The following is a 55179-nucleotide window of genomic DNA, read 5'->3' on the forward strand; positions in this document are numbered from 1 at the left end:
AGCGCTACCGGCAATATCCGGCCACGTCGCGGCTGCGCGGCGACGAGGGCACGGCCTACTTGTCCATCCGCATCGACCGCGAGGGGCGGGTGCTGGCGGCGCGGCTGAGCCGCGGCAGCGGACATCCGGCGCTGGACCAGGCCGCCCTGGACACCGCCTACCGCGCCGCGCCGCTGCCGCGCATTCCGGACGCGTTGCCGGATATGTTGGAGCTGGCGGTGCCGGTGGAGTTCTTCCTCGAACAGTAATGCCCGCCGGAGCCGGCTTGCCGCATAATGTCGGCTGACAGCCGACAATGGGAACACAATGAACAAGCTGATGTTGAGCGCGCCGCTGCTGGCGGCGCTCGCTGCCGGCGGGGCCTGGGCGCAGAGCGCCGACGAACAGCTGCTGGCGGCGCAGATGGCTTTCCAGCAGGCGCAAAACCAGCAAAGACAGCTGGATGGCAGGCTGAAGACGGCGCAGGACGAAAAGGCGGTCGCCGAACAGCGGCTGGCCGGCGCGCAAGCCGCATTGGACAAGGCCAACGCCGAACTGGCTGCGGCCACCGACGCGCAATCGCGCAGCAAGCAGGCGCTGGATCAGGCGACCCAGACGCTGAACCAGGCCTGGCAGCGCAAGGACGGCGGGCAGTAATCAGGGATTGAGCTGGCGGTAGCGGGCGATGTCCTGCTGCATCCGCTGGCGGAACGCGTCCAGCTCGGCGCGCTTGGACGCCATCTGCCGCAAGAGGTCTTGTTGCGATTGCCGCAGCAGCTGCAGATTGCGCACGGCGGCTGCCGGCGGCGTTTGCTGGTTCTGCCGTGCGCGCTCCAGATCCTGCTCCAGATGGCCGCGTTGCAGCGCCAGCCCCTGGCCGCGCAGCTCCAGCGCGCGGTAGGAGGATTGCAGCACCGCCAGCTGGCGCTCGCGGTCGGCCTGCAGGTCGGCCAGCGTCGGATAGCTCTGCACCAGCGCCTGGTCGTGGCGTGCGGCGTCCATCCGTTGTTGTTGCTGTTGTCGGGCCGCGGCGGCGGACGCCTCGCGCGCCTGGCGCTGGGCGGCGGTTTCGGCCGGCTTGTTGACGGCGCCTTGCTTGCTCAGCTCGGCGACGCCGCGGCTCTGGCTCTCAAGCGGCGGCGAGTCGCTGTAATGCGTGTTGCCGGCCTCGTCCACCCATTTGTAGACGCCGGCCTGGGCCAGCGAACACAGCAGCAAGAGGCCGGCAAGCGCTTTCATGTCAGTCGTCGACTCCGTATTGGGCGCGGTAGGCGCGCACCGCGTCGAGGTGGGCGGCCAGTTCCGGGCTGTTTTCCAGGAATCCCAGCACATCCTTCAGCGTGGCGATGGCCACCACCGGCAGGCCATGCTGCTGCGCCACTTCCTGCACCGCCGACAATTCGCCCTGGCCGCGCTCCATCCGGTCCAGCGCGATGGCGACGCCGGCCGGTTCGGCGCCGGCGGCGCGGATCAGCTCCACCGATTCGCGCACCGAGGTGCCGGCCGAGATCACGTCGTCGATGATCAGCACCTTGCCTTGCAGCGGCGCGCCGACCAGGGTGCCGCCCTCGCCGTGGTCCTTGGCTTCCTTGCGGTTGTAGGCGAAGGGCACGTTGCGGCCCTGCTCCGCCAGCGCCATGCCGGCGGCGGCGGCCAGGATGATGCCTTTATAGGCCGGCCCGAACAGCATGTCGAACTGGATGCCGCTTTGCTGGATGGACTTGGCGTAGAATCGCGACAGGTTCAGCGTGGACAGACCGTCGTTGAACAGGCCGGCGTTGAAGAAGTACGGCGACTTGCGGCCCGCCTTGGTGATGAACTCGCCAAACTTCAGCACCTGCTTGTCGAGCGCAAAACGAATAAAATCCTGACGAAAGTCGCTCATCCTCATTCCTTATCGAATCGTTAACTGTTTGAACGGCTGAAAAAAACCGCCGCAAGCATAGCACGGGAGACACAATGCTTCGAATCGTTTCCGCCAACCTCAACGGCATCCGCTCGGCGGACAAGAAGGGCTTTTTCGACTGGCTGGCCGGCATCGACGCCGACTTCGTCTGCGTGCAGGAGCTGAAGGCGCAGGCGGGCGACCTGTCCGAGCGGATGCGCAATCCGGACGGGCTGGCCGGCTACTTCCACTACGCCGAGAAGAAGGGCTACAGCGGCGTCGGCCTCTACACCCGGCACCAGCCGGACGCGGTGGTGGAGGGGCTGGGCGTCGACTGGATCGACGCCGAGGGCCGCTTCCTGCAACTGGATTTCGGCAAGCTGTCAGTGGTGTCGCTGTACCTGCCGTCCGGCTCCAGCAGCGACGAGCGCCAGCAGGTGAAGTTCGACTTCCTCGACGTGTTCATGCCGCACTTGGAAAAGCTGCGCGCCGAGGGCCGCGACATCGTGATCTGTGGCGACTGGAACATCGCCCACAACGAGATCGACCTGAAGAACTGGAAGGGCAACCTGAAGAACTCGGGCTTTCTGCCGGAAGAGCGCGCCTGGATGACCGACCTCTTGGGCCGCGTCGGCTGGCGCGACGCGTGGCGCAACCTGTACCCGGACGCGCCCGGCTACACTTGGTGGAGCAACCGCGGCCAGGCTTACGCCAAGGACGTCGGCTGGCGCATCGACTACCAGATCGTCACGCCGTCGCTGATGGAGCTGGCCGAATCCGCCAGCGTGTACAAGGACGAGAAATTCTCCGACCACGCGCCGCTGATCGTCGACTACCGGCGGAGCCTGTGATGTGGGACGACGATGACGTCACGCTGCTGACAGTGCCCGGCTGGGGCAACTCCGGCGACACGCACTGGCACGGCTATTGGGAAAAAACCTATCCGCTGGCGCGCCGCGCGGAGCAGCGCGACTGGCTGTACCCGACCCGCGACGAATGGGTGGCCGGCCTGGCCGCGGCAGTAGCGGAGATTCCGGGGCGACTGGTGATCGCCGCCCACAGCCTGGGCTGCCATACGACGGTCGCCTGGCTGCTGCAGGCCTCGCTGCTGGAGCAGCGCAAGCTGAAGGGCGCGCTGCTGGTGGCGCCGCCGGCGATTCCGCTGACCGACGAGCGCGCCCGCGCCAGCGGCGAGCTGCCGGAAGGCGCGCCGCTGCCGACCTTCGCCGGATTCGAGACGCTGCCGGAGCGCAAGTTGCCGGTGCCGACGCTATTGGTGGCCAGCCGCGACGATCCGTTCTGCGAGTTCGAAGAGGCGAGGCGGATGGCCGCGCTGTGGGGCGCGGAATTCGTCGACGGCGGCATGGCCGGCCATATGGGCAGCCACGCCGGCCTCGGCAGCTGGCCGGCTGGGCAGAGCCTGCTGCAGCGGCTGATCCTGGGATAGCGGACAGTCCGTTCCCACGCGATCATCGGCGGGAAGCCCGGCTTGGCCGGGCTTTTTTCTTATGCGGAGGCGTTCAGCGCGCGACCGGCCGCGCCGGATCGCTGCACCATTCGCTCCAGGAGCCGGGATAGAGCCGGCTGCCGGGAAAGCCGGCGATCTCCATCGCCAGCAGGTTGTGGCAGGCGGTGACGCCGGAGCCGCACTGGTGGACGATGGCGGCGGGGTCGAAGCCCTCGCCCAGCAGCGCCTCCCACTCGGCGCGCAGCCGCGCCGCCGGCTTGTAGCGGCCGGCGTCCAGATTGTCCATGAAGAAGCGGTTGGCGGCGCCGGGAATGTGGCCGCCGACCGGGTCTATCGTTTCGCCCACGCCGCGGAAGCGTTCCGGGCTGCGGGCGTCCACCACCGTGAATGCTTGTTCGTCCAGGTTGGCAAGCACCGCGCCGGCATCCACCGTCGCCTGCAGCGGGCGGCGGATGGCGAAGCGGCAGGGGCGGCGCTGCGGCGGCTCCGCGTCCACCGCGCCGCCGGCGGCCTGCCAGGCGGCGAAGCCGCCATCCAGCACCGCTACCTTGTCGTGCCCCAGCCAGCGCAGCAGCCACCAGGCGCGCGCCGCGTATTGCCCCGTCCCGTCGTCGTAGGCCACCACCTGGGTATTTTCCCCCACGCCCAGCGCGCCCAGATCCACCGCCAGCCGCTGGCCGTCCGGCAGCGGGTGGCGGCCGTTCTGGCCGTTCTTGCTGCCGGACAGGTGGTAATCGAGGTGCAGATAGTGCGCGCCCGGAATGCGCCCTTGCTCGTAGGCGGCGTGGCCGTAGTCGGGATTGTCCAGCTGGAAGCGGCAGTCCAGCACGATCAGCGATTCGCCAGGTTCGTCCATCAGCTGCTGGCAGGAAATCAGCGTGGTGTACATTTCTCGGCCTTGGTGTCGAAGAAGCGTCCAGCCTATGGTTATCACAACGGCTTTGGCAAGCCCGGCCTGTCCCTAGGTCTGGTGCTGGCGGCGAAATGCTTCGGGCCGCGGGGAATTTTCACAGTCCGAATAAATTAGTACTAGTATCAAATCGACCTTGAATTTATCAGCGTAAAATTTCAAAAAACTCATAAACCAAGCGGAGACGGGGAAGTCATGTTGAGTCAATTTTCCATAGGCCAGCGCATCGCGGCGCTGGCGGGGGCCCTGCTGTTGGCTGTGGGCGTGGTGGGCGGCGTAGGCTGGTGGTCGATGGACAAGATCAACCGGGAACTGACGGCGCTGTTCGACCAGAAGATCGCGTTCCGGCACCAGATGGACGATCTGCAGCGGACCATGCTGCATATCCGCCAGGATGAGAAGAACGTTTTCATCAGCATCGGCAATCCGGCCAATTCCGATCAGAGCATCCAGACCAACAAGCAACTGCTGGACAAGCACATCGGGGATTTCAAGACCGGCGTGGCCAAAGCCAAGGGCATGGCGATGGCGGCGGACCACCAGGGCGAGTTCGACGGCATGCTGGACGGCATCGCCGGCTACGAACAGGGCATGAGCGGCCTGTACCGGAAGATATCGGCCGGCGAGATCGCGGCCGCCAATATCGGTGACGCCGGCATCGCGTCGTTCAAACCCAAGCTGTACGCGGCGCGCGACGCGCTGGACAAGCTGAGCAAGCTGGCGGACGACAGCGCGCAGCAGGCGGAGGACAGCCTGGAAACCAGCATGTCGCGCACCCAGCAGGGCATGTTGACGGTGCTGCTGCTGGCGCTGCTGGTCGGCGTCGCGCTGGCCTGGGTGATCGTGCGCTCCATCACCGCGCCGCTGCGGGCGATGCAGGACAGCATGCGCCACGCCGCCGAGCATAACGATCTGACCATCGCGGTGGACCAGACCGGCCGCGACGAGGTCAGCGAGACCGGCCGCGCGCTGGCCCAGCTGTTGGCCAATCTGCGCGCCTTCATCGGCCAGACCCGCGACGACGCGAAGCAGGTCAACGATACCGCGCACGCGCTGTCCGAGGTGTCGCGCCGCATTGCCGAGGCGTCCAGAGTGCAGACCGATGCCTCCTCGTCCACGGCGGCCGCGGTGGAGCAGATGACGGTCAGCATCAACCTGGTGGCCGAGCACGCGACGGAAATGGCCAGCGAGGCCAAGAGCAGCATGAGCGCGGCGGTCAGCGGCAGCGAGACGGCGGGCGAGACCGCCGGCCAGATGCAGGAGATCGCGCGGGTGATCGGCCGCTCGGAAACCATCATCAGCGGCCTGAACCAGCGTTCTGACGAGATCGGCAATATCGTCGACGTGATCCACGACATTGCCGAGCAGACCAATCTGTTGGCGCTGAACGCGGCGATCGAGGCGGCGCGCGCCGGGGAGATGGGCCGCGGCTTCGCGGTGGTGGCGGACGAGGTGCGCAAGCTGGCCGAGCGCACCGCCCAGGCCACCGGCGAGATTTCCGAGAAGATCCAGGCGGTGCAGGGCGACACCTCCACCGCGGCGGCCAGCATGCGCGAGGCGGCGGAGCGGGTGTCCAGCGGCGTGGAGCTGAGCGGGCGCTTGAGCGAAAGGCTGGAACAGATCCGGACGCTGTCGGCCGGCCTGCTGGACAAGACCAGCGAGATCGCCGCGGCGATGCGCGAGCAGAGCACCGCCAGCAACGAGGCGGCGAAGAACGTCGAGCGCATCGCCAATATGGGTTCGGAAAACGGCCAGTCGGTGGAATCGTCGTCGGCGATGGCCAATCAGCTGTCGGGACTGGCCCACGGCCTGGACGAGGCGATCAGCCGCTTCCGCACCGCCTAGGCGGCGTCAGCCGGCCTGCAGCGCCTGGCGCAGCCGGTCGGCCAGGTCCGGCCAGGCGCGCGCCGGCGCTTCGCGGCGCGGCGCGGCCCAGATCGGGCTGGGGAAGTGGGCGTCGTCGTCGAAGCGGGGAATCACGTGCCAGTGCAGATGGGGCACCACATTGCCCAGGCTGGCCAGGTTGATCTTGGCCGGCCGCATGACTTGGCGGATGGCGGCCTCGGCGCGCCATACCCAGTCCATCAGGCGCAGGCGCTCGTCGGCTGCGAGGTCGGTCATCTCCTTGGCGTGCGCTTTCCAGACCACGCGGCAGAATCCCGGGTAGCCGGGTTCGTCCACCAGCACCACCCACAGTTCGTTGTTTTGGTACAGCAGATCGCCGGCGGGTTGCCGGCACAGTTCGCAGCTCATGTCTTCGCTCCCGATGAAATGGCCCGATTGTACGCGCGGCCGGAGCCGGCGGGGCGGTGGGCGAAAACGGCTCTGTTATACTGGACATCAAATCCATGCGTTCAGTCTCGCGAATCGGGTGGTCTTATTCGCGGCGCAGCGCCAGCACTTGTTCGGGACCAATCGTGAGCCTTGCAAACAATCTTTCCATCATCCTTCTGCTGATCGCCGCCAGCGCCTTTTTCTCGGTGTCGGAGATTTCGCTGGCCGCAGCGCGCAAGATCAAGCTCAGGCTGCTGGCGGAAGAGGGCAACCTCAACGCCGAGCGGGTGCTGGAGTTGCAGCAGCAGCCGGGACATTTCTTCACCGTGGTGCAGATCGGCCTGAACGCGGTGGCCATTCTGGCCGGCATTCTGGGCGAGGCGGCGTTCACGCCCTACTTCGCCTCGATGCTGCATCTGGTGACGCCGGCGGACTGGGTCGAGCGCCTGAGCTTCATCCTGTCCTTCCTGAGCGTGACCTCGCTGTTCGTGCTGTTCGCCGACCTGATGCCGAAGCGGCTGGGCATGGTGGCGCCGGAGCGCATCGCGTTGTTGGTGGTGCGGCCGATGATGTTCTGCGTGCGGGTGTTTCGGCCTTTGGTGTGGCTGTTCAATGGTCTGGCCAACGTGTTCTTCCGCATGCTGGGCGTGCCGACCGGCCGGCCGGACGACCTCACCTCCGCCGACATCGTGGCGATGATGGACGCCGGCGCCGAGGCCGGCGTGCTGCAGCAGAGGGAGCACCATCTGATCGAAAACGTGTTCGAGCTGGAAAGCCGCACCGTGCCGTCGTCGATGACGGCGCGCGAAAGCATCGTCTACTTCACGCTGCACGAGGAAGAGGCCAGCATCAAGCAGAAGATCGCCGAGCATCCGCATACCAAGTTCCTGGTCTGCGACGGCGTGATCGACTCGGTGATCGGCTACGTCGACTCCAAGGACATCCTGATGCGGCTGATCAACCAGCAGAGCCTGTCGATGAAGCGCGAGCTGACGATACGCAATGTGCTGATCATCCCCGACACGCTGACGCTGTCCGAACTGCTGGAGCGCTTCAAGGCCTCGCGCGAGGACTTCGCGGTGGTGATGAACGAGTACGCGCTGGTGGTGGGCGTGATCACGCTGAATGACCTGATGAGCACGGTGATGGGCGACCTGGTCAACCAGTTCCAGGAGGAGCAGATCGTCCGCCGCGACGACCGCTCCTGGCTGGTGGACGGCGCGACGCCGGTGGAGGATGTGCTGCGGGCGCTGGACATCGGCGCCTTCCCCGACGACGAAAACTACGAAACCATCGCCGGCTTCATGATGTACATGCTGCGCCGGATTCCCAAGCGCACCGACAGCGTGGAATTCGAGGGCTACAAGTTCGAGGTGGTGGATATCGACAACTACCGGATCGACCAGCTGCTGGTGACGCTGGTCCCGCCGATGCAAGCCGAGGGCGAGTCCGCCCGCTGATATTACGATTGGTTACACCCGCTTACACAGGCCTCACAGACGGGGTGGGGCGGCCTGCCTACTATGGGTTCAAGGGCGCACGAAACAGCGCCCCTGAAACAGAATCCTTACACTCGTATTCGGGAGCATGACCATGAAAAAACTGACCGCCCTTCTGCTGGCCGCCGCCCTGGGCCTGGGTTCCGCCGCCACCTACGCCGCCGACGCTTCCGCTCCGGCTGCCAAGGCCGCCGCTCCGGCCAAGCATCACAAGCATCACAAGAAGCACCACGCCAAGAAGGCCAGCTCGGCTCCGGCCGCGCAAAAAGCGCAAGCCGCCAAGAAGCACGGCAAGCACCACCATCACAAGAAACACCACCACCACGCGAAGAAAGCGGCCTGATCGGCCGGGTCATCTCCGGATGTGAGAGAAAGGAGGCTTAAGGCCTCCTTTTTGTTTTGACGTCCTTTTTGAAGATTCTGTTGTATATCTGTCATTCAGTATCAGTAAAAACTGTACTAAATGACAGATGGTTTAGTCTGTTCTTGAATTTGAGTCTGGATATTCGATTCTGATACCAATGTAATACCACGTGAGACGCTCATGTCGGTGTATGCATAGGCAGAGCGAATCCCTCCGCCGTTCACTCAATCAAGAAGAGGAGAACCACCATGATGCCATTTCCGTTGTCGCGCGCGCTGCTGGCAGTCGGCGCCGCCTTCGCGTTGTCCCAGGCGGTCTGGGCCGCGCCGTCTTGCTCGCCGTGGGCCACCGGCAAGGTCTATAACGCCGGCGACTACGCCACCTTCAACGGCAAGACCTGGCGCGCCAGCTGGTGGACCCAGGGCGAGCAGCCGGGCAGCAGCCAGTGGGGCGCCTGGCAGGAGCGCCCGGCCAGCGAATGCGTGCCTGACGGCGGCGATCCGGGCACCCCGGGCACGCCGGGCACGCCGGGCAGCGGCGTGCCGCCCGAGCCCAAGCCCACCGTCGGCCGCCATGTCGGCTCCTACTTCGCCCAGTGGGGCATCTATGACCGCAACTACAAGGTCTTCAACCTGGTGAAGTCCGGCGGCGACAAGCAGCTGACCTTCCTCAACTACGCGTTCGGCAACGTCTACGCCGACGGCAAGTGCGGCATGGTCACCCGCGCCGAGAACGGCAACGGCGACGGCGGCGACGCTTGGGCCGACTACCAGCGCTCCTTCGCCGCCAACGAGTCGGTGGACGGCAAGGCCGACAGCTGGAACGATCCGCTGCGCGGCAACTTCAACCAGCTGCGCAAGCTGAAGCTGGCCAATCCGTCGCTGAAGGTGCTGATCTCGCTGGGCGGCTGGACCTGGTCGAAGAACTTCGGCAAGTTCGCCGCCTCCGACGCCGGCCGCAAGGCGATGGTCAGCTCGTGCATCGACCTCTACATCAAGGGCAACCTGCCGGTGGGCGAAAGCGCCGGCGGACAGGCCGCGGCGCTCGGCGTGTTCGACGGCTTCGATATCGACTGGGAATACCCGGGCGGCGGCGGCCTGCCGACCAATACCGTCGACCCCAACGACAAACAGAACTACACGCTGCTGATGGCCGAATTCCGCAACCAGCTGAACGCGCTGTCCACTGCCAACAAGCGCCGCTACTACCTGACCGTGGCGATCGGCTCCGGCGTCGACAAGATCCGCAACACCGAGCCGGACAAGTACAGCGGCTATCTCGACTGGATCAACGTGATGACCTACGACTTCCACGGCGGCTGGGACGCCAAGGGGCCGACCAACTTCCAGTCCAATCTCTACCGCGATCCGGCAGCGCCGGTGACTGGCGATCAGGTTTATTACAACGTCGACGACGCGGTGAAGACCCTGGTGGGCGCCGGCGTGCCGCGCGCCAAGATCAACGTCGGCCTGCCGTTCTATGGCCGCGGCTGGGCCGGCGTCGCCGCCGGTCCGAAGGGCGATGGCCTGTATCAGGTGGCCACCGGTCCGGCCAAGGGCACCTACGAGCAGGGCATCGAGGATTACCGCGTGCTGGTGACCCGCAGCGCCAAGCAGTTCAACAGCCCGGTGGCCAAACAGCTGTGGACCTACGACGGCAACGAGTTCTGGAGCTACGACGATCCGGCCACCATCCGCGGCAAGCTCGACTACGTGCGCTCGCAGCAGTTGGGCGGCGTGTTCAGCTGGTCGCTGGACGGCGACGACGCGCAATCGACCTTGCTGAAGACCAGCGCCGAGGTGAGGCTGGACGCGGCCACCGCCGCCCAGCGCCGCGCGGCCGCCGCGGCGGTGAAAGCCAAGGCGGTGAAGAAGTAAGCGGGGATGGGTGAGCAAACGGCGGGGCTTGCCCCGCCGTTTTTCATGGCCTGTCCGGATTCACAGCTCGGCCGCCGGCAGCACCCGCAGCGGCAGCGGCGTGGCGCTGGAGGCTTGCCAGACGGCGTTGAAGTGGTCGATCACCTGCTCGCCGCTCAAGGCGAAGGCGCTGAGGGTGGTATGGCCGTCGGCGATGGCGGTGACTTGATAGCCGCGCGACACCGCGTTGCGCAGCGTGCTGTCGACGCAGAAATCGGTGGCCGCGCCGCCTATCCACAGCTTGCTTGCGCCCTGCGCCGACAGCAGTTGCGCTAGATCGGTGTCGCAGAAACTGTCGCCGTAGCGCTTGTAGACGATGGCGTCGCCGTCCTGCCGAGCCAGCCGGGGATGCAGCTGCCAGGCATCGGATCCGCGCGGCAGGTCGTCTTCCTCGTGCTGGACGAAGATCACCGGCATGCCGCGCTGGCGGGCCTTGGCGATGGCGAGGTTGAGGTTGTCGAGCACGGCGTCGAGGCGGGCGGCGCGAAGCTCGCCTTCGACGACGCCGGCTTGTACATCGATGATCAGCAGCGCGGTATCGGACATGTTTGCTCTCCGGCAGGTGTGGGAAAAGGGTGGGCGGCCTCAGGCCAGGGCTTCCGGGTTCAGCACATGCGACGCGTCGCCCTCGAAGAAGCGCAGCGCGTTGCGGTAGGCGATTTCCAGATATTGGCGGTAGCTGTCGGCCTCGGCGTAGCCCAGGTGCGGCGTGCACAGCACGTTGGGGCGGCGCAGCAGCGGATGGCCGGCGTCGTAGATCGGTTCCTGTTCGAACACGTCGAGCGCGGCGAAGCCGGGCCGGCCGGCGTCCAGCGCCGCCTCCAGCGCGCCGGGCGCGATCAGTTCGGCGCGGCTGGTGTTGACCAGCAGCGCGTCGGGTTTCATCGCCGAGAGGTCGGTGTGGGTCACGTTGCCGGCGGTGGCGGGGAGCAGCCGCTGGTGCAGGGTGACGACGTCGGCGTCGGCGAAGAAGGCCTCGCGGCAGGCGGCGGCCCGATACCCCAGCGCCTGCGCTTCCCCGCGGGCGCGTTCGCTGCCCCATACCAGTATCTCCATGCCGAAGGCGCGGCCGTAGCCGGCCACCAGCTTGCCGATCTTGCCGAAGCCGAGAATGCCCAGCGTCTGGCCGCGCACCGCATGGCCCACCGGGCCCTGCCATCGGCCTGCGCGCAGGCTGGCCATGTTCTCCTCCAGCCGGCGGCGCGCCGCCATGATCAGCAGCCAGGTGAGTTCCGCCGGCGCGTGCGGCGTGCCGCTGCCTTCCACCACCGCGACGCCGGCGCGGGTGCAGGCGTCCACGTCGATGTTGCGGGCGAGCTTGCCGGTCTGGCTGACCAGCTTCAACGCCGGCATTCGCGCCAGCAGCGCGGCGTCCACCACGGTGCGTTCGCGGATCAGCAGCAGGGCGTCGGTTTCGGCCAGGACGGCGTCCGCGTCCGGCAGCCGGGACAAGTCGCCGACGCTGGCGCAGCGGTAGCCGGGGTTCTGGCGCAGTTCGGCCAGTTCGGGGCCGATGTTCTGGTAGTCGTCGGGGATCAGCAGCTGGATGGAAGGCATGGGCGGACTTCGCGATGAAAGTCCACAGTATAAGCATTTATCATGCGATGGGCTCGTCCAGCGGGTGGTAAGGCTGGGCATGGCAGACGCGGTTGCGGCCGCCTTGCTTGGCGGCGTACAGCGCGAGGTCGGCGCGGGCGACGGCGGCCTCCAGCGTTTCCGGCGGCAGCCATTGGCACAGGCCGATGCTGATGGTCACCGTCAGCCGCTTGCCGGAGGCGCTCATGATGTGATTGGCGACGATGCTGCGCAGGCGCTCGGCCAACGCGTCGTCGTCGCCGTGGCTATGGACCAGCACCACGAACTCCTCGCCGCCCCAGCGTATCAGCAGGTCGCCGCCGCGCAGCTGCGAGCGCAGCAGGTCGGCGATTTCGCGCAGCACCCGATCGCCGATCTGGTGGCCGTGCTTGTCGTTGACCTGCTTGAAGTGGTCGATGTCTATCATCAGCAACTGCGGCTCGGCGCTGGCGCGTTCGCAGGCCCGCAGCCAGCCGGGCAGCAGGTCCAGGAAGGCCAGCCGGTTCAGGCAGCCGGTCAGCGGATCGGTGGTGGCCAGCTGCCGCATCCGCCGCTGGTGGTGCTGCAAGGTGGCCAGCACCGCGATCAGCACCAGCAGCAGGATGGTGCTGTTGATGGCCAGATTGACCTGCAGCGCGGCGTGCAGCGGCTGCAGCGCGCGGGTTTCGTTCTGCTCCACCAGCAGGTGCCAGCCCAGTTCGGGCAGCAGGCGGGTGGTCAGCAGGTAGCGGTTGCCGTCGCGGCTGTACTCCAGCTTGCGCGGCTCGGGGCCGCCGGCCAGGATGGCGTCGGCAAGCTGGGCCAGGCCAGGCAGGTCGCGCAGCTTGCGTTGCCCGGCGCCGGCGCTGTCCAGCACGATGCGGCCGTCGTGGTCGATGAAGTAGATGCGGCGCTGGAAACGCCGCTCGTGCGCGGCCAGCTGCGCGCTCAGCTCGGCCTGGGGCAGGCCGACGCCTATCACGCCCAGCAGCTTGCCCTGGCTGTCGACGATGCGGTGGTTGATGAACAGCGTGGTCTTGCCGCCATTGGTCATGTCCTCGTCCAGCGCGATGTCGTAGGCGCCCTGGGCGTTCTTTAGGCTGCGGAAGTACCAGCGGTCTTCCGGATCGGACGGCGACACGGTTTTCAGCACGCCGCCGGCGTAGTAGTAGCGCCGGCTGCTTTCCGATACCAGGAAGCTGCCGGTGATGCCGTAGCGGCCGTTGATGGCCGCCAGGTAGCGCGCGACGCGATCGGGGCCGCGCTCGCCGTCTTTCAGCCAGTCCTGCAGAAAGGTGTCGTTGGCCATCAGCGACGCCACCGACAAGGGTCGCAGGATACTTTTGTCTATCTCGGAAAAGATGGTGTCGCCGGTCAGCGGCAGGCCTTGTTCGACGATGCCGTGGCGGATGTCCTGGCTGCCCTGTTGATAGTACAGGCCGGCATTGACGATGATGCCGGCCAGCAACAGCAGGGCGACGATGATGGCCAGGCGATAACGAGACAATGGGCCGGACACGGCTACCCTTCCGAATGGCAAAATCGCGGATCGTAATATGAAGATAGGCGTTGCGAGGCCGCGCGTCAGCCACGAAGGGGCATGGCCAGGTACTGGAAGTGCGGATCATCGGGGTTGGTGACCAGCATGCCGCGCTGATCGCCGCCCAGGCCGAAGCGCAGATGCTCGGCCGGCACATGGGTCAGCACGTCCTGCAGGTATTGCAGATTGAAGCTGGCGTCGAGCGGCGGGCCCTGCCAATCGGTCGGCAGCGTTTCCTCCGCCTCCTCGCGGTCGGCGTTGCGGCAGCGCAGCGCCAGCTGGCCGGGGCGGATCGCCAGTTCCAGCTGGCGGAACTTGGCATGCGCCAGCACCGCCACCCGTTGCACCGCTTCCAGCAGCGGCAGGCGCGGCAGCGTCAGCTCGCAGTCGTGGCGCTGCGGCAGCAGGCGCAGATAGTCCGGCGCGCGGGCGTCCAGGAGCTTGCAGCGCAGCAGGGTGTCGCCGATCGCGCAGGCCAGTTGCCGCGCGCCGGGCTCCAGCAGGATGGGAGCGTCCCGATCGCCCAGCAGCTTGGCCAACTCCAGCGCCGCCTTGCGCGGCAGCAGCAGCGTTCTTCCCGGCAGCGGGGCCGGCAGCGGATAGCGCTGGAAAGCCAGCCGCACGCCGTCGGAGGCGATCAGCCGCAACTCGCCGCCGTCCAGTTGCAGCAGCAGGGCGTTGAGGTAGGGGCGGATGTCGTTGTCGGCCAGCGCGTACAGGATCTGGCCCAGCTTGCGTTTCAGCTCGCCCTGCTCGAGCCGCAGCGGGGCGGCGGTGTCGGCATCGGCCTCCAGCAGCGGGAAGTCGTCGGCCGGCAGCGCCTGCAGCAGGAAGCGGCTGCCGGCGGCCAGCAACAGCAGCTGGCTGCCATGGCGCTTCAACTGCAGCTCGCAGCCGGCGGGCAGCGCGCGCAGGATGTCCAGCAGCTTGCGCGCCGGCAGGCATAAGCGGAACGGCGTATCGGTCGGGACGGCCCGGCGGCTTTGCAGCTGGATTTCCAGATCGCTGGCGGTCAGCGCCAGGTTTTCGCCGTCGGCTTCCAGCAGCGCGTGCGACAGGATGGGCAGCGCGTGGCGGCGCGGCGCCACGCCGCAGACGATGGAAAGCGGCGCGAGCAGGGTGTCGCGGTCGGTGCGAAGCAGCATGGCCGGGTTCTCCAGAGTGGCGGACCCGGCAATTTATCACATCGTGCTATGCGAATGGATTATTCGTCAGCGAATCGGGATGTACAGCTCGGTCAGCGAGTCCGGGTGGCTGGGCGCGATGAAGCGCTGGTCCATGTATTCGAATTCGATGCCGTCCATCGCTTCCAGGCCGGCCGCCGGCAGCCAGCTGCCGTGGATGGCGCGGAAGGTGGCGGACAGGCCGTCCACCGGGCCGACGTGGCGGAAGCGGGCGTAGCGCTGGGCGGGAACATCGACCGCCGCCATGCCGTCCGGCACCGGCGCGTCCGCCGCTGCCTGCAAGGCGGCGAGATAGCGCCAGCCGCCGTCTGGCAAAGGCTGGCACAGGCCGTAGCTGCTGCCGGGGCGGGCGTCGGCTATCTCGTGCTCGCGTTCGAGGAAACGCTGCCACATGGCCGGGATGTCGCCCTCGTCCTGGGGACTCCAGGCGAGGCCGATGACGCGGAAGGCGGGCAGGTTGACGATGTCGGGCGTTTGCATGACGGTCTGGCTCCATTCGGGTTGGTCGAGTCGGCGCTCGATGCGCGCGATCCGCTCGCGCCGCGTTTCGATCTCATCCCGCAGCCGCGCCGCATGCTCGCGCAGCGCGCGGCGCAGGGCCGCGTCGTCGGCGGGCAGCAGCCTGGCGATTTCGTCCAGCGGCAGGCCCAGCTCGCGCAGCATGACGACGCGGCCCAACTCCGCCACCTGCGCCGGCAGGTAGTAGCGGTAGCCGTTGCCGCGGCCGGTCAGCGCCGGGCGGAACAAGCCGATGCTGTCGTAGTGGCGCAGCGTCTTGGTGCTGAGGCCGTAGCAGCGAGCCAGTTGTCCGATGGTGAGCATGAGTCGAAACGTGTGGTGGCGGATGGAGCCAGTGTGGACCTTGCCGCAAGGGCAAGGTCAAGCCCCGGCCTTTCCTGGGGGGAAGGGCCGGGGACGGAGTTACAACAGCACCCTTTCGATGCCGCCGTCGCGGGCGCGGGCCACGTATTCCGGCAGCCAGTTCTCGCCCAGTAGGTGGCGGGCGATCTCCACCACGATGTAGTCGGCTTCGGTGCCGGTGTCGTCGTTGTAGCGCGACAGGCCCTGCAGGCAGGACGGGCAGGAGGTGAGGATCTTCACCGGCCTGGCCTGCGGCTGGCCGCCGGTCAGCGCCTGCAGATTGCCGCGGATTTCCTCCTCCTTGCGCGCGCGCACCTGAGTGGCGATGTCCGGCCGGCTGGCGGCGAAAGTGCCTGCCTCGCCGCAGCAGCGGTCGGACAGCGGCACGCCGCCGCCCATCAGCTCGTTGACCACCTTCAGCGGCTGGTGGGTTTTCATCGGCGTGTGGCAGGGATCGTGATAGAGATACTGCTGGCCCTGGATGCCGTCCAGCTTGACGCCCTTTTCCATCAGGTACTCATGGATGTCGATCACGCGGCAGCCGGGGAAGATGTCCTCGAAGCGGTAGTGGGCCAGTTGGTCGAAGCAGGTGCCGCAGCTGACCACCACGGTCTTGATATCCAGGTAGTTCAAGGTATTGGCGACGCGGTGGAACAGCACGCGATTCTCGGTGGTGATGGCGTCGCCCTTGTCCTGGTAGCCGGCGCTGGTCTGCGGGTAGCCGCAGCACAGGTAGCCCGGCGGCAGCACCGTCTGCGCGCCGACATGCCACAGCATCGCCTGGGTGGCGAGGCCCACCTGGCTGAACAGCCGCTCCGAGCCGCAGCCGGGGAAGTAGAACACCGCCTCGGCGTCTTCCGCTGCCTTGGGGTTGCGGATGACCGGCACGATGTGCGGATCTTCCACGTCCAGCAGCGCGCGCGCGGTCTTTTTCGGCAGCCCGCCCGGCATCGGCCGGTTGATGAAGTGGATCACCTGCTGTTTCACCGGCGCCGGGCCGACGGTGGCCGGCGGCTGTTTCTTCTGGCCGCCGATCAGGCCCAGCCGCTTGCCGACCTGGTTGCCCAGGCGCTGCGCCTTGTAGCCGACGCCGACCAGGCCGGCGCGTATGGTCTTGATCGTCGCCGGGTCCTTGGCGGTGAGGAAAGCCATGCCCAGCGCGGTGCCGGGGTTGAATTTCTTCTGGCCGGCCTTGCGCAGGAAATTGCGCATCGCCACCGACACGTCGCCGAAATCGATCTTCACCGGGCAGGGTTTGACGCAGCGGTGGCAGACCGTGCAGTGGTCGGCCACGTCGGACAGCTCTTCGAAATGCTTGAGGCTGACGCCGCGGCGGGTCTGCTCCTCGTACAGGAAGGCCTCGGTCAGCAGGCCGACGCCGAGAATCTTGTTGCGCGGGCTGTACAGCAGGTTGGCGCGCGGCACATGGGTGGAGCACACCGGCTTGCACTTGCCGCAGCGCAGGCAGTCCTTGATCGAGTCGTTGATCGCGCCGATGTCGGACTGCTCCAGGATCAGCGATTCCGCGCCCAGCAGCGAGAATGACGGCGTGTAGGCCAGGCGCAGGTCGGCGCCGGGCAGCAGCTTGCCGCGGTTGAAGTGGCCGTTGGGGTCCACCAGCTCCTTGTAGACGCGGAACGGGCCGATCTCGTCGTCGCTGAGGAATTCCAGCTTGGTGATGCCGATGCCGTGCTCGCCGGAAATCACGCCGCCCAGCCGCCGCGCCAGCGCCATGATGCGCTCCACCGCGTGGTGGGCGGTCTGCAGCATCCGGTAGTTGTCGGAGTTGACGGGCAGGTTGGTGTGCACGTTGCCGTCGCCGGCGTGCATGTGCAGCGCGACGAACACCCGGCCGCGCAGCACGTGCTTCTGCAGCTCGCGGATGGCGGCGCGGATGCCGGCGGCGGCGTTGCCGGAGAAGATCTGCTCCAGTTCGGCCAGCACCTCGCGCTTCCAGCTGACGCGCAGCGCGAAGTCGCGCAGCGCGTGGAACACGGTGTCCGGCCGCGCGGCGGCGTCTTCCAGCGGCGCGCCCGGCCAGCGGGCCGCGTACTCGTGGAAGTGCGCGTCCATGTGGTCGAGCAGCCACTGCCAGCGGTCGCGGTGCACCGCCAACAGCGACAGCGCGGCGGCGCGCCGGTCGCCGATCAGCTCTTCCGACGGCAGGTTGGTGTCCATCTTGTCCACCGGCAGCCGGCCGTGGAAGTACTCGGTCAGCGTATCCAGCAGTTCGATCTTGTTGGCGATCGACAGCTCGATGTTGATGCGCTCGATGCCGTCGCTGTAGTCGCCCAGGCGCGGAAGCGGGATCACCACGTCCTCGTTGATCTTGAACGCGTTGGTGTGCTTGGCGATGGCCGCGGTGCGGCTGCGGTCCAGCCAGAAGGTCTTGCGCGCCTCCGGCGTCACCGCGATGAAACCCTCGCCATGGCGGGCGTTGGCGATGCGCACCACCTGACTGGCGGCCTCGGCGGCGGCGTTCTCGTCGTCGGAGACGATGTCGGCGATCAGCACCATCTTGGGCCGGCCCTTGCTCTTGGCTTTGGTGGCGTAGCCGACCGCGCGCACGTAGCGCCAGTCCAGGTGCTCCAGGCCGGCCAGCTGCACGCCGGCGGCCAGACAGGCGCCGCCCGGCTTGAACAGGTCGGTGATCTCGACGATGGCCGGCGTGGCCTCGGCCACGGTGCCGAAGAACTCCAGGCAGACGGTGCGGGTATGGCCCGGCATCCGGTGCAGCACGAAGCGGGCGCTGGTGATGATGCCGTCGCAGCCTTCCTTCTGCACGCCGGGCAGGCCGGCCAGGAATTTGTCGGTGACGTCCTTGCCCAGGCCCACCTTGCGGAAGGCGCTGCCGGGAATGACCAGCTCGCGGCTTTCCTCCACGGTCTTGCCGTCGTCGGCCAGCCGCGACACGCAAAAGCGCGCCTCGGCCACGTCGTGGATCTTGCCGTAGTTGTGGCCGATGCGCTCCACCAGCTGCCAGCGGCCGTCCGGGTCCACCATCTTCCAGCTGGCCAGGTTGTCCAGCGTGGTGCCCCACAGCACGGCTTTCTTGCCGCCGGCGTTCATCGCGATATTGCCGCCGATACAGGAGGCCTCGGCCGAGGTCGGGTCCACCGCGAACACCAGTCCGGCGGCGTAGGCGGCTTCGGAGACGCGGGCGGTGACTACGCCGGCGCCGCAATGGATGGTGGCGCGCTTGCCGTCCAGCCCAGGCAGCTCGATGTGCTCCACGCCTAGATGGCGGTCCAGCTTCTCGGTGTTGATCACCGCGCTCATCCGGTCCAGCGGCACCGCGCCGCCGGTGTAGCCGGTGCCGCCGCCGCGCGGGATGATGGTGAGCCCGAGTTCGATGCAGGCGCGCACCAGCGGCGCCATCTCGGCCTCGCTGTCCGGGCTCAGCACCACGAACGGGTATTCGACGCGCCAGTCGGTGGCATCGGTGACGTGGGCGACGCGAGACAGGCCGTCGAACTGGATATTGTCGCGGCGGGTCAGCCGGGTCAGCTTCTTCAGTACCCGGGCGCGCAGCTCGCGGGTTTCGTCGAACTGGCGGGCGAATTCGTCCACCGCCTCGCGGGCGGCGGCGATCATCCGCTGCACCTTGTCGTTGCCGTCGCGGCGTTTCTCGATCTCGGTCAAGCGGTGGCGCATCGCCTCCACCAGCGCGGCCAGCCGCTTGGGGTTGTCCAGCAGGTCGTCCACCAGGTAAGGATTGCGGTCCACCACCCAGATGTCGCCCAGCACCTCGAACAGCATCCGCGCGGAGCGGCCGGTCTTGCGCGCGCCGCGCAATTCGTCCAGCAATTGCCACATCGGCTCGCCCAGCAGGCGGATCACGATTTCGCGGTCGGAATACGAGGTGTAGTTGTACGGGATCTCCCGCAGGCGTTGTTCGCTGGTGATGGCTGTCATTTGTCCGCAAGCTGGGTCTTATTAGAGGAATGCCTGTCAGTGTATCCCAATTGCTGCGCTGCGAAAAATACGAGTTGAATAGGGTTTTTTCCTCTTTAGATCAAGATATTGCCGGTTTGCATGAGCCATATTCATGGGGAGCGAATAGAATATTTTATTTAATGGGGATGGCGCGGCCTGCCGCTATTCGTGTCATTTTGTGCTATGGATTTCCATGTCCATGAGTTTTTCGATTTCCGGCGCGCCGGCGTTTTTCGGTAAGCTATCGGTTTTGAACGCTTCCTCGCGGGGCGTTTCGCACTATCGAGAGGATGACGATCATGTGGAAGAAACTATTGCTGGTCTTCGCGCTGGCGGCCACGCTGAGCGGCTGCGGCTACAACGCGATGCAGTCCCGGGACGAGGCGGCCAACGCCGCCTGGTCCGAAGTGCTGAACCAGTATCAGCGCCGCGCCGACCTGATTCCCAATCTGGTGAAGACGGTGCAGGGCTACGCCAAACACGAGAAGGACGTGCTGACCCAGGTGACCGAGGCGCGCGCCCGCGTCGGCAGCATCCAGATGGACGCGGCGGCGGCCACCGACGAGAACAAGCTCAAGCAGTTCTCCGCCGCGCAGAGCCAGCTGGGCTCGGCCTTGTCCCGCCTGCTGGTGGTGTCGGAAAACTATCCGCAGCTGAAGGCCGACCAGTCGTTCCGCGATCTGCAGGCGCAGCTGGAAGGCACCGAGAACCGCATCGCGCTGGCGCGCAAACGCTATATCGATTCGGTGCAGGCCTATAACGTCACCGTGCGCAGCTTCCCCAACAACCTGACCGCGATGATGTTCAGCCTGAAGACCCGCCCCAACTTCACCGTGGAGAACGAGAAGGCGATCTCCGCGCCGCCGCAGGTGAACTTCGACCAGCAAGGCAAGTGAAATGAGCCGCGCATGGGCCTGGCTGTGGCTCGCGCTGTGCCTGCTGGCGGGCGTCGCGCGGGCCGAGCTGGCGGTGCCGCCGCCGACCTCGCCGGTGATCGACCAGGCGTCCTTCCTGACCGACGCCGAGCGCGGCGAGCTGGAGAAGCAGCTGCTGGATTTCCATCAGCGCAAGGGCAGCCAGCTGGCGGTGCTGATCGTGCCGGCAGTCGACCCGGAAACGCCGTTTGATTACGGCACCCGGGTGATGGATAGCTGGAAGCTGGGGCGCAAGGGCGTGGACGACGGCGCGCTGCTGCTGATCGTCGCCGATTCGCACCAGACCCAGTTGCTGGTCGGGCGCGGGCTGGAGGGCGCGATACCGGACATCTACGCCAAGCGCATCCTGCAGGACACCTTGCGGCCGCTGTTCAAGCAGGGCCTGCGTTTCCAGGGCCTCCAGGCGGCGACGGCGCAGATCGAGGGCCTGATAGACGGCGAGAAGCTGCCTGAGCCGGCCAGGCCAGCCGCGCAGGGCGGCGGCTGGGGCGAAAGCTGGCCGTTGCTGGCCTTTTTCCTGCTGATAGGCTCCGGCGTGGCCGGCAAGCTGTTCGGCCGGCTGGTGGGCAGCTTCATCATCGGCTGTCTCAGCATCGGCCTGTCGGTGGTGCTGGGCGCCGGCGTGATGATGGCCTTGCTGATCGGCGCGGTGGCCGCCGGCCTGTGCCTGGTTCTGGGCGAGCATGGCCTGTCGCTGGCCAGCTGGGGCAATTGGGGCGGCGGAGGCGGGGGAGGCCCCGGCTCCGGCGGCAGCGGATGGTCGGGCGGCGGCGGGGATTTCGGCGGCGGCGGCGCTTCGGGAGATTGGTGAAATGAATCGATGGCAACGCGCATGGCGCCACCTGTGCAGCACCGGCTGGCAGGCGCGGCGGCAATTTCCGGCCGCTCAGCTGACGCGCCTGGAGCGGCGGATCGCCGAGTCGGAGCGGGCGCACCGCGGGCAATTGCGCTTCGTGGTGGAATCGGCGCTTGACTGGCGCGCCGCCTGGCGCGGCATGAGCGCGCGCCAGCGGGCGCTGCAATGGTTCGGCGAGCTGAGAGTGTGGGATACCGAAGAGAACACCGGCGTGCTGGTGTACCTGTTGCTGGCCGAGCGGCGGATAGAAATCGTCGCCGATCGGGGCATCAACCGCCGGGTGGCGGCCGGCGAGTGGGCCGATATCTGCGCCGAGATGCAGCGGGCCTTCGCCGCCCGCGACCACGTGGCGGGGCTGGAGCTGGGGCTGAGCCGCATCCACGAGGTGCTGCTGAAGCACGCGCCGCGGGACGGCGAGTCCTTCGTCAACGAGCTGCCGGACCAGGTGGTGGTGCGCTGAGCGGCGAGACGGAGGTCAGCGGCGCGACGAGCGCTGCGCCAGTTGCTCCGCCAGCCGCACCGCCTCGACCAGGCTGCCCGGATCGGCGCGGCCGGCTGCGGCCAGGTCCAGCGCGGTGCCGTGATCGACCGAAGTGCGGATGATCGGCAGGCCCAGCGTGATGTTGACGCCGGCGCCGAAGCTGGCGTGTTTCAACACCGGCAGGCCCTGGTCGTGGTACATCGCCAGCACCGCGTCGGCTTGCGCCAGCTTGTCGGGATTGAACAGCGTGTCGGCCGGCAGCGGGCCGATCAGATTGATGCCTTCGGCGCGCAGCGCGTCCAGCGCCGGCTCGATGACGTCGATTTCCTCGCGGCCCATGTGGCCGCTCTCGCCGGCATGCGGGTTGAGGCCGGCCACCAGGATGCGCGGCGCGGCGATGCCGAACTTGCCGGCCAGGTCGGCGTGCAGGATGCGGACCACCTCGAACAGCAGCGGCGCGGTGATCGCGTCGGCGACCTCGCGCAAGGGCAGATGGGTGGTGGCCAGCGCGACGCGCATGCCGCCGCCGGCCAGCATCATCACCACTTTGTTGGTGCCGGTGCGCTCGGCCAGGTATTCGGTGTGACCGGTGAACGGCACGCCGGCGTCGTTGATGACGCCCTTGTGCACCGGCGCGGTCACCATCGCGGCGAATTCGCCGGACACGCAGCCGTCTATCGCCGCGTCCAGCGTGGCGAGCACGTAGCGGCCGTTGGCCGGATTCAGCCGGCCGGCTTCGGCCGGCTCGGCCAGCGGCACGTGCAGCACCTCCAGCGCGCCGGCGGGCGCTGGTTGGCCGGGGCGATAGTCGGCCAGTTCCACATCCAGGCCCAGCGCCGCGGCGCGCCAGGCCAGCAGGCCGCGGTCGGCGATCGCCACGCAGCGGGTTTCCGGCGCCAGCTCGGGCAGCCGCAAAACCAGGTCGGGACCGATGCCGGCCGGCTCGCCGGCGGTGACGGCCAGAACGGGCCGGCTAGCCATCACTTCTCGTCCAGATGTTCTTCGACGAAGGCGGAGTCGCGCAGCTGGCGCACCCAGTCGGTGTAGGCCTGTTCCATCTTGCGCGAGCGGATCTGCTGCTTGACCGCCATCTTCTCGTGGTCGCTGGACACGTCCTGGTTGCGTTTGCCTTCCACCAGGATCAGGTGCCAGCCGAACGGCGTGCGCACCGGCTGCGACACCTGGCCGATCGGTTGCGACACCATCACCTTCTCGAATTCCGGCACCAGGTCGCCCAGGTTCACCCAGCCCAGGTCGCCGCCCTTGGCGTTGCTGCCGTCTTCCGAGTACAGCTTGGCCATGTCGGCGAACTTGGCGCCGCGCATGATGCGGTCGCGCACCTGGTCGATGCGGGCCTTGGCGTCGGCTTCGGACACCGCCTCGTTGGTGCGGATCAGGATGTGGCGCGGGTGGTACTGCTCCACCATCATCGGCGCGCCGCCGCTGCGTTTGTCCACCAGCTTGAAGATGAAGAAGCCTTGCTGGGTGCGGATCACGTCGGTGTCGGCGCCGACTTTCAGTTGCTCCAGCAATTGGACGAACTCTTGCGGCAGCGAGGTGGCGCTGCGCCAGCCCATGTCGCCGCCCTTCAGCGCGTTGGGCGCGTCGGAGTAGGCGGCGGACACCTTGGCGAACGGTTGGCCGGCGGCGAGGTCGGCCTGGGCCTTGTGCACCTTCTGTGACAGCAGGTCGATCTGCTTGGCGTCGGCGCGTTCCGGCACTGCGACCAGGATGCTGGCCAGGTGGTATTCGGTGCGGTTGGCGCTCTGCGCGCTCTTCAGCGCCTGATCCACTTCGTTGTCGCTGACGTTGACGCGCGATGCCACTTCGCTGTCGCGCAGGCGGGAGATGGTCAGTTCGCGGCGGATGTCGCCGCGCAGGCGATCCATCGTGATGCCGTCCTTGGCCAGCTGGGCTTTCAGGCCGGCTTCGTTCAGCTTGTTTTGCTTGGCGAGGTTGGCCACGGCCTGATCGACCGCGGCGTCTTCGATGCGCAGGCCGCCGCTGGCCGCGTATTGCAGCTGCACTTCCTCGGTGATCATCTGTTCCAGCACCTGGCGCTCCAGCACCTCGCGCGGCGGCGGGGCCACCTTTTGCGATTCCAGCTGCTTGATCGCTTCGTCCACGCGCGCCTGCAGCTCTTGCCAGGTGATCACGTTCTTGTTGACCACGGCGACGATGCGATCCACTTCTCGTACCGGGGTGGCGGGGGCCGCCAGCGCGCTTTGCATGACGCTGGCGATCAACAGGGCAAGCAGGGTCTTTTTCATGGTCAGGCTTTGTTACTCGTTAATCTTGGTGTAGCCGGGTACGGCCAGACGCAGCGTGTCCTGCACGCCGTTGTTGCCCAAGGCGCCGAGGCCCTTGAGTTCCAGCTGGAAGAACCACGCGTTCTTGGTTGTGGTTGGGTCGGATATGTAGCGTTGGCTGTACATCCGCAGCGACCAGCAGCCATCGTTGTACTCGAAGCCGGCCAGCCGCTCAATAGGCTTGCGTTCGATCAGGGAGTAATTGTAACGGCCGATCGCGTACCAGCGGCGGGCGATGGGCCATTGCGCGGCGACGTCCACCTGGCGCAGCGGGCCGGTGACCGATGCGTTGTCTAGTAGCTGCTCGTTGCGGCCATAGCGGTAGCGCACGCTGGCGATTTTGCCTGCGGCCGGGTTGTAGCGCAGTTGGGCATTGTAGCGTTCGGTTAGGCCCAGTTGCTGGTTGTATTGATAGCTGCTGTCGAAGCGCCATTCGCGGGTCAGATCGCCGCCGGCCGACAGCAACAGGTCGGAGCTGGGCTGGTTGACGGTCTGGGTGACATCGTCTTTCAGATAAAAACGCTTGCCCACCGCCAGGCGCAAGCGTTCCAGACCGTTGGTCTGGTCGATGAAGCGGCTGGTCAGCGCGGTGGTGATCTGGTTGGCGCCGTTGATGCGGTCGTAGCCGGAGAAACGGTTTTCGGTGAACAGCTGCGCGAAATTGATATCGTTGAGCGATGTGTCGAACTGCGGCAGCGAGAGCTGGTCCTTGTTGTTGGGAATGTTGACGTAGAACAGCCGGGGTTCCAGCGTCATCAGGTGGTCCCGTCCCAGGAACTGGGTGTCGCGGTCGAAATACAGGCCGGCGTCGGTGCTGAAGATCGGCAGCGTGCGGGTCTGGACATTGCTTGGGTTGCCCTGGAAGGCGTCCAGATTGTAGTGGGTGTAGTTGACGCCAAGTTTAGGCCGCAGAAAGCCCCAGCTGCGGTCGAAGTTCCAGCTGACGCTGGGGTAGAGCACCAAGCGTTCGCCGTTCTGCAGCGAGGGATGGTCGAAGCGGGTCAGGTCCGAGATCAGGCTGGCCGAGAAGCCGGCCGGCAGGCTCTGGTTCGCGTTGAACGTCAGCTGCGGCATCTTGGCGTAGGGGATGTCGCCGGGGCCCGGGTTGATGGTCAGGTTCTGGTAGCGCTGGGCGCGCAGGGTGACGTTGCCGCTGCCGCTCTGCCAGCCGAGCGCGTAGTTCAGCCAGGCTTCGCGGTTCAGGTTGACGTTGGAGGCGATGGCCACCTGGTCGCCGAAATCGGTGAAGTAGTTGTTGTCCGATACCTGGTTGAAATCCATGCCGAAGGTCAGCCCATGGCCAAAGTTCTGGCTATGGATGGCGCTCCAGGCGTAGCGGGACTGGTCGGTCAGCTTGTCTTTGGGCAGCTGCTCGGTATAAATGCGGCCGCTGTAGTCGGGCTGCAGGTAACGGAATTCGCCCGCCAGCATGTTGCCGTGCTTGACGTTGATGTGCGGCGTGATGGTGGCGTCGTAATTGGGCGCGATGTTCCAGTAGTAGGGCAGCGAGAATTCCGTGCCCGAGCTGCCGGTCTTGAAGGTCGGCATCAGGAAGCCGGACTTGCGGTTGCTGTTGAGCGGGAAGTCCAGCCACGGCGAATACAGGATGGGCACGCCGTAGAACTGCATCCAGGCGTTGTGCGCGACGCCGACGCCGGCGTTGTAGTCGAGGTCGGTGCGCGACGACTTCAGATACCAGGCCTCGTCGCCGGGATCGCAGGTGGTCATCCGGCTGCCGTAGACCCGATATTGGTTCTGGCCCTGGAAGTCCACCTGGCTACCGTCGCCGCGCAGGGTGACTGGCTTGGCGGGCTGCGCGCCGGGCGCCGGCTTGGCCGCGGTCTGGTTCTGCCGGGCCATGGAAAACACGGGGTCCATGCCGGTGCCGCTGTAGGTGTCGACGTTGTAGTCCAGCGTGGTGCCGGTGATCACGTCGCCGCCGCGAGTCATGCGGAAGCGGTCGCCGGCTTTCACCCTGCTCTTGTTCTGGTAGTAGTCCAGCCAATCGGACTCCACCTTCTGGTCATCCCGGGTCACCACCACATTGCCCTTGGCGTGGAGGATCACGTTCATTTCGCCGTCCAGATCGTCGGCGTGGACCACGGTCTGGCCCGGCTCCTTGGGCGGGGCGGGTACGGCTATCGGCGGCTCTTCGTCATCTGCGAAAGCGGCGGGGGCGTTCAGGGCAAAGGCGGCGGCCAGGGCCAGCGCCAGCGGAGTCAGTTTTTGTCTGTGCATGCACAAAGCCATATCGTGGGGGGCAGTGGGCGGTATAAAATCGTCCAATTCTATCAGCACCACGATAAAGCGACATGCAAAGACAGGAACAGCTCAAGAAATGGCTGGCGCAACAGTATCCCGGCGACGAAATCCAGCTTGAATTCGCCGCGGCCGACGCCGACTTCCGCCGCTATTTCCGTGCAATCTGGCCCGATGGCGCAAGCCGCATCGTGATGGACGCGCCGCCGGAGCACATCGGCACCGACGCCTACATCAAGGTGCGAGACATCTTCTCCATGGTGAAAGTGCCCGAGATTTACCTGCGCGACCGCGAACAGGGCTTCATCGTGATGGAGGATCTGGGCAAGGTCACCTACCTGGCCGCGCTGCAGCACGACGAGCGCGCTCTGGTGCACCGCCATCTGCTGCTGGAGGCGCTGGACACCCTGGTGGAGATCCAGAAGGGCAGCCAGCCGGATGTGTTGCCGGAATACGACGAAGCGCTGCTGACCCGCGAGCTGAACCTGTTCCCGGAATGGTTCTGCGCCAAGGAATTGGGCAAGCCTTTGAATTTCAAGCAGCGCCAGCTGTGGGACGCCGGCGTCAAGGCCTTGCTGCCGGCGCTGCTGGCCCAGTCCAAGGTCTTCGTCCACCGCGACTTCATCGTCCGCAACCTGATGCTGACCCCTGGCGCGCCCGGCGTGCTGGATTTCCAGGACGCGGTTTACGGCCCGGTCAGCTATGACGCGGTATCGCTGCTGCGCGACGCCTTCATCGAGTGGGAAGAGGAGTTCGTGCTGGATCTGGCGATCCGCTACTGGGAGAAGGCGCGCGCCGCCGGCCTGCCGGTGCCGGAGGCCTTCGACGACTTCTACCGCGCCTTCGAGTGGATGGGCGTGCAGCGCCATCTGAAAGTGGCCGGCATCTTCGCCCGCCTGCACCACCGCGACGGCAAGGACAAGTACCGCGCCGAGATTCCGCGCTTCATCAAGTACCTGAAGCGAACCACCCGCCGCTATGTCGAGCTGGCGCCGTTCTACCACTTGCTGGTGGACCTGGTGGGCCGCGACGAGACTGACGAGGAACTGCAGTCCAGCTACCCGGTGCTGGGCGTCAAGGGCCAATGATGCGCTGGCCGTTGCTTTTATTGCTGCTGCCGTTGGCGGCCGGCGCCGCCGATCTCAAGCAGCGGCAGTGCTTCCCGGCACAGGAGCTGCGCGTGTGCCTGTGGCAGGATGCCAGGCTGGCCGCGCGGCAGGACGGCGGTTTCGGCGGCGGCAGCGAGGGCGATGGCTGGAAGCCGGCTCTGGCGCAGTCCGAGTTGCGAATCTACGACAGTCAGGGTGGCCAGTTGTCACGCCTGCGGGTCGGGCGCGTGTCGAAGCTGGAACGCACCCGGCTCAGCGACGGCGGCAAGCCTGTGTTCCTGCTTGAGGAAGACCGCTCGGCCGGTTTCGGCTCCTATTCCGGGGTCGAGGCGCGGCCGTTCACCGTCGGCGCGCGCGGCATCCGCTTCGCCCAGCCCGAGGGGCGGGATCCGGCCAAGCCGTTCGCGATGGCGAACGCGTTGAAGAGCGGCTGGAAAGAGGCGCCGAACGGTTTCCTGTTGGCGTCGTGCGCGCCGGATTTCCCGGCCAAGGGCGAGTGGGACGGCGAAACCTTCCGCGTCAGCTATCGCCGCTTGAAGTTGCAGGATGGCCAATGGAGGCTGACCGAGCGCAGCGAGCGCGGCTTCTGGGAGAACGAAGGCGATTTCCCGGCCGAGAGGCTGTTCCCGAAATGAACGAGAAGAATATGAAGGCAATGATACTGGCGGCCGGCCGCGGCGAGCGGATGCGGCCGTTGACCGACCATACGCCCAAGCCCTTGCTGGTCGCCGGCGGCAAGCCGCTGATCCAGTGGCACATCGAGCGCCTGGTCCGCGCCGGGGTCACCGAGCTGGTGATCAACCATGCCTGGCTGGGCGAGCGGATAGAGGAGGCGCTGGGCGACGGCAGCCGCTTCGGCGCGTCCATCGCCTATTCGCCGGAGGGCCAGGCGCTGGAAACCGCCGGCGGCATCGCCACCGCCTTGCCGCTGCTCGGCGACGCGCCTTTCCTGGTGCTGAACGGCGACGTGCTGGCGGATTTTCCGGTCGAACGGCTGATCGAGGCGGCAGCCAGGCTGGACGGCGACGCCGCGCAGGCCCACCTGGCGCTGACGCCCAAGGCCGGCTACCCAACCGGCCGCGACCTGACGCTGCGCGCCGACGGCCGTGTGGCCGCCTGCGGGGACGGCGACACGCCGTATACCTTCTGCGGCCTGGCCGCCTACCATCCGGCCTTCTTCCGCGAGGTGAAGCCCGGCGCGGCCAGCCCCTTGTTGCCGTGGCTGTTGGCGGCTATGGAGCAGGGGCGGGTTCGCGGAGAAGTGCAGCAGGGGGTGTGGCTGGACGTCGGCACGCCGGAGCGGCTGGCCGAGGCCGACCGCATCGCCTCCGGCTGGACGGCATGAGCCGGCGCATTCTCGGCATCGATCCCGGCAGCCGCATCTGCGGCTTCGGCGTCATCGACGTGCTGGGCAACCAGCGCCATTACGTCGCCTCTGGAGCCATCCGCACGCCGCAGGGCGCCAGCCTGGCTGAGCGGGTCAAGGTGATCGTGAACGGAATACATCAAGTCATCGATACCTACCAGCCGACCGAGGCGGCGCTCGAGCAAGTGTTCGTCAACGTCAACCCGGCCGCCACGCTGATGCTGGGCCAGGCGCGCGGCGCCTGCATGACGGCGCTGGTGTTGAAGGACCTGCCGGTGGCCGAGTATACCGCGCTGCAGGTCAAGCAATCGGTGGTCGGCCAGGGCAAGGCGCCGAAGGAGCAGGTGCAGTACATGGTGGTGCGCATGCTCAATCTGTCCGGCACGCCGCAGGCCGACGCCGCCGACGCGCTGGCGGTGGCGCTGACCCACGCGAATCACAGCGGCGGCGCCATCGGCAAGCTGGCGAAAAGCGGGCTGAAGGTGAGAGGCGGCCGGCTGGTGTAGGCAAGATCCGGCGGCCCCGCCGGTTGCCTATCGCAAAAAAAGCGGCCTGCGGGCCGCTTTTGCCATTTTCGAATCCTCAGCGCCGCCGTTCCGTCGGCCACACCCAGTCGCCGGGAGGCGGCGTCTGGCTGCCGCCCGGGCTGAGCGTTTCCGACCATGCCTGGATATTGCTGGCGTACTTGCACAGCGCGGCGAAGGCGGACGCATTGCCGGCGTTGCCGTTGTATACCCCCACTTGCACGCCCTTGGGCGACAGCAGCGGGCTGCCGGAGTCGCCGCCGCGGCCGACGTTGCCGTTGGCCAGCAGGGAGACGCCGTTGGCCAGCGGCGACGGACCCAGGCGGACGATGTTGGCGACGCTGACCTGCATCAGGCTCTGTCCCAGCTGATAGCCCTGGTCGTCCATCCGCCGCTGCGCCTGCATCGCGCCGATGCCGGCATCGCAATCCTCCTGCGCCACCACTGGGACGATGCGGGCGCCGCCGCGGCCGGCGATAGGCTGGGACAGCTTGAGCAGAGCCAGATCCACGGCCACGCCGTGATGGTCGAACTTGATCCAGTTGGGTTGGGCGTTGTCGCGCCGGGCGCTGGCCTGATTCTCAAAATTCCGGCCATAGTAGGCGGTGACGCCGGCCCAGTTGTCCAGGATGCAATGCGAGGCGGTCAGCACCAGGTCCTTTCCCACCAGCGAGCCGCCGCAGATATTGCGGCTGCCGTTCTGGTTTTGAAAATCCAGCTTGATGTAATTGGTTTCCTGCGGGGAAAAAGGCGCGGCGGCGGCGAAATGGGATAATGCCGACAGGCATGAAACGGCAAGCAGTTTCTTCACGGATGCATTCCTTGTCGATGGGGAGCCAAGGCGGCTTTGCGGCCGCTGTCAAAACCGAGCCCAGCAAGTTTGGGTTGATATTTCCAGTATTGATATTCTTGACTCTGGGTAATGTGGCCTTGCCGATTCATTATGCCCAGCTGAAATGATTGTGGAATGCTTGGGTTGGGATTGGCTCTGGCTTTTGGAATGACATTTGATTTTATATTGGCTTGGGAACTGAATGCCCAGCCGCGCGACTGGCTGAATATCAGGCTGCGGCCGGCGCGGCATGAAATGAAATAGCCATCTTGTTAATATTCACCGGCGCGCGACGAAATATAATCTGAGCTTGATTTTTTTTAAGCGTAGTTACTTTTAAATATTTGAATAGCTTATCGGGGTATATCAAAAGCCGGCAGCATGGGCTTTCGCCGCCGGGCGGGGCCTTGCCGGCCGAGCCGGGTGGGCGCGGGCGCGGCTTGTGGGATAATGCCGGCAGCCGCGCCAGTCCGGCGCGGGCCTGATTGCGAGAATGCCAAGATGATCGGACGTCTTTCCGGAAAACTGATCGAAAAATTGCCGCCGCAAGTGGTGGTGGACGTGAACGGAGTCGGCTATGAAGTGGACGTGCCGATGACCACCTTCTACCAGTTGCCGGCGCTGGGCCAGCCCTGCACCTTGTTCACCCACCTGGCGGTGCGCGAGGACGCCCATTTGCTGTACGGCTTCGCCAGCAAGGAGGAGCGGCAGACCTTCCGCCAGTTGATCAAGGTGACCGGCATCGGCGCCAAGATCGCGTTGGCGATCCTGTCCGGCATGACCGCCGACGAACTGGCGATCGCCGTCGCCAGCGAGGACATCAAGCGCTTGTCGGCAGTGCCGGGCATCGGCAAGAAGACCGCCGAGCGGCTGGTGCTGGAGCTGCGCGGCAAGCTCGCCACCGGCGGCAACCTGACGGTGCCGGGCGGCCTGGCTTTCGCCGCCACGCCGGACGAGAAGAGCGACATCGTCAACGCGCTGCTGGCGCTCGGCTACAACGAGAAAGAAGCGGCGGCTGCCACCAAGAGCCTGCCGTCCGAGGTCACGGTCAGCGAAGGCGTGCGCCTGGCGCTGAAGAGCCTGATGAAGGTCTGACGCCTATACTGCCGATGCGGCCGCGCGAGGCCGAGTCGACGGGAGGGCGAGGGCATGATGAGGCGGTGCGTGGCTGCGGTTGCGCTGGGAATCGGCCTGGGCGTCATGCCGGCTTTCGCCTCCCCCTTTCATTGCCCGCCGCATCCGATACGGTTGGCCTTCTACCGCATCGGCCTGTTCTACACCGACCGCAACGGGTTGGACTGGGATGTCGCCGAAGAGCTGCGCCGCCGCAGCGGCTGCCGCTTCGAATACGAGGTGATGCCGCGCGCCCGCATCTGGCGCGAGCTGGAGGCCGGCAGGCTGGACATCACGTTGTCGGCCATCGCCACCCCCGAGCGCGATCGCGTCTATTGGTTCCTCAACTACATCCAGCTCAAGCAGTATGTGCTGCTGTCTCCCAAGCTGCCGGCGTCCATCGATTCGATGGACGGCTTCATCCAGGCCGGCGCGCCGTGGCGCTGGGCCGTTGTCCGCAGCTACAGCACCAGCGGCTATTACGATCCGCTGGTGGTCCAGCTGGCGGCGAAGGGCCGGGTGGTGGAAGTGCCGGAGGAGGACTTTCTGTTCCGTCTGCTGGCGCAAAACCGCGTGGCCGGCATTTTCTCCACGCCCATGGTCTATCGCCAGAAACTGCGCGAATTCAATCTGGAAGACAGCGTGCGGGTGGCCGATTGGGACAAGGTCTCCGCGCCCAGCCCGCGCGGCATCGTGTTCACCAAGCGGACGTTTTCCGAGCAGGACATCGGCCAGTGGCAGGCGCTGGTGGACAAGATGAACCGGGACGGCACCATGCGCAGGCTGATCGGCCGCTACATGACGCCGGCGGAGACCGAAACGGCGCTGTGGCATTGAGCGGGCGAAAAAAAAGCCCGCCTTTCGGCGGGCAAACGGATGCGGGACGGTTGCCGTCCGGGACGAACGGCGAAATCGGACTTAGCCGGCGGGCAGCAGGTTGACCTGGCTGCGCACGCTCTTCACGCCCGGCACGCGAGCCACTTCCTCGGCGATGCGGGAGACCACGTCCTGATTCGGCGCGGTGCCGTTCAGCACCACGTCGCCGTTGTTGACCTGAGCCTCGACCTTGGCGCCCAGCTGAGCGGCGGACTTGGCGACGATTTCGTTGATCTGGCGGCCCAGCTCCGCGTCGGCGGGGTTGGCGGCGGCGTGTTGCTGAACCGCTTGCTCCTGCGCCGGCGAGCTGGCGGTCTGCTTGGTTTCCGCGGCGATGCCGGCGCCGGCGTACAGGGCGGGAATCAGGCTGGCGATGATCAGGGTCTTGCGCATGATGAGTCTCCTTGGACTGGGTGAGGTCGTTGCGTTCGGCCGGCGTTCCGGGACGGCATCGGCGGGGAAGCATTTCCGCCGGGCCGTCTGTTCCGCAGCGCCATGAGGCCAATCGCGCTTGACTCCCGATACAGCAAGCGCCGTGCCAGTTCTGGTTTTTCCTTATTTATCAGATGGTTGTGGATTTTTTTCGGGTAGGGCGCCGGTCAAGAGGGCCGGATCTGTCGCCGTTCGGCGACAGCGATCCGGCCGTTTGCCGGAAAAGCCATGCCAATCAATGGCTTGAGGCTGTCGCCGTTTGGCGACGGGCGCTTAGCCATCCTTGAACGCGGCGGCGTGCAGCTCGTGTTTCTGCAACAGCCGGTAGAACTCGGTGCGGTTGCGGTCGGCCAGCCGGGCGGCGTCGCTGACGTTGCCGCCGGTCAGGCGCAGCAGCCGCTCCAGGTAGTCGCGCTCGAACTCGCGGCGGGCTTCGGCCAGCGTCGGGATGGCGCGGGATTCGCCGGCCACCGCCTTTTCCACCTGGGACAGGGTCAGCAGCGGGCCGGTGGCCAGCACGCAGCATTGCTCCACCACATTGGCCAACTGGCGGATATTGCCCGGCCAGCGCGCGGCGGCGAGGAAAGCGAGGGCGTCCGGCGCGAAGCCCGTCACCGTCTTGCCGTAGCGCGCCGCCACCTGTTGCAGGAAATGCTGGGCCAGCAGCGGGATGTCTTCGCGCCGCTCGGCCAGCGGCGGCAGCGTCAGCGCCACCACGTTCAGCCGGTAATAGAGATCCTCGCGGAACTGGCCGTCGGCGATGCGGGCCGGCAGGTCGCGGTGGGTGGCCGACAGCAGCCGGATATCCACCGGCAGCGGCCGGCTGGCGCCCACCGGCCGCACTTCCCGGTCCTGCAGCACCCGCAGCAGCTTGACCTGCAGCGGCAGCGGCATGTCGCCGATCTCATCCAGGAACAGCGTGCCGCCGTCGGCCTGGCGGATCAGGCCGTCGTGGCGGGCGGAGGCACCGGTGAAAGCGCCTTTTTCGTGGCCGAACAGCTCGCTCTCCAGCAGGTTTTCCGGAATCGCGCCGCAGTTGACGGCGACGAAGGGCCGGCCGGCGCGGCGGCTGGCCTGGTGGATGGCACGGGCCAGCACTTCCTTGCCGCTGCCGCTTTCGCCTTGCAGCAGCACGCTGGCGTCGGTGGCGGCCACCATCCGCGCTTCGCTCAGCAATTCCTCCATCGCCGGGCCGCGGCTGACGATGCCGGCGCGCCAGCCGTCGCCGGGGGCGCCGTCGCCCACGGACAGCGTCAGGCCCTGCGCCACCTTGTCCAGCAGCAATTGGCCGTCGAACGGTTTTTCCAGATAGCAGAACACGCCGCGGCTGACCGCCTCCACCGCGTCCGGCACGGTGCCGTGGGCGGTGAACAGGATGACCGGCAGCGTCGGATAGCGGCGGCGCGCGGTTTCGAACAGCTGCAGGCCGTCCATGCCCGGCAGCCGCCAGTCGGTCAGCAGCAGGTCGGCGCGGCGGGCTGCCATCGCCGCCAGCGCGGCTTCGGCGCTGGCCAGCGCCTCCACCTCGTGGCCGGCGGCCTCCAGCCGCAGCCTGACCAGGCACAGCAGGTCGGGATCGTCGTCCACCAGGACGATGCGGGCGGGGGCGTTCATCGCTTGCTCCCTCCGCTGAGGCCGTTGGGTTTGGGCAGATCCAGTTCCAGGCGGCGCAGCGCGTCCAGCTTGGCGGCCTGGTCGTCGATGCGTTTTTGCTGGTCGCGCAATTGCTGCTGCTGGCGGTCGTTCTGGTCCTGCAGCCGGAACTGGGCCTGGGCCTGGCGCAGCTGCAGCCGCGCCAGCGCGGCGCTGGCCGGAGACAGGCTCTTGTCGGCCAGCAGCTTGTCCAGCTCGCCAGCCAGGCGCCCCGGATCGCCGCGGTTGGCGCGCAGCACGCGCAGCAGGCGGTAGCTGTCGCAGGCTTCATAGGCCTGCCAGCGCTGGCGCACGGCTTCGTCCGGCCAGTCCAGCGCGATCAGCAGCGCGTCGCTGCCCGGGCAGTAGCGTATCGGGGGGGGAGCCGGGCGGACGCCGGCGCAGGCCGCGAGCAGCGGCAGCAGCATCAGCGGCAGCCAGCGCCGCGGGAAAACGGATGGGGTCATATCGGCTCCGGTTCAGGCCAGTGGAGGCGGAAGCGCGCGCCGGGGCCGTCGTCCAGCAGCCGCAGCTCGCCGCCCATCAGCTGCGCGTAGCCGCGCGCCATGGTCAGGCCTAGGCCGCTGCCGGGGCGTTCGCCGTCGGGCGCGGGTCCGCTCCAGAAAGGTTCGAAGATCTTGTCGCGCAGCGCGTCGGGCACGCCGGGGCCCTGATCGGCCACTTCCAGCCAGGCCTGGCCGCGCTCGCGGCCGCAGCGCAGCGTCAGCCGCCCGCCGGCGGGGCTGTGGCGGATGGCGTTGAGCAGCAGGTTGTCGACGATGGTCTCCACTTTGGACGGATCGCCGCGCACCGCGCCGGGCGCGCCGTCCAGCGCCACCTCCAGCCGTTTGGCCTGCCACAGCGGCTGGCAGCTGGCCAGCCTGGCTTCCAGCAGCTGGCGCAGCGGAAAGGCGGAAACGTTCAGCGTGGTGGACAGCCAGAGGCCGGCGTCCTGCTTCAGCAGCGCCTCCACCCGCTGGCGCAGCGTCAGCGCGTTGTTGCCCAGGATGTCGACGATGTGGCGCTGCTGCGGATTGAGCGGGCCGGCCACCTGTTCCTTCAATAGCGCGGCGGCCTCGTGTATCGACGCCAGCGGCGTCTTCAGCTCATGCGAGACCTGGCGGAAGAAGCGGGTCTTCTGTTGTTCCAGCTCAACCAGCCGCAGGTCCAGCTGTTCCAGCTCCCGGCCCAGGCGCTGCAGGTCGGCGGGGCCGGCCTGGCGCCAGTTCAGCTGCCGGGCGCCGCCTGCCAGCCGGGCGATGCGGCGCTGCAGGCCGCGCAGCGGGGCGTGGATCAGCAGGGTGACGATCAAGGCCAGCAGCACGGCGGCGGCCAGCGCCAGCCAGGCCAGGCGGTTGGCCTGCAGCCGCATCCGTTCGATGTCGTCCCGCCAGCTGGCCTGCCGTTTTTCGCCGGCCTGGGCCAGCGTCTGCTGCTGTTGATCCAGCACGCGGTTCAGTTGGCGGAACAGCGCGTCGCGCTGCTGGCGGCGATTGGGGGGAAGCCGCTGCAATTGCGAGGCGAGGGCAAGGGCGCTGTCTATGCCGGCTTGCGCTTCGGCCGGAGCATCCTGCCGCAGCGTCCGCTGCGCGCGCAGCAGCTCGCCGCGCGCCTGGCTGGCGGTCTCGTTGAGCTTGCGGTCGCGCAGGATGGCCGCCTGGCGGCTGGCGCGCTCGAATTGCACCGCCTGCTCTTGAGACAAGCGCGCGATGTCCTGCCAGCGCTGGGCCTGGCGCTGGTGACGCTGGGCGCTGTCGGCGGCCAGGCCCAGCTCGTGGCGCAGCTGCACCAGCGCCGCGGCGGGGATCAGCGCGACGCCGAGAAAGCCTGCCAGCAGCAGGCCGCGGAAGGAAATGAAGCGGAGCATGGTGTCGGCGATAAAGAAAACAGGGGCGCGGATGCGCCCCTGTTCAGCAGACAGGCCGGCGGCCGATTGGTTCGCGGCCGCCGGTCCGCGCTCAGCGCGCGGCCAGGGCCGGGCGGTGGCGGCTGGCTGGCAGCAGCGCGGGCGCCAGCTCGTCCAGCCTGGGCGCGAGCAGCGGCATCAGCGCCGCCAGCTTGTCTTCCAGCGCTTCGCGCATGGTGTCGACCAGCACCTGGGTGTCGCGTTCGATCTCAAGGTTCAGCCTGCTGCCGGCTTGCTTGGCGCCGAGCGAGGTGGCGCGGCGGGTTTCCGGGATCAGCCACACTTCGATCCAGCCGGCCTGCTTGTCGATGTCGGCGATGGTCAGGCTGACGCCGTCCAGCGCCGCGTAGCCTTTGGCGAACAGGTAGCGCAGCGCGCCGGCGGGCACAGAGAGCCGCAGGCACAGGTTGTCGCCGTATTCCTTGCGCTGCTCGATGGTCGCTTGATAGTCGACGTGGCCGGACAGCGCGTGGCCGCCGATCTCGGCGCCGTCGCGCAGCGCGCGCTCGGCGTTGACCGCGTCGCCGACGCCGCACGCGGCCAGCGTGCTGGTGACCAGCGTCGGCAGGATCAGGTCGAACTCGGCGCGGTCTCCCTGAGGCGGCGCGGCCACGGTCAGGCAGGCGCCGTTGACGGACACGCTGCAGCCTTGCGCGAGCCCGGCGCAGAAGCCGGCCGGGAAGTCTACGGCGATGCGGCGGCTGGCCTCGCCTTCTTCGATGGCGGCGATGCGGCCGATGGCCTGGGTGATGCCTGTGAACATGTCGCGCCTCCTCAAGCCTGTTCGCGCTGCAGCCATTCGGCCAGTTCGGCGACCGACAATTGCGGCAGGCCATGGCGCTCGGCGTAATCCTGCACTTGTTGGCCGCGCATCATCGTGCCGTCCGGATTCATCAGCTCGCACAGCACGCCGGCCGGGCTGAAGCCGGCTAGTCGCGCCAGCTCCACCGAGGCCTCGGTGTGGCCGCGGCGCTCGCGCACGCCGCCGGCGCGGGCGACGATGGGATAGACGTGGCCGGGGCGCACCAGATCGCTGGGCTTGGCATCCGGCGCGATGGCGGCGCGCATGGTGGTGACGCGGTCGGCGGCGGACACGCCGGTGGTGACGCCCTCGGCCGCCTCGATGGCGACGGTGAAGGCGGTGCCGTAGCGGCTGCCGTTCTCGGAGGCCATCGGCGGCAATTGCAGCCGCTCGGCGCGCTCGGGCGTGACGCACAGGCAGACGATGCCGCTGCCGTCGCGGATCATCCGCGCCATTTCGGGCACGGTGAGCGTGTCGGCGGCCAGGATCAGGTCGGCCTCGTTTTCGCGGTCGGCGTCGTCGGCGACGATGACCGGCAGGCCGCGGCGCAAGGCGTCAAGCGCGGCGTGGACGCGCAGGGAAAGGATATCGGTGTGGGCGTTCATGGAAACGGTCCTCAAATAATGGATTGAGAAACACGTCCCGTGGGCGTGAAGCGGATAGCTTACGGCTATCCGGCGCGATAAACGCGCGGATACGACACAGTTTTCCAGCCGCGGGCGCGGACGGATGACTGGCGTCGTCTTCTTTCATCCGGACTATGACCGTCGGCTCTGGCATTTCACCAGATCTGCTGACCCTTCGCCGTGCGGCGAAGGCGCTCGCGGGCTCGGCGCTCGCGCGCCATACCGCCGGTGGGGAATCGCACCCCGCCCCGAAGACGTTGGCCGCACAGCGCGGCCAGCGGCGAGTATAGCGCGGTGTTAGAATGTCGGCAGCAAGATTCACCCCAAGAGTTCCCCGATGATAGAAACCGACAAGCTGTTCGGCGCCGCGCCGGAGCGCCGCATCGTCACCCCGCAACGCGCGTCCGACCAGGAAGAGGCGCTGGAGCGCGCGCTGCGGCCCAAGCTGCTGGACGAGTACGTCGGCCAAAAGAAGGCGCGCGAACAGCTGGAGATCTTCATCGAGGCGGCGAAGAAGCGCGGCGAGGCGCTGGACCACGTGCTGTTGTTCGGCCCGCCGGGCCTCGGCAAGACCACGCTGGCGCACATCGTCGCGCGCGAGATGGGCGTCAATCTGCGCCAGACCTCCGGCCCGGTGCTGGAGCGCGCCGGCGACCTGGCGGCGCTGCTCACCAATCTGGAGCCGCACGACGTGCTGTTCATCGACGAAATCCACCGCTTGAGCCCGGTGGTGGAGGAAATCCTCTACCCGGCGCTGGAGGATTACCAGATCGACATCATGATAGGCGAGGGCCCGGCGGCGCGGTCGGTGAAGATAGATCTGCCGCCGTTCACGCTGGTGGGTGCCACCACCCGCGCCGGCATGCTGACCAACCCGCTGCGCGACCGCTTCGGCATCGTCGCCAGGCTGGAGTTCTACAACGCCGAGGAGCTGACCCGCATCGTCAGCCGCTCGGCCGGCCTGCTCAATGTGCAGCTGTCCGATGACGGCGCCTTCGAGGTGGCCAAGCGCTCGCGCGGCACGCCGCGCATCGCCAACCGCCTGCTGCGCCGGGTGCGCGACTACGCCGAGGTGAAGTCCGACGGCGTGGTGACGGTGGCGGTGGCCGACGCCGCGCTGGCGATGCTGGACGTCGATCCGGCGGGCCTCGACGTGATGGACCGCAAGCTGCTGCAGGCCATCCTGGAGAAGTTTTCCGGCGGCCCGGTGGGCCTGGACAACGTCGCCGCCGCGATAGGCGAATCCACCGACACCATAGAAGACGTGATCGAACCCTTCCTGATCCAGCAGGGCTATCTGCAGCGCACGCCGCGCGGGCGGATGGCCACCGCCCAGGCCTATCTGCATTTCGGCCTGCCGGCGAAGGATGCCTGACGTCCTGCCCATGATCCGCCGAGCGGCCCTTCGGGGCCGTTTTCGCATCCCGGATAGGGCAGAAGGCGGCGGCGCTTGTCCGCGCGCAAAGGCTGGCCGGGTGACGCGCATGCAAAGCGCGTACAATGACAGTATTCCTTGATCGAGCAAGCCATCATGTTCTACGTGTTGTTCACCACCATCCTGATCGTGGTGGTGGTTACCGCCGCCGCCGCCGCCCGTTTTTTCGACCCCGCCGTCGGCAAGATACTCAGCCGCACGCTGGGCCAGGACCTGGCCGACGCCTGGCGCAAGTACGTGTTCTTCGCCATCGTGGTCAGCGGCATTTCCGGCGGCGTGCGCCAATGGTCGCTGCAGCAGTACCTGCCGCCGGCGCCGGGCAAGGGCACCTCCCAATTGCAGCTGAGCGGCGAGCGCTGGCTGCTGGAGCTGTTCCAGGCCTTCATCAGCACCTTGCAATCCATCGCCTGGGTGGTGCTGTTGTTTTTCCTGTGCGCGATGCTGGCCTACGCGATCATGCGCGCGGTGGAGTACCGCCGCGAGGAGTCGGGCCCGCGCCGGCATGGCGACGAGTGACGCCGGCCGGCTGGCGGAGCTGGTCCGCGCCTCGCCGTGGCTGATGCGCGCGCTGCGCGCCGCGCGGGACCTGGGCCTGGCCGACTGGTGCATAGGCGCCGGCGCGGTGCGCGGCCTGGCGTGGGACGCGCTGCATGGCTTCGAATCCAAGCCGTCGGCGCTGTCCGACATCGATCTGGCGTACTTCGACGCCGCCGATCTGTCGCCCGATCGCGAGGCCGCGCTGCAGCGCCGGCTGGCGTCCGCCCATCCCGACCTGCCTTGGGAGGTGACCAACCAGGCGGCGGTGCACCTGTGGTTCGCCGATCATTTCGGCTATCCGGTCGAGCCCTTGCCGTCGCTGGAGGCGGCGGTGGCGACCTGGCCGGAGTACGCGACCGCGGTCGGCGTCGCGCTGAACGCCGACGACAGCCTGCGCATCATCGCGCCGTTCGGGCTGGACGACCTGTTCGGCATGACGGTGCGCCGCAATCCGGCCAGGGCCAGCGCGGAGATTTATCGCCGGCGGGTGGCCGACAAGCGCTACCGCGAGCGTTGGCCGCGGGTGACGGTGATCCACGAATGAAAAACGCCAGCCGGAGGCTGGCGTTTTTCATGGAGCGGGCGCTCAGCTGCCGATCTTCACCTGCGACCACAGGCGGTTCAGCTCGCGGCGGGATTTCGCGTCCAGGTCCTTCAGCGCCACGTACTTGCCCTGGGACGGGTCCAGCATGATCACCGGGTTGGCCTTGATCTGCGGCTTGAAGAAGGCCTCGGCCGCCTTGACCGGGTTGGTCGCGCCGATCTGGTTGGAGATCTCCGACGCGTTCTTGCCGTCCAGCATGAAGTTGATGAACTTGTGCGCCAGGTCCGGGCGCGGCGCGTCCTTCAGGATGGTCATATTGTCGATGGCCAGCACATTGCCTTCCCGCTGCGGACGGTAGGCGAGCTCGAAGGGCCGCTTGGCGCTCTTCGCGTCCTGCTGCGCCTGGAACAGGTCGTTGGAATAGCCCAGCGCCACCCAGATGTTGCCGACGGTCAGCTCCTTGATGTAGCTCTGGTTGTTGAACGCGGCCCAGTACGGCTTGGCCTTGCGGATGGTGTCCGCGGCGGCCTTCCAGTCGGCCGGATTGGCGGAGTTGGCGTCCTTGCCCAGATACATCAGCGCGGCGGCCATCAGTTCGCGCTGGCTGTCCAGCACGGTGACCTTGCCTTTGATCTTCGCCAGCACGGCCGGATCGAATACCAGCGCCCAGCTGTTGGCCTTGCTTGCTACGCCGGCTTTCTGCAATTGGGTGGCGTTGTAGCCGATCAGCGTCAGCGACACCACGGTGGGCGCGGCGTGGCGGTTGCCCGGGTCGAAGGGCTGATTGAGCGCCAGATAGCCGCTGTTCAGGTTTTTCCAGTTGGGCAGCTTGCTCTTGTCCAGCGGTTGCAGCTTGCCCTGCTTCAGCAGCGTGTTCACCGCGAAGGCGGTGGGAAACACCATGTCGTAGCCCTTGGCCCCGGCGGCCAGCTTGGCCAGCATCTCTTCGTTGTCGCCGTAATAGTCCTGAACCAGCTTGCACTTGCAAGACTGCTCGAAGCGCTTGGCGGTGTCCGGCGACAGCGCGTTGTTCCAGTTGTAGATGTGCAGCACATCCGCGGCGGATGCCGAACCCCAGGCTAGTGTCATCAGCGCCGAAAGAGCCAGCTTGTTCATACCATGTCATCCTTGTGATAGCGAAAAATGAAACCCCGGCCAGACACTGGCAGGGGTCGGGAAAACTTCGCGCCTCCCGCTGCGGGGAGGGCGAGGTGTGCTTACAAGGCCACCATATTGTCGCGGTGTATCAATTCCGGCTCCACGATGTAGCCGAGCGCGGCTTCGATCTCGCGCGTGCTTTTGCGCATGATCTGGCGCGCCTCGTCCGAGCTGTAGTTGACCAGGCCGCGCGCCACCTCGTTGCCGGATGCATCGACGCAGGCCACCGCCTCGCCGCGCAGGAAATCGCCTTCCACCGCGCTGACGCCCACCGGCAGCAGGCTGGTGCCGCGCTCGCGTATCGCCAGGGCGGCGCCGTCGTCCAGCAGCAGCCGGCCGGCCAGCTTCAGGTGGTCGGCCAGCCATTGCTTGCGCGCGGCCATGCGGTTGGTGGCGGCGACCAGCTGGGTGCCGATGGATTCGCCGTCGGCCAGGCGCGACAGCACATGGGGCTCGCGGCCGCTGGCGATCACGGTGGCGGCGCCGCTGCGGGCGGCGCGCTTGGCGGCCAGGATCTTGGTGATCATGCCTCCGGTGCCGACGCTGGAGCCGGCGCCGCCGGCCATCTCTTCCAGGCGCTCGTCGCCGGCTTCGGCCTGGTGGATGAATTCGGCGTCGGGATGCTTGCGCGGGTCGGCGCTGTACAGGCCTTTCTGGTCGGTCAGGATCACCAGCGCGTCGGCTTCGATCAGGTTGGTGACCAGCGCGCCCAGGGTGTCGTTGTCGCCGAAGCGGATCTCGCTGGTGACCACGGTGTCGTTCTCGTTGATGATCGGCACCACGTTCAGATTGAGCAGGCTGGTCAGCGTCGAGCGGGCGTTCAGGTAGCGGGTGCGGTCGGCCAGGTCTTCATGGGTCAGCAGGATCTGCGCGGTGCGCAGGCCGAAGGAGCGGAAGGCGCTCTCATAGGCCTGGCACAGTCCCATCTGGCCGACGGCGGCGGCGGCCTGCAGCTCGTGCACGCCCTTGGGACGCACGGTCCACCCCAGACGTTGGCAGCCTTCGGCGATGGCGCCGCTGGAAACCAGCACCACCTGCTTGCCGCGGCGTTTGAGTTCGGCCACTTCTTCCGCCCAGCGCGCCAGGGCGTTCAGGTCCAACCCCCTGCCATCGTTGGTTACCAGGCTGGAGCCTACTTTGACCACGATACGGTCGGAAGCGTGAATCACCGAGTGCATCAACGGACCTCTCTATGAAAGCCAATAATTATAGAGAGGGCAGTGTACCCGAAAAAGCCCGGGGCTTGCGCCAGGTCAAAATTGCTCGCTGGGACGGTATTCCATCAGCTGAAAATGCGGCGATTGCTGGTGCAGCTTGGCGACGCGGACCAGTTGCTCGCCGTTTTCATCGCGCAGCCTGAACTCGCGCAACTGGCTGAAGGGATGGCCCGGCAACAGCAGCAGCGCCGGGGCATCCGCGCTGGCGGGCAGCCTCAGGCCGCGCTGGAAGCTGTCGCCGCTGTGGGTGATGCTGGGCATGGCCCGCACCGGCTGCGGCTGCGGCCCCAGGATCTCCACGCCGCATTCCACCTCAGCGCCGGCCGGCTGCATCAGCACCCAGCGCACCGCGCACAGCCGGGCTTCGCCGGCCAGGTTCAGCAGCAGGACTTCCCCGGCGCGCAGCGGCTGCTCCTGCGGCTGGCCGCGCAGCAGGTAGCCGGATTCGCTGCGGTTGGCGATGGTCAACAGGCTGGAAGCGGGAGGCGGGCGCAGATGGGAGCCGTCCTCGTCGGGATCCGCGCCGGCCGGTTGCCAGCTGCCGCCGTTGACGCGGTGCCAGATGGCGGGGACGCCTGCGGTGACCTCGGCTTGCGCGTGCGCGTCTTCCCGGCTGTGCCGCCGCCGCCGCGGGCGCTGCCACTCCTCCGCCAGGCCGCTGAGCAGCCGCACTTCGTCGTTCAGCATGGGGGAGGCGCTGCCGCTGGAGGTCTTGCGCAGTTGGGCCAGGCTTTTCCGCATCGAGGCCAGCGCGCCGGACAGCTCGAGGAGAAAGCAATCGGGCTGGGATGGAGACGGCCGGGCGGGGAGATAGCGAGGCGGGGCGTCTTCCCGCAGATCCAGAACATAGCCCTGGCGGCCTTCCGACAAGCGCGCCAAGGGCAGCAGCTCCACCTGCTTGGCCAGATCGTAGGCCAGCTGGCGGGCCAGCTGCATGTCGCTGGTCGACAGCCGGTTGGTGGCGGTGAGTCCCAGCAGCAGCAGCTGGCGGTAGATGACGGCCAGCGTGTCGTCGCCGGCCAATGATTTGTCCTGCCAGCCGCGTTGCAGCGCCAGACCGTACAGCTGGTGGCAGTCCAGCCAGAAGCCGTCGGGGAGCGGGTAATAGTTTTGCTGGCTGATGTTCAGGTATTGCCGCGCGGCCATCATCGTGTACAGCAGCAGTTCCTGCTTGGGCAGCTCGCGCTCCAGCAGCGCATGGCAGGCCAGCTTCTCGTTGAGCGTCTGCTTGAAGGCCAGGAACAGGTTGGCGAACAGCTTGACGCTGATCGCAGCCAGCAGCCGCATCTTGGGAGAGGAGACCGCGTCGCCGTGCTGGGCTTCGTTCTCCAGCAAGGGATAGTAACGATCCAGCGCTTTCAGATAGAGCTTGAGCAGCTTGTAGCGCTGCATGGGGTCCATCGGGACGCGGCCCAGCTGGTGGAGGCCCTGGCCCAGCAGCTTGCCGCATTCGGCAAGGTCGGTGTAAGGCAAGCGCTCCAGCCAGGCGGCGACGCTGGCAGGCTGGGTGTCGACGAGTTGCGGGTCCATATCCTTCTTCGGCAAGACGAGTGGCGGCATTCGGGCTAGGCTCCGAGGCGAGCGCTGCGAAAAGGAAGGGACGGAGGTGCTCAGGGCAGCGGGGTTGCGTCGCCGCCGGCGCTTTCTCCTGCCAGCACCTCGTCCAGCGCGTCGACGCCGGCCGCCACCAGCCAGTCCATCTCCTCGGGTTTGAGCGTGTACGGGGGCATGAAGTAGACCGATTTTCCTATCGGCCGCAACAGGCATCCGCGTTTCAGCATGGCCGAAAAATAAGCCAATGCAAAGTCCGCGCGCGACGTTTCGACATCGAAGGCCCAGATCATCCCCTGATGGCGGAAGTGGCGGATTTCGGGCCGCTTGATCAGCGGGCGCATCCGTTCGGTGAAATCGGCCGCCTTGAGCCGGTTGGCCTCCAGCACGTTTTCGTCTTCGAAGATGTCCAGCACCGCCAGCGCGGCCGCGCAGGCGAGCGCGTTGCCGGTGTAGCTGTGCGAGTGCAGGAAGCCGCGCGTCACGTCGTCGTGGTAGAAGGCCTGGTAGATTTCGTCCCGGGTCAGCACGCAGGACAAGGGGAGGAAGCCGCCAGTGATGCCCTTGGACAGGCACAGGAAGTCCGGCGTGACGCCGGCCTGCTGATAGGCGAAGAAGCTGCCGCTGCGGCCGAAGCCGACGGCGATTTCATCCGCGATCAGATGCACCTCGTAGCGGTCGCACAGCCGGCGCAGCTCAGTCAGGTAGACGGGATCGTACATCGCCATGCCTGCCGCTCCCTGGACCAGCGGCTCGACGATCACCGCCGCGATCTCGCCGCCATGCTTGGCCAGCAGGTTTTCCATCGAGCGGACGGCGCGCAGCGCGACATCGGCCGCGCTTTCGCCAGGCCCCGCTTGCCGGGCGTCCGGGCTGGGCGCGCGCAGGCCGGGCTTCAGCAGCTCGGCGTAGGTGGACGAGAACAGCGGCACGTCGGTGACCGCCAGCGCGCCGACGGTTTCGCCGTGGTAGCTGTTTTCCAGGCTGACGAAACGGCTCTTCTGAGGCCGGCCGAGATTCTTCCAGTAATGAAAGCTCATCTTCAGCGCGATTTCGGTGGCGCTGGCGCCGTCGGAGCCGTAGAAGGCATGGCCGAGGCCGGATAGCTTGGCCAGGCGCTCGGACAGCTCTACCACCGGGCGGTGGGTGAAGCCGGCCAGCATCACATGTTCCAGCCTGTCCAGCTGCTCGCGCACCGCCTGCTTGATCCGCGGGTGGCCGTGGCCGAACAAATTCACCCACCAGGAGCTGACGCCGTCCAGATAGCGCTTGCCGTCGAAATCGGTCAGCCAGACACCGTCCGCGCTGGCGATGGGAACGATGGGCAGCCGCTCATGGCGCTTCATCTGGGTGCAGGGATGCCATACGGCGGCGAAACTGCGCTCCAGCCAGGCTTGGTTGCTCATGGGGCGGCTCCTGTGTATCCGGGTGGGAAAGCGATGCTAGCACAGTCCGAACGGGCAGTCCGTGTGACGAAAAACGGCAGTTTCTGACCTATGCTGACAAGGCTGTGCCCGGATCGGCGTCGATGGCCGGCCTTCCGCGGGGCTGGCATGTTTCGTGCTGGTCGGTTTCGGTACAACATGACGGGGCAAACCCGCGACCTTTGAAGATGGGAAGGAGGGATGAGGCAACGCGTCTCCCTCCACTTTGGCTAAGCTTGGCTCAAACTGGGAGTGCAACATGAAGAAACAGCATCGGCAGCGGGGCTTTACCCTGATCGAACTGATGATCGTGGTGGCCATCGTCGGCATTTTGGCCGCGATCGCGATTCCGGCTTATCAGGATTACACCAAGCGCGCGCGGGTGTCGGAGGGTTTGTCGTTGGCGGCCGCGGCGCAAACGGCAGTCGCGGAGTACTATGCATCGCAGGGCTCATATGCCAGTGGTACGGCACCTTTTAATACCACTTATGGGCTTGCTGCTCCGACTTCGATTGCAGGGCCGTCAGTCAGTCAGGTATCGGTATTGGCGAATGGTGTTATCCAGGTTACATTTACCGCCGCGGTCTCAAATGGCGCTTTGCTTGAGCTCGTCCCTAGCGCGGGTACCGGCTCGGTGACTTGGACTTGCACTTATACTGGGAGCTCCACAGTCGCTTCGAATGCGATCGCTATTGCAACGGGCAGTCAGCTTTCGGCTAATTGGGTTCCCTCTAATTGCCGCGTATAATCGCGATTGCATTGTCATGACAAGAGGCGCATAGGCGCCTCTTTTTGATTCTATGCCAATAATGAAAAAACTGCCGATCTCCTTGTTTTGGATCTTGCTGTTTGTCGCTCCCTTTCTTAATTATGCCCGTTATAGCCCATTGCAGGATTGGTGGACCCATGCGCTGGTGGTATTCGGCATTGGCATGGCGGCGTGTTGGTTTTTCCGCCTGCGTATGGAGAGGCTGGCGATTCCCCGCTCAAGCATTTTTCTGCTGGTTTTCCTGTTATGGGTTGTCATCTCTGGCGCGTGGAGGGGAAATTACACCGCGGTGATCCAATGGGGGAGTGTATTGGCGATGATGTTTCTTCTCAGCTTGTGTGTAGGGCACTGGCTTAGAAAAGATTCGGCATTGAGCGCGCTTGCCTGGGCATTGTTAGGCGGTGGCCTATTGCAGTGTGTAATTGGTTTGATACAGCTTGGGGGAGGGGCGCCTTATCTGCATGGTTTCATCATTTATGATCCACTCAATCCATCAGTCCCTATCGGTAATTTAGCGCAGCGCAATCATTACGGGGAATATTTGGGTTGGAGCATCATGGCTTGTTGCTATCTGTATGGTATGGGGCGCCTGCCCAGAGTACTTAGTGCCGTAAGCATGCTGCTGTTGACCATGTTGATGACCTGGTCCGGCTCCCGGCTGGTTTTGGCTTATGGATTGGTCATGGCTGTACTTGGTTGGTTTTGGTACCGGCGGGCTCGTTCGGATGAGCGGGTGGCGAAGATGGTGGCGATGTTGGCATTCGCCTTGCTGGCAGTGGCTATGTGGCAGCTGTTCAATGGGCTGCTGGTCAGGGAGATACATGCATTGGGCTGGTATTTCGGCACGTCAAGCGGTGCGGAAAGGATGCTGGGCGATGGTTTCGGCTTGCGGCGGCGAATCGAGTGGAGCAAGGCTTGGAGCATGTTCCAGGATCATCCTTGGACGGGTTATGGTGTTGGCGGATATGCTTATCAAGCGCAATGGTTGGAGTTGACAGGCGGCTTGCCTAAGGCGCCGGAAAATTGGTTGTTCACTCACTGTCACAACTTAATATTCCAATTGCTGGCGGAGACCGGGCTGATAGGCACGCTCATCGTGATGGTAGGTTTGTTTTTTTGCTTATTGCCTTACTTTTTTAAAGAGCAGCAAGCGCCAGAGCATTTGTTTTTAATTGCTATTGCGTTCATGATATTGGGGCACAGCTTATTTGAATTCCCTTTGTGGTATCTGCCATTTTTGGCGATGTTGGTCATTGTTTGCGCTAGGGCGCCTTGCTCTTTTATTCATGCGCGATTGGAAACAAGTCTGTTGAGATGGGTTGGGGTGGCTGCCGGGAGCTTGATGCTGATTTATATGGTTTCCGGGGTTTGGATTTTTCAGAATCTGGTGCGTTATAACCATCCTGATATTAGTTTGGAAGAAAATCAGCGCAGAGTCGCATATCTACAAAAAGTGATGCTCATTCCTTGGTGGAGCGACAGCGCGAAATTTATTCTGTCGAATTATATTGATGCTTCACACGATATGGCAGAAGCTCGTATCAGTTTTCTGGACGAGTTGGCCAGGAGCCAGCCTTTCCCCGAGGTGCTGCTTAAGCTTGCGATGCAAAGGCTGATCATGGGCAAGGATCAAGAGGCGAAGCAGGCAATGGCTTTGCTGATCGCCAACTTTCCTGACGAAACGCCGAAGGTCGCTCTTTTTTTGCGGGGAAGAGAGGATCCGGCATTGCAACCTTTGACTCACATGGCCCAAAAAGCGGCAATGGAATATGACCGCCATGGCTCAGGTACGGAGGCCGGCCGCGTAGCCGCGGTGATGACCGTCGCGTCGCCGGTCACGCGCAAGACGCTGTTCTGAGCTTTGTAACGCGCGGACACACTTGATGGGTTTTGCCGGGGCGGCGCATGCGGTATGCTGCCCGCTTCCTGCTTCTCGACATCTGATCTGCCATGACTTTTCAGAAGATTTCCGAGCGCCTGGCGTTGCTGTCCTTGTGCCTGATCGCCATCGTGCCCTTCGCTTCCCGCGTCCACTTCGTGCCGCTGCCGCAGTGGTTCGGCGAGATCAACGTGATCTGGCTGCTGCTGGCCGCCGGCGTGTTTTTGCTGCCCGGCGGGCGCCTATTCGATTCGATGCCGCGCGCCGGCTGGCTGTGCCTGGCCTTGGCCGGCGCCTGGGCGCTGCAGCCGCAGTTCGTCCACCTGCTGTTCCCCGGCATGAGCTACGTCACCGCGCTGGCCTGGCTGGCGACGGCGTTGCTGGCCTCGGTCACCGCGTCGTTGCGCGGCGCCCTGGGCGACCGGGAGTTCGCGGTGTGGCTGGCGCGGGCAGTCATCGTCGGCGGCTTGGTGCAGTCGCTGATCGGCACTGCCCAGCTGACCGGCCTGGCGCCGGCTCTGGGACTGTTCTATGACGGCTCCCACCCCACCAGCAATATCTTCGGCCATATCGGCCAGCGCAACCAGTATGCCCATTACCTGATGTGGTCGGTGGTGTCCGGCGTCTACCTGTTCGCCGTCGGCCGCCTGGGGCGCGGCTGGCTGATCGCGCTGGTGTTGTGGATGGCGCTGATGCTGGGTTGGGCCGGCTCGCGCACCATCCTGCTCTATCTGGTGGCGCTGTCGGCGCTGGCCGGCTTGTGGCACTGGCGCAGCCGCGACGAGGCGTCGCGCCGGATGATGCTGGCGATGTGGGCCGCTTCCGGCACGATTCTGGCCGCCCAGTTCGCGCTGCCGCTGTTCAACCACCTGATCTCGCTGTTGACCCACTCCGATGTCGAGAACGCGTCCGGCATCGCGCGGCTGGCGGCCAACGGCGACGACATGGGAGCGCGCCGTTTCGCCGAGATGCACAAGGCCTGGATGACCTTCCTGGCGCACCCTTTGTGGGGCGCGGGCTGGTCGCAGTACGCGGCGGAAAGCGTGCGTCTGCAGCAGCTGCCCCAGTTCGCCGCGGCCGGCTACAACAGCGGGCTGTTCACCAATGCCCACAATCTGCTGATGCAGCTGTTGGCGGAGATGGGCGGCGTGGTGACAGCGCTGGTGGTGGCCGGCTTCGTCTGGACGGTGCTGCCCTTCTTCCGCCGCAAGGCCGAGCCGGAAGGCGTGCTGGCGCTGGGTTGCATTGCGGTGACGCTGACCCACAGCATGCTGGAGTATCCGCTGTGGTACTACTATTTCCTGGCGATGCTGGTGATGTTCATGGCGATGGCGCCGCGCGGCGAGCGTCCGTTGGCCTGGCCGCTGCGTTTGCCCCTGCTGGCGGCGCTGGTGTGGGTGGGCTGGCTGTCGATCAGCACCTCCTCCATGTTCTGGGAGCTGGTGAACCTGTACGTGCCGACCGGCAACGCGGCCAAGGACAAGGTCCGCACCGAGCGCCTGGTAGAAATCGTCGAAACCAAGCCCTTGTTCGCCTACCACGCGCTGTACACGCTGGATGATTATCTGCCGGTGAACCGGGACAATCTAAAGCAAAAGCTGGCGTTGGAAGACAGGCTGACCGAATTCCGTCCTTATCCCGATGTGATGCTGAAGCGCGCCCAACTGGAGATCCTGGCCGGCGAGCGGGCCAAGGCGGAGCAGACGCTGCGCACCACGCTGGCCTCGTTCCCGACCTATGCCGGCCAGTTCCTGGAGACGCTGGGCGATCAGAACCAGGAATGGGAACCGCTGCGCCGGATCAGCCGCGAGGCTTACGACAAGCTGCCGGCGAAGTTCCGCACGCTGCAGGAGTGAATTGTCCCGCCGCCGGATGGCGGCGGACAATAAAAAAAGCCGCTTGAATCATCGAGCGGCTTTTTCGCGTCCGGCGGCGGGATCAGTTGTCCAGCACCACGCCTTCGCTGAGCGCGGTCTTCATCTTGGTCAGCGCCTTGGCCTCGATCTGGCGGATGCGTTCGGCCGACACGCCGAACTCGGCGGCCAGCTCGTGCAGCGTGGAGCCGCTGTCGTCGGCCAGCCAGCGCGCCTCGACGATGCGGCGGCTGCGGGCGTCCAGCGTGGACAGCGCGTATTCCAGGCCTTCCGACTGCAGATGGTCGAAAGCGCGGCGCTCCAGCGCGCGGGTAGGCTCGCTGTGGCTGTCGGCCAGCCAGTCTATCGGCGCGTAGCTGTCCTCGTCGTCGCTGTCGGCCAGCAGAGAGATGTCCTGGCCGTTCATGCGGATTTCCATTTCGCGCACTTCCTCGGGCTTGACGCCCAGGTCGTTGGCGATGGATTTGGCTTCTTGCTCGGACAACGCGGAAAACCCGCTCTTCATGCTGCGCAGGTTGAAGAACAGCTTGCGCTGCGGCTTGGTGGTGGCGATGCGCACCAGGCGCCAGTTGCGCAGGATGAATTCGTGGATCTCGGCCTTGATCCAGTGGATGGCGAACGAAAACAGGCGCACGCCGCGGCCCGGCTCGAAGCGCTTCACCGCCTTCATCAGGCCGATATTGCCCTCCTGGATCAGGTCGGCTTGCTGCAAGCCGTAGCCGGCGTAACCGCGCGACACGGACACTACCACGCGCAGGTGCGACAGCACCATCTGCCGCGCCGCTTCCAGGTCGTTTTCCTGTTGGAAACGGGTCGCGAGTTCGGTTTCCTGCTCCGGCGTCAGCATGGGAACGCTGTTGACGGCCTGGATGTACTGTTCCAGGCTGCCGCTGGTCGACGGGACGGGAAGGGCAAATGTTGTGTTCATTGCGATGGCTACCTCCTTGGGTAGTGCTATGTTAGCACTCGAGTATTGAGAGTGCTAGCAGCGAAAGGTTCCCGAGTCAATGATATTTAACAATCGGCCCGATAGCTGAAACCTTTCGCTTGTCATTTTTACTTCGGCTCCACCTTGCGCAGGTGGTGGTCGGCCGCCAGCCGCGCGCCCAGCATCGCCAGCGCGGCGGAGATGCCGATCAGCGCCGCCAGCTCCGGCAGGTTCAGCGCGCGCAGCTCCACCCGTTCGCCGTACAGCATCGCGAACTCGCTGATGGCCGGATTCGCCATCGCGGCCAGCCAGCAGGACAGGCCCCAGGCCAGCAGCGCCGCCAGCACGCCCTGCCACAGCGCGTGATACAGGAAGGGGCGGCGGATGAAGCTGTCGGTGGCGCCGATCAGCTTGGACACCGCGATTTCGTCCTGGCGGGCCAGGATCTGCATCCGGATCGCGTTGTGGGTGACCAGCACCAGCGCCAGGCCCAGCGCGGCGGCCAGGAACCAGGTCAGCTTCTTGCCCATCTCCACCATGCCGTACAGGCGCTTGGCCCAGCTGGCGTCGAATTGCGCCAGTTCCACCATCGGCAGGCCGGACAGCTCTTTCTGCAGCATGTCCAGCTCGCGCGGCTCGAGAGACTTCGGCGTCACCACGAAGGCGTCGGGCAGCGGGTTGCCTTCCAGGCCGTCGGACAGGCCGGACAGGCCGTTGCGCTTTTCAAGATCCTGCAAGGCCTGGCCTTTGCTGACGAAGGAAAAGCTCTTCACCTTGGGGTGGTGCGACAGCGTGCTGTTGACGGCGGCGATGTCGGCCTGCTCGGCCGTCTGCTCCATGAACAGCGTGATCTGCGGCGTGGCGGTCAGGCGGCCCACCCATTCCTGCACGCTGTTGACCGCGAGGTACAGTGACAGCGGCAGGGCCAGGGCCAGGGCCAGCATCAACAAAGTCAGCAGGCTGCCGAAGGGTTGGCGGACGATCTTGGCCAGCGCCTGCTTGGCGCTCTGCCAGTTCAGATAGAGAAAGTGTTTCATGCGGCGAACTGTCCTTCCCTCAGGCGAATGATGCGGCGGCCGTAATCTTCCATCAGCGTTTCGTCGTGGGCGGAGATCAGCACGGTGACGCCCACCTGGTGGAAGGACTTGAACAGCTCCATGATGTCCAGCGCGTAGGCGCGGTCCAGGTTGGCCGACGGCTCGTCGGCCAGCAGGATGCTGGGGCGGTGGACCACGGCGCGGGCGATGCACAGCCGCTGCTGCTCGCCGCCTGACAGCCGGATCGGCATCATTTTTTCCTTGGGCAGCAGGCCCACCTTGTCCAGTGCCGCGCGCACGCGCTTGGCGGCGTCGCGGCGGTCGAAGCCGATGATGTCCAGCGGCAGCATCACGTTGTCGAACACGCTGCGGTCGAACAGGATCTTGTGGTCCTGGAACACCATGCCCAGGTGCTGGCGCACGTAGGGCACCTGGCTGGCGCGCAGCTTGGACAGGTTCTGGCCATTGACGATGACGCCGCCGCTGGTGGCGCGCTCGATGCCGGCGATCAGCTTGAGCAAGGTGGACTTGCCGGCGCCGGAGTGGCCGGCGAGGAACACCATTTCGCCGGTTTCTATGGTGAACGACAGGTTCTTCAGGGCTTCGTTGCCGCCTGGATAGCGCTTGGTGACCTGGTCGAACTGTATCATTGAAAGGTTTCCCGCTTGTTGGCTGAGAAAAGGCGGCCGCGCCTGCGGCCGCGAATCATGGTCTTATTCGAACAGCGCGTCGATGTAGTCGCGGCTGTCGAACGGCCGCAGATCGTCGATGCTCTCGCCGACGCCGACGAAGCGCAGCGGAATCGGCCGCTGTTTGGCGATGGCGGCGATCACGCCGCCCTTGGCGGTGCCGTCCAGCTTGGTCAGGATCAGGCCGGTCAGGCCCAGTGCGTCGTCGAAGGCCTTCACTTGGCTGACGGTGTTCTGGCCGATATTGGCGTCCAGCACCAGCACCACTTCGTGCGGGGCGTCCGGCAGCGCCTTCTGGATCACGCGCTTCACCTTCTTGATCTCTTCCATCAGGTGCAGCTGCGTCGGCAGGCGGCCGGCGGTGTCGGCCAGCACGATGTCGATGCCGCGGGCGACGGCGGCCTGGATCGCGTCATAGCAGACGGCGGCGGAGTCGCCGCCCTGCTGCGCGATCACGGTGACGTTGTTGCGCTCGCCCCAGGCGATCAGCTGCTCGCGCGCGGCGGCGCGGAAGGTGTCGCCGGCGGCCAGAAGCACGCTCTTGCCCTGGCTCTGGTAGTACTTGGCCAGCTTGCCGATGGAGGTGGTCTTGCCGGCGCCGTTGACGCCGGTCATCATGATCACGAACGGCTTCTTGCCTTCCACGTTCAGCGGCACTTCCAGCGGGCCGATCAGATCCTGCAGCGAATCCTTCAGCGCGCCCTTCAATTCGGACGAATCCTTCAGACCCTTCAGCGATACGCGTTCGCGCACATCCTGCAGCAGATGGACGGTGGCGTCCATGCCCATGTCGGCGGTCAGCAGCACCGTTTCCAGCTCTTCGTACAGGTCTTCGTCGATCTTGCCGCCGCCGAACAAGCCGGCCAACTGCTTGCCCAGCCGGTCGCGGGTCTTGGCCAGGCCGGCTTTCAGCCGCTCGGTCCAGCTCATTTTCTTCAGCGGCGCCGGCGCTTCTTCGACCGGCGCGGCGGGCGCGGCCGCAATCGGCGCTGCCGGGGCCGCTTCGGGGGCGGCCGGCGTGTCTATCGCCATCGCCGGGATCGCGTCGAGCTGAGGCTCCGCGGCCGGGGCGGGGGCATGGGTCTCGGGCGAGGCGGGCGCTTGTTCCGGCGCGGCCTGCGCCGGGGTTTCGATTTGCGGCGTTTCCGCCGGCTTGGTCTTTTTCTTGAAGAAGCTAAACATGCGTGAATGGGCCAGAAAAGCGGTAAATGGCTAAGATTGTATCCTCAAACGCCGTCGAGCACAGAATCGGCTGGCGATGCGAGGGCGGAAAACTGCGGCGTCGCTGGAAACATATATAAGGAATAGTTGCCGAATTTCGCCGCCGGCGCGACAGATTCGCCGCCCGGCGCGCGGGAATGAGGCGCTAAAGTCCTGATCAGGTTAAACTCTCGCGCTTGTCCCTAGAGTTTAGCTTTCATGAGTCAGACACGTAATAAGGTCAGAATCATAGGCGGCGACTACCGTCGTCGCCTATTGCCTTTCCCCGAAGCCGAAGGCTTGCGGCCGACGCCGGACCGCGTGCGCGAGACGCTGTTCAACTGGCTGGGCCAGGATTTGTACGGCAAGAGCTGCCTGGATCTGTTCGCTGGCAGCGGCGCGCTGGGCTTCGAGGCGGCGTCGCGTTCGGCGCTGCGGGTGGTGATGGTGGAGAAGTCGCGCAAAGTCTATGAGTCGTTGCAGGCCAACCGCCAGTTGCTGCAGGCCGGCACGCTCGACGTGGTCGCAGGCGACGCGCTGCTGTATCTGAAGAACAGCCGCGAAACCTTCGATGTGATCTTCCTGGATCCCCCGTATGACTCCGACCTGCTGTCGCGGGCGCTGCCGCTGGCGCTGGAGCGCTTGTCGGAAGAGGGCGTGCTGTATGTCGAGGCGCGGCAATGGCCGGATGAGTTGCCGGAAGGTCTGGCGGCGCTGCGGCGCGACAAGGCGGGCATGGTCCATTACGGCCTATTGAGCCGCCAGCCTGGATAGGAGCGTCGCGGCGGGGAGTTTGCGCCTATGGATATAACCAGCGCGAACTTGCGACCCCGGGCGGCGGGTGACAGAATTCATGTTGTGGAATACCTGAGGAAATTACTATGTCTTTGATGATTACCGACGAATGCATCAACTGCGACGTCTGTGAGCCGGAGTGCCCGAACAACGCGATCTCCCAAGGCGAGGAGATCTACCAGATCGACCCGGAATTGTGCACCCAGTGCGTCGGCCACTACGACGAGCCGCAGTGCCAGCAAGTCTGTCCGGTCGATTGCATCCCCCTGGATCCGTCCCGCGAGGAGACCCAGGATGAGCTCCACCAGAAATATCTGAAGATTTCCGGCAAGGCCTGATCAAGCTAAGTTATTGAAGCAAAATGGAATGCCCCGCGGCCTGCGGGGCGTTTTTTATTTTTCGGCGAAAAAGTGCAGTTTTTTTCGCAAAAGGTGTTGACGATCAGGCGGGCCATCTATAATATTCGGGTCTCTTTCAGGAGGGATTCCCGAGCGGTCAAAGGGATCAGACTGTAAATCTGACGGCTCTGCCTTCGAAGGTTCGAATCCTTCTCCCTCCACCAGAATTAGATGAAGCGCTTGGCAGTGAAGTTAAGCTGTCTTGTTGTAAAGCCAGGCGGGTGTAGCTCAATGGTAGAGCAGAAGCCTTCCAAGCTTACGACGAGGGTTCGATTCCCTTCACCCGCTCCAAGCGTCTGATTGTAGCCTGTTTAAG

General features: G+C 65.9%; 53 protein-coding genes, 2 tRNA genes and 1 riboswitch. Of the genes, 27 read left to right on the plus strand and 28 right to left on the minus strand.

The features are described from left to right. On the plus strand, positions 1-248 hold a 248-nt coding region (locus VL52_RS16430), incomplete at its 5' end, for an energy transducer TonB family protein (RefSeq protein WP_046158047.1). A 58-nt stretch (positions 249-306) separates the two neighbouring features. Then, positions 307-636 carry a hypothetical protein gene (locus tag VL52_RS16435; protein WP_052717431.1) on the plus strand — a complete coding sequence of 110 codons (330 nt, stop codon included), beginning with the start codon at positions 307-309 and terminating at the stop codon, positions 634-636. Here VL52_RS16435 and VL52_RS16440 read toward each other — a convergent pair whose 3' ends face one another. Together VL52_RS16440 and pyrE are read right to left on the minus strand one after the other, a co-directional pair. Next, positions 637-1218: a DUF4124 domain-containing protein gene (locus VL52_RS16440; protein WP_046158048.1), complete on the minus strand. Its 582-nt coding sequence runs from the start codon at positions 1216-1218 to the stop codon at positions 637-639. It abuts the gene before it with no gap. 1 nt (position 1219) lies between these two features. Continuing rightward, positions 1220-1864: an orotate phosphoribosyltransferase gene (pyrE, locus tag VL52_RS16445; protein ID WP_046158049.1), complete on the minus strand. Its 645-nt coding sequence runs from the start codon at positions 1862-1864 to the stop codon at positions 1220-1222. Between the two features lie 74 nt (positions 1865-1938). On the opposite strand from pyrE, the gene VL52_RS16450 reads away from it, so the two are divergent. Further along, entirely contained in the window at positions 1939-2715 is a 777-nt protein-coding gene (locus VL52_RS16450; RefSeq protein WP_046158050.1) for an exodeoxyribonuclease III, read from the plus strand. After that, entirely contained in the window at positions 2715-3311 is a 597-nt protein-coding gene (locus tag VL52_RS16455) for an alpha/beta hydrolase (RefSeq protein WP_046158051.1), read from the plus strand. The genes VL52_RS16450 and VL52_RS16455 overlap by 1 nt, the downstream gene beginning before the upstream one ends. Before the next feature lie 73 nt (positions 3312-3384). Here the strand turns inward: VL52_RS16455 and VL52_RS16460 are convergent, their stop codons facing one another. Then, complete coding sequence (locus VL52_RS16460) at positions 3385-4221, minus strand: sulfurtransferase (protein ID WP_046158052.1); 837 nt, start codon at positions 4219-4221, stop codon at positions 3385-3387. Positions 4222-4437: 216 nt separating this feature from the next. Between VL52_RS16460 and VL52_RS23485 the strand changes: the two genes are divergently transcribed. Beyond that, the gene (locus VL52_RS23485) at positions 4438-6087 is read left to right on the plus strand and encodes a methyl-accepting chemotaxis protein (protein WP_052729361.1); all 1650 of its coding nucleotides are present in this window, start codon (positions 4438-4440) and stop codon (positions 6085-6087) included. Between the two features lie 6 nt (positions 6088-6093). Here the strand turns inward: VL52_RS23485 and VL52_RS16470 are convergent, their stop codons facing one another. Next, positions 6094-6495, minus strand: coding sequence for an HIT family protein (locus VL52_RS16470; RefSeq protein ID WP_046158053.1), 402 nt, complete (start codon positions 6493-6495; stop codon positions 6094-6096). 164 nt (positions 6496-6659) lie between these two features. Here VL52_RS16470 and paeA point away from each other — a divergent pair, with 164 nt between their 5' ends. The 3 genes from paeA (at position 6660) to VL52_RS16485 (ending at position 10256) form a co-directional block, all read left to right on the plus strand. Beyond that, a complete protein-coding gene (gene paeA / locus VL52_RS16475; protein WP_046158054.1) occupies positions 6660-7976 on the plus strand; it encodes a polyamine export protein PaeA in 1317 nt (438 codons plus the stop codon). A 133-nt stretch (positions 7977-8109) separates the two neighbouring features. Further along, a complete protein-coding gene (locus VL52_RS16480) occupies positions 8110-8358 on the plus strand; it encodes a hypothetical protein (protein WP_046158090.1) in 249 nt (82 codons plus the stop codon). A gap of 269 nt (positions 8359-8627) precedes the next feature. Then, a complete protein-coding gene (locus VL52_RS16485) occupies positions 8628-10256 on the plus strand; it encodes a glycosyl hydrolase family 18 protein (RefSeq protein ID WP_144410303.1) in 1629 nt (542 codons plus the stop codon). 60 nt (positions 10257-10316) lie between these two features. Here the strand turns inward: VL52_RS16485 and VL52_RS16490 are convergent, their stop codons facing one another. The 6 genes from VL52_RS16490 to VL52_RS16515 all read right to left on the minus strand — a co-directional run bounded on the left by VL52_RS16490 (position 10317) and on the right by VL52_RS16515 (position 19349). After that, a complete protein-coding gene (locus VL52_RS16490) occupies positions 10317-10841 on the minus strand; it encodes a cysteine hydrolase family protein (RefSeq protein WP_046158055.1) in 525 nt (174 codons plus the stop codon). A gap of 39 nt (positions 10842-10880) precedes the next feature. After that, positions 10881-11852, minus strand: coding sequence for a D-2-hydroxyacid dehydrogenase family protein (locus VL52_RS16495; RefSeq protein ID WP_046158056.1), 972 nt, complete (start codon positions 11850-11852; stop codon positions 10881-10883). Between the two features lie 40 nt (positions 11853-11892). Continuing rightward, entirely contained in the window at positions 11893-13368 is a 1476-nt protein-coding gene (locus tag VL52_RS16500; RefSeq protein WP_046158057.1) for a sensor domain-containing diguanylate cyclase, read from the minus strand. A 65-nt stretch (positions 13369-13433) separates the two neighbouring features. After that, positions 13434-14534 carry a DNA polymerase III subunit beta gene (gene dnaN / locus VL52_RS16505; RefSeq protein ID WP_046158058.1) on the minus strand — a complete coding sequence of 367 codons (1101 nt, stop codon included), beginning with the start codon at positions 14532-14534 and terminating at the stop codon, positions 13434-13436. 66 nt (positions 14535-14600) lie between these two features. Continuing rightward, the gene (locus VL52_RS16510) at positions 14601-15395 is read right to left on the minus strand and encodes a MerR family transcriptional regulator (RefSeq protein ID WP_046158059.1); all 795 of its coding nucleotides are present in this window, start codon (positions 15393-15395) and stop codon (positions 14601-14603) included. 99 nt (positions 15396-15494) lie between these two features. Continuing rightward, positions 15495-19349, minus strand: coding sequence for a DUF3683 domain-containing protein (locus VL52_RS16515; RefSeq protein WP_046158060.1), 3855 nt, complete (start codon positions 19347-19349; stop codon positions 15495-15497). 320 nt (positions 19350-19669) lie between these two features. Between VL52_RS16515 and VL52_RS16520 the strand changes: the two genes are divergently transcribed. The 3 genes from VL52_RS16520 to VL52_RS16530 are packed head-to-tail and all read left to right on the plus strand — an operon-like array spanning position 19670 to position 21621. Continuing rightward, positions 19670-20266 (plus strand): LemA family protein, encoded by a 597-nt coding sequence (locus VL52_RS16520; protein WP_438939063.1) that lies wholly within the window; start codon positions 19670-19672, stop codon positions 20264-20266. A 1-nt stretch (position 20267) separates the two neighbouring features. Further along, positions 20268-21116, plus strand: a complete 849-nt coding sequence (locus VL52_RS16525; RefSeq protein ID WP_046158062.1) for a TPM domain-containing protein — start codon at positions 20268-20270, stop codon at positions 21114-21116. Between the two features lies 1 nt (position 21117). Then, on the plus strand, positions 21118-21621 hold the full coding sequence (locus tag VL52_RS16530; RefSeq protein ID WP_046158063.1) for a TPM domain-containing protein: 504 nt from the start codon (positions 21118-21120) through the stop codon (positions 21619-21621). Positions 21622-21636: 15 nt separating this feature from the next. On the opposite strand, the gene pdxA is transcribed toward VL52_RS16530, so the two are convergent. The 3 genes from pdxA to VL52_RS16545 are packed head-to-tail and all read right to left on the minus strand — an operon-like array spanning position 21637 to position 26189. Further along, on the minus strand, positions 21637-22623 hold the full coding sequence (pdxA, locus tag VL52_RS16535) for a 4-hydroxythreonine-4-phosphate dehydrogenase PdxA (RefSeq protein WP_046158064.1): 987 nt from the start codon (positions 22621-22623) through the stop codon (positions 21637-21639). Continuing rightward, on the minus strand, positions 22623-23912 hold the full coding sequence (locus VL52_RS16540) for a peptidylprolyl isomerase (RefSeq protein WP_021477434.1): 1290 nt from the start codon (positions 23910-23912) through the stop codon (positions 22623-22625). The genes pdxA and VL52_RS16540 overlap by 1 nt, the downstream gene beginning before the upstream one ends. 12 nt (positions 23913-23924) lie before the next feature. Beyond that, the gene (locus VL52_RS16545) at positions 23925-26189 is read right to left on the minus strand and encodes an LPS-assembly protein LptD (RefSeq protein WP_046158065.1); all 2265 of its coding nucleotides are present in this window, start codon (positions 26187-26189) and stop codon (positions 23925-23927) included. 74 nt (positions 26190-26263) lie between these two features. On the opposite strand from VL52_RS16545, the gene amgK reads away from it, so the two are divergent. The 4 genes from amgK to ruvC are packed head-to-tail and all read left to right on the plus strand — an operon-like array spanning position 26264 to position 29191. Beyond that, positions 26264-27298, plus strand: coding sequence for an N-acetylmuramate/N-acetylglucosamine kinase AmgK (gene amgK / locus VL52_RS16550; protein ID WP_046158066.1), 1035 nt, complete (start codon positions 26264-26266; stop codon positions 27296-27298). Then, positions 27298-27954, plus strand: a complete 657-nt coding sequence (locus VL52_RS23490) for a hypothetical protein (RefSeq protein WP_144410304.1) — start codon at positions 27298-27300, stop codon at positions 27952-27954. Before amgK ends, VL52_RS23490 begins: the two co-directional genes overlap by 1 nt. Before the next feature lie 11 nt (positions 27955-27965). Further along, a complete protein-coding gene (gene murU, locus VL52_RS16560; protein WP_200896040.1) occupies positions 27966-28664 on the plus strand; it encodes an N-acetylmuramate alpha-1-phosphate uridylyltransferase MurU in 699 nt (232 codons plus the stop codon). Further along, positions 28661-29191 carry a crossover junction endodeoxyribonuclease RuvC gene (gene ruvC / locus VL52_RS16565; RefSeq protein ID WP_046158068.1) on the plus strand — a complete coding sequence of 177 codons (531 nt, stop codon included), beginning with the start codon at positions 28661-28663 and terminating at the stop codon, positions 29189-29191. Before murU ends, ruvC begins: the two co-directional genes overlap by 4 nt. A gap of 76 nt (positions 29192-29267) precedes the next feature. On the opposite strand, the gene VL52_RS16570 is transcribed toward ruvC, so the two are convergent. After that, positions 29268-30020: a trypsin-like serine protease gene (locus VL52_RS16570; protein ID WP_046158069.1), complete on the minus strand. Its 753-nt coding sequence runs from the start codon at positions 30018-30020 to the stop codon at positions 29268-29270. 522 nt (positions 30021-30542) lie between these two features. On the opposite strand from VL52_RS16570, the gene ruvA reads away from it, so the two are divergent. Together ruvA and VL52_RS23495 are read left to right on the plus strand one after the other, a co-directional pair. Beyond that, the gene (gene ruvA, locus VL52_RS16575; RefSeq protein WP_046158070.1) at positions 30543-31136 is read left to right on the plus strand and encodes a Holliday junction branch migration protein RuvA; all 594 of its coding nucleotides are present in this window, start codon (positions 30543-30545) and stop codon (positions 31134-31136) included. Positions 31137-31205: 69 nt separating this feature from the next. Then, positions 31206-31991, plus strand: a complete 786-nt coding sequence (locus tag VL52_RS23495) for a substrate-binding periplasmic protein (protein ID WP_160298956.1) — start codon at positions 31206-31208, stop codon at positions 31989-31991. Positions 31992-32072: 81 nt separating this feature from the next. Here VL52_RS23495 and VL52_RS16585 read toward each other — a convergent pair whose 3' ends face one another. The 6 genes from VL52_RS16585 to ribB form a co-directional block, all read right to left on the minus strand. Then, positions 32073-32423, minus strand: a complete 351-nt coding sequence (locus tag VL52_RS16585) for a BON domain-containing protein (protein WP_046158071.1) — start codon at positions 32421-32423, stop codon at positions 32073-32075. Between the two features lie 312 nt (positions 32424-32735). Continuing rightward, positions 32736-34076 (minus strand): sigma 54-interacting transcriptional regulator, encoded by a 1341-nt coding sequence (locus VL52_RS16590; RefSeq protein WP_046158072.1) that lies wholly within the window; start codon positions 34074-34076, stop codon positions 32736-32738. Next, on the minus strand, positions 34073-34561 hold the full coding sequence (locus VL52_RS23500) for a hypothetical protein (RefSeq protein ID WP_052729365.1): 489 nt from the start codon (positions 34559-34561) through the stop codon (positions 34073-34075). Before VL52_RS23500 ends, VL52_RS16590 begins: the two co-directional genes overlap by 4 nt. Then, the gene (locus VL52_RS16600; protein WP_046158073.1) at positions 34558-35961 is read right to left on the minus strand and encodes an ATP-binding protein; all 1404 of its coding nucleotides are present in this window, start codon (positions 35959-35961) and stop codon (positions 34558-34560) included. The genes VL52_RS23500 and VL52_RS16600 overlap by 4 nt, the downstream gene beginning before the upstream one ends. A 91-nt stretch (positions 35962-36052) precedes the next feature. Beyond that, on the minus strand, positions 36053-36763 hold the full coding sequence (locus VL52_RS16605; protein ID WP_046158074.1) for a riboflavin synthase subunit alpha: 711 nt from the start codon (positions 36761-36763) through the stop codon (positions 36053-36055). Positions 36764-36774: 11 nt separating this feature from the next. Continuing rightward, positions 36775-37407, minus strand: coding sequence for a 3,4-dihydroxy-2-butanone-4-phosphate synthase (gene ribB / locus VL52_RS16610; RefSeq protein WP_046158075.1), 633 nt, complete (start codon positions 37405-37407; stop codon positions 36775-36777). Positions 37408-37539: 132 nt separating this feature from the next. After that, positions 37540-37688: riboswitch (FMN riboswitch) on the minus strand. Between the two features lie 77 nt (positions 37689-37765). Between ribB and ruvB the strand changes: the two genes are divergently transcribed. The 3 genes from ruvB (at position 37766) to VL52_RS16625 (ending at position 39944) form a co-directional block, all read left to right on the plus strand. Next, complete coding sequence (gene ruvB, locus VL52_RS16615) at positions 37766-38803, plus strand: Holliday junction branch migration DNA helicase RuvB (RefSeq protein ID WP_046158076.1); 1038 nt, start codon at positions 37766-37768, stop codon at positions 38801-38803. Positions 38804-38959: 156 nt separating this feature from the next. Beyond that, entirely contained in the window at positions 38960-39379 is a 420-nt protein-coding gene (locus VL52_RS16620) for a hypothetical protein (RefSeq protein ID WP_046158095.1), read from the plus strand. Beyond that, positions 39366-39944 carry a nucleotidyltransferase family protein gene (locus tag VL52_RS16625; protein WP_186338507.1) on the plus strand — a complete coding sequence of 193 codons (579 nt, stop codon included), beginning with the start codon at positions 39366-39368 and terminating at the stop codon, positions 39942-39944. The genes VL52_RS16620 and VL52_RS16625 overlap by 14 nt, the downstream gene beginning before the upstream one ends. A gap of 42 nt (positions 39945-39986) precedes the next feature. On the opposite strand, the gene VL52_RS16630 is transcribed toward VL52_RS16625, so the two are convergent. From VL52_RS16630 to VL52_RS16645, 4 genes are all read right to left on the minus strand, one after another. Next, entirely contained in the window at positions 39987-41060 is a 1074-nt protein-coding gene (locus VL52_RS16630) for an ABC transporter substrate-binding protein (protein WP_046158077.1), read from the minus strand. 101 nt (positions 41061-41161) lie between these two features. After that, positions 41162-42280 carry a glutamate 5-kinase gene (proB, locus tag VL52_RS16635; RefSeq protein WP_046158078.1) on the minus strand — a complete coding sequence of 373 codons (1119 nt, stop codon included), beginning with the start codon at positions 42278-42280 and terminating at the stop codon, positions 41162-41164. A 75-nt stretch (positions 42281-42355) separates the two neighbouring features. After that, entirely contained in the window at positions 42356-43849 is a 1494-nt protein-coding gene (locus VL52_RS16640) for a cyclic-di-GMP receptor FimW-related protein (protein ID WP_046158079.1), read from the minus strand. Positions 43850-43929: 80 nt separating this feature from the next. Beyond that, positions 43930-45276 carry an adenosylmethionine--8-amino-7-oxononanoate transaminase gene (locus tag VL52_RS16645; RefSeq protein ID WP_046158080.1) on the minus strand — a complete coding sequence of 449 codons (1347 nt, stop codon included), beginning with the start codon at positions 45274-45276 and terminating at the stop codon, positions 43930-43932. A gap of 277 nt (positions 45277-45553) precedes the next feature. Here VL52_RS16645 and VL52_RS16650 point away from each other — a divergent pair, with 277 nt between their 5' ends. The 3 genes from VL52_RS16650 to VL52_RS16660 all read left to right on the plus strand — a co-directional run bounded on the left by VL52_RS16650 (position 45554) and on the right by VL52_RS16660 (position 49798). Next, positions 45554-46042: a pilin gene (locus VL52_RS16650; protein WP_046158081.1), complete on the plus strand. Its 489-nt coding sequence runs from the start codon at positions 45554-45556 to the stop codon at positions 46040-46042. Between the two features lie 61 nt (positions 46043-46103). Further along, the gene (locus VL52_RS16655) at positions 46104-47921 is read left to right on the plus strand and encodes a PglL family O-oligosaccharyltransferase (RefSeq protein WP_046158082.1); all 1818 of its coding nucleotides are present in this window, start codon (positions 46104-46106) and stop codon (positions 47919-47921) included. A 92-nt stretch (positions 47922-48013) separates the two neighbouring features. Next, positions 48014-49798: a PglL family O-oligosaccharyltransferase gene (locus VL52_RS16660; RefSeq protein ID WP_046158083.1), complete on the plus strand. Its 1785-nt coding sequence runs from the start codon at positions 48014-48016 to the stop codon at positions 49796-49798. An 82-nt stretch (positions 49799-49880) separates the two neighbouring features. On the opposite strand, the gene rpoH is transcribed toward VL52_RS16660, so the two are convergent. From rpoH to ftsY, 4 genes are all read right to left on the minus strand, one after another. Further along, on the minus strand, positions 49881-50744 hold the full coding sequence (rpoH, locus tag VL52_RS16665; protein WP_021478152.1) for an RNA polymerase sigma factor RpoH: 864 nt from the start codon (positions 50742-50744) through the stop codon (positions 49881-49883). Positions 50745-50872: 128 nt separating this feature from the next. Next, positions 50873-51781 (minus strand): permease-like cell division protein FtsX, encoded by a 909-nt coding sequence (gene ftsX / locus VL52_RS16670; protein WP_046158084.1) that lies wholly within the window; start codon positions 51779-51781, stop codon positions 50873-50875. Next, the gene (gene ftsE, locus VL52_RS16675; protein ID WP_011137750.1) at positions 51778-52431 is read right to left on the minus strand and encodes a cell division ATP-binding protein FtsE; all 654 of its coding nucleotides are present in this window, start codon (positions 52429-52431) and stop codon (positions 51778-51780) included. Before ftsE ends, ftsX begins: the two co-directional genes overlap by 4 nt. 63 nt (positions 52432-52494) lie before the next feature. Further along, positions 52495-53652, minus strand: a complete 1158-nt coding sequence (gene ftsY / locus VL52_RS16680) for a signal recognition particle-docking protein FtsY (protein WP_046158085.1) — start codon at positions 53650-53652, stop codon at positions 52495-52497. A 237-nt stretch (positions 53653-53889) separates the two neighbouring features. On the opposite strand from ftsY, the gene rsmD reads away from it, so the two are divergent. From rsmD to VL52_RS16700, 4 genes are all read left to right on the plus strand, one after another. Beyond that, positions 53890-54444 carry a 16S rRNA (guanine(966)-N(2))-methyltransferase RsmD gene (rsmD, locus tag VL52_RS16685; protein WP_046158086.1) on the plus strand — a complete coding sequence of 185 codons (555 nt, stop codon included), beginning with the start codon at positions 53890-53892 and terminating at the stop codon, positions 54442-54444. A 107-nt stretch (positions 54445-54551) separates the two neighbouring features. Continuing rightward, on the plus strand, positions 54552-54803 hold the full coding sequence (locus VL52_RS16690; RefSeq protein ID WP_021478148.1) for a YfhL family 4Fe-4S dicluster ferredoxin: 252 nt from the start codon (positions 54552-54554) through the stop codon (positions 54801-54803). A gap of 139 nt (positions 54804-54942) precedes the next feature. After that, positions 54943-55027, plus strand: a tRNA-Tyr gene (locus VL52_RS16695). Between the two features lie 53 nt (positions 55028-55080). After that, positions 55081-55154, plus strand: a tRNA-Gly gene (locus VL52_RS16700). Positions 55155-55179 lie beyond the last annotated feature (25 nt).

Origin of the sequence: Chromobacterium vaccinii (assembly GCF_000971335.1) — a bacterium.
GTDB classification, from domain to species: domain Bacteria; phylum Pseudomonadota; class Gammaproteobacteria; order Burkholderiales; family Chromobacteriaceae; genus Chromobacterium; species Chromobacterium vaccinii.

Coding starts and splice junctions, on each gene's coding strand:
- VL52_RS16435 (WP_052717431.1), top strand. CDS start 307: ATGAACAAGCTGATGTTGAGCGCGCCGCTGCTGGCGGCGCTCGCTGCC.
- VL52_RS16440 (WP_046158048.1), bottom strand. CDS start 1,218: ATGAAAGCGCTTGCCGGCCTCTTGCTGCTGTGTTCGCTGGCCCAGGCC.
- pyrE (WP_046158049.1), bottom strand. CDS start 1,864: ATGAGCGACTTTCGTCAGGATTTTATTCGTTTTGCGCTCGACAAGCAG.
- VL52_RS16450 (WP_046158050.1), top strand. CDS start 1,939: ATGCTTCGAATCGTTTCCGCCAACCTCAACGGCATCCGCTCGGCGGAC.
- VL52_RS16455 (WP_046158051.1), top strand. CDS start 2,715: ATGTGGGACGACGATGACGTCACGCTGCTGACAGTGCCCGGCTGGGGC.
- VL52_RS16460 (WP_046158052.1), bottom strand. CDS start 4,221: ATGTACACCACGCTGATTTCCTGCCAGCAGCTGATGGACGAACCTGGC.
- VL52_RS23485 (WP_052729361.1), top strand. CDS start 4,438: ATGTTGAGTCAATTTTCCATAGGCCAGCGCATCGCGGCGCTGGCGGGG.
- VL52_RS16470 (WP_046158053.1), bottom strand. CDS start 6,495: ATGAGCTGCGAACTGTGCCGGCAACCCGCCGGCGATCTGCTGTACCAA.
- VL52_RS16480 (WP_046158090.1), top strand. CDS start 8,110: ATGAAAAAACTGACCGCCCTTCTGCTGGCCGCCGCCCTGGGCCTGGGT.
- VL52_RS16485 (WP_144410303.1), top strand. CDS start 8,628: ATGATGCCATTTCCGTTGTCGCGCGCGCTGCTGGCAGTCGGCGCCGCC.
- VL52_RS16490 (WP_046158055.1), bottom strand. CDS start 10,841: ATGTCCGATACCGCGCTGCTGATCATCGATGTACAAGCCGGCGTCGTC.
- VL52_RS16495 (WP_046158056.1), bottom strand. CDS start 11,852: ATGCCTTCCATCCAGCTGCTGATCCCCGACGACTACCAGAACATCGGC.
- dnaN (WP_046158058.1), bottom strand. CDS start 14,534: ATGCTGCTTCGCACCGACCGCGACACCCTGCTCGCGCCGCTTTCCATC.
- VL52_RS16510 (WP_046158059.1), bottom strand. CDS start 15,395: ATGCTCACCATCGGACAACTGGCTCGCTGCTACGGCCTCAGCACCAAG.
- VL52_RS16515 (WP_046158060.1), bottom strand. CDS start 19,349: ATGACAGCCATCACCAGCGAACAACGCCTGCGGGAGATCCCGTACAAC.
- VL52_RS16520 (WP_438939063.1), top strand. CDS start 19,670: ATGTGGAAGAAACTATTGCTGGTCTTCGCGCTGGCGGCCACGCTGAGC.
- VL52_RS16525 (WP_046158062.1), top strand. CDS start 20,268: ATGAGCCGCGCATGGGCCTGGCTGTGGCTCGCGCTGTGCCTGCTGGCG.
- VL52_RS16530 (WP_046158063.1), top strand. CDS start 21,118: ATGAATCGATGGCAACGCGCATGGCGCCACCTGTGCAGCACCGGCTGG.
- pdxA (WP_046158064.1), bottom strand. CDS start 22,623: ATGGCTAGCCGGCCCGTTCTGGCCGTCACCGCCGGCGAGCCGGCCGGC.
- VL52_RS16540 (WP_021477434.1), bottom strand. CDS start 23,912: ATGAAAAAGACCCTGCTTGCCCTGTTGATCGCCAGCGTCATGCAAAGC.
- VL52_RS16545 (WP_046158065.1), bottom strand. CDS start 26,189: ATGCACAGACAAAAACTGACTCCGCTGGCGCTGGCCCTGGCCGCCGCC.
- amgK (WP_046158066.1), top strand. CDS start 26,264: ATGCAAAGACAGGAACAGCTCAAGAAATGGCTGGCGCAACAGTATCCC.
- VL52_RS23490 (WP_144410304.1), top strand. CDS start 27,298: ATGCGCTGGCCGTTGCTTTTATTGCTGCTGCCGTTGGCGGCCGGCGCC.
- murU (WP_200896040.1), top strand. CDS start 27,966: ATGAAGGCAATGATACTGGCGGCCGGCCGCGGCGAGCGGATGCGGCCG.
- ruvC (WP_046158068.1), top strand. CDS start 28,661: ATGAGCCGGCGCATTCTCGGCATCGATCCCGGCAGCCGCATCTGCGGC.
- ruvA (WP_046158070.1), top strand. CDS start 30,543: ATGATCGGACGTCTTTCCGGAAAACTGATCGAAAAATTGCCGCCGCAA.
- VL52_RS16585 (WP_046158071.1), bottom strand. CDS start 32,423: ATGCGCAAGACCCTGATCATCGCCAGCCTGATTCCCGCCCTGTACGCC.
- VL52_RS16590 (WP_046158072.1), bottom strand. CDS start 34,076: ATGAACGCCCCCGCCCGCATCGTCCTGGTGGACGACGATCCCGACCTG.
- VL52_RS23500 (WP_052729365.1), bottom strand. CDS start 34,561: ATGACCCCATCCGTTTTCCCGCGGCGCTGGCTGCCGCTGATGCTGCTG.
- VL52_RS16600 (WP_046158073.1), bottom strand. CDS start 35,961: ATGCTCCGCTTCATTTCCTTCCGCGGCCTGCTGCTGGCAGGCTTTCTC.
- VL52_RS16605 (WP_046158074.1), bottom strand. CDS start 36,763: ATGTTCACAGGCATCACCCAGGCCATCGGCCGCATCGCCGCCATCGAA.
- ribB (WP_046158075.1), bottom strand. CDS start 37,407: ATGAACGCCCACACCGATATCCTTTCCCTGCGCGTCCACGCCGCGCTT.
- ruvB (WP_046158076.1), top strand. CDS start 37,766: ATGATAGAAACCGACAAGCTGTTCGGCGCCGCGCCGGAGCGCCGCATC.
- VL52_RS16620 (WP_046158095.1), top strand. CDS start 38,960: ATGTTCTACGTGTTGTTCACCACCATCCTGATCGTGGTGGTGGTTACC.
- VL52_RS16625 (WP_186338507.1), top strand. CDS start 39,366: ATGGCGACGAGTGACGCCGGCCGGCTGGCGGAGCTGGTCCGCGCCTCG.
- VL52_RS16630 (WP_046158077.1), bottom strand. CDS start 41,060: ATGAACAAGCTGGCTCTTTCGGCGCTGATGACACTAGCCTGGGGTTCG.
- proB (WP_046158078.1), bottom strand. CDS start 42,280: ATGCACTCGGTGATTCACGCTTCCGACCGTATCGTGGTCAAAGTAGGC.
- VL52_RS16640 (WP_046158079.1), bottom strand. CDS start 43,849: ATGGACCCGCAACTCGTCGACACCCAGCCTGCCAGCGTCGCCGCCTGG.
- VL52_RS16645 (WP_046158080.1), bottom strand. CDS start 45,276: ATGAGCAACCAAGCCTGGCTGGAGCGCAGTTTCGCCGCCGTATGGCAT.
- VL52_RS16650 (WP_046158081.1), top strand. CDS start 45,554: ATGAAGAAACAGCATCGGCAGCGGGGCTTTACCCTGATCGAACTGATG.
- VL52_RS16655 (WP_046158082.1), top strand. CDS start 46,104: ATGAAAAAACTGCCGATCTCCTTGTTTTGGATCTTGCTGTTTGTCGCT.
- VL52_RS16660 (WP_046158083.1), top strand. CDS start 48,014: ATGACTTTTCAGAAGATTTCCGAGCGCCTGGCGTTGCTGTCCTTGTGC.
- rpoH (WP_021478152.1), bottom strand. CDS start 50,744: ATGAACACAACATTTGCCCTTCCCGTCCCGTCGACCAGCGGCAGCCTG.
- ftsX (WP_046158084.1), bottom strand. CDS start 51,781: ATGAAACACTTTCTCTATCTGAACTGGCAGAGCGCCAAGCAGGCGCTG.
- ftsE (WP_011137750.1), bottom strand. CDS start 52,431: ATGATACAGTTCGACCAGGTCACCAAGCGCTATCCAGGCGGCAACGAA.
- ftsY (WP_046158085.1), bottom strand. CDS start 53,652: ATGTTTAGCTTCTTCAAGAAAAAGACCAAGCCGGCGGAAACGCCGCAA.
- rsmD (WP_046158086.1), top strand. CDS start 53,890: ATGAGTCAGACACGTAATAAGGTCAGAATCATAGGCGGCGACTACCGT.
- VL52_RS16690 (WP_021478148.1), top strand. CDS start 54,552: ATGTCTTTGATGATTACCGACGAATGCATCAACTGCGACGTCTGTGAG.